Source organism: Frateuria sp. sgz306004 (assembly GCF_057750885.1).
The window spans coordinates 1-57,671 of the sequence record NZ_JBYLFE010000001.1 but is presented as its reverse complement, the minus strand read 5'-3'; the positions used below and the strand labels follow the sequence as shown (position 1 = coordinate 57,671).

Annotated in this window: 45 protein-coding genes and 2 tRNA genes (1 of these 47 running past the window's edge); 12 read left to right on the top strand and 35 right to left on the bottom strand. The window is 63.7% G+C overall.

Annotation, left to right across the window (positions count from 1 at the left end):
* The 3 genes from AC3G2C_RS00235 to AC3G2C_RS00225 form a co-directional block, all read left to right on the top strand.
* Positions 1-339, top strand: partial view of an aminoglycoside phosphotransferase family protein gene (locus AC3G2C_RS00235; protein WP_488382598.1) — the end only. The gene continues 672 nt to the left of window position 1, outside the view; 339 of the gene's 1,011 nt are visible here — the last part of the coding sequence; the start codon falls outside the window, past its left edge; it ends in the stop codon at positions 337-339.
* The gene (gene murU, locus AC3G2C_RS00230) at positions 336-1,043 is read left to right on the top strand and encodes an N-acetylmuramate alpha-1-phosphate uridylyltransferase MurU (protein WP_488382597.1); all 708 of its coding nucleotides are present in this window, start codon (positions 336-338) and stop codon (positions 1,041-1,043) included. Before AC3G2C_RS00235 ends, murU begins: the two co-directional genes overlap by 4 nt.
* Before the next feature lie 140 nt (positions 1,044-1,183).
* The gene (locus AC3G2C_RS00225) at positions 1,184-2,305 is read left to right on the top strand and encodes a sterol desaturase family protein (RefSeq protein WP_488382596.1); all 1,122 of its coding nucleotides are present in this window, start codon (positions 1,184-1,186) and stop codon (positions 2,303-2,305) included.
* Between the two features lie 292 nt (positions 2,306-2,597).
* Here AC3G2C_RS00225 and AC3G2C_RS00220 read toward each other — a convergent pair whose 3' ends face one another.
* The 14 genes from AC3G2C_RS00220 to AC3G2C_RS00155 all read right to left on the bottom strand — a co-directional run bounded on the left by AC3G2C_RS00220 (position 2,598) and on the right by AC3G2C_RS00155 (position 24,067).
* The gene (locus AC3G2C_RS00220) at positions 2,598-5,639 is read right to left on the bottom strand and encodes a TonB-dependent receptor (protein WP_488382595.1); all 3,042 of its coding nucleotides are present in this window, start codon (positions 5,637-5,639) and stop codon (positions 2,598-2,600) included.
* Between the two features lie 525 nt (positions 5,640-6,164).
* The gene (locus AC3G2C_RS00215; protein ID WP_488382594.1) at positions 6,165-9,203 is read right to left on the bottom strand and encodes a TonB-dependent receptor; all 3,039 of its coding nucleotides are present in this window, start codon (positions 9,201-9,203) and stop codon (positions 6,165-6,167) included.
* Between the two features lie 472 nt (positions 9,204-9,675).
* On the bottom strand, positions 9,676-10,632 hold the full coding sequence (secF, locus tag AC3G2C_RS00210; RefSeq protein WP_488382593.1) for a protein translocase subunit SecF: 957 nt from the start codon (positions 10,630-10,632) through the stop codon (positions 9,676-9,678).
* Between the two features lie 16 nt (positions 10,633-10,648).
* Positions 10,649-12,520 carry a protein translocase subunit SecD gene (gene secD / locus AC3G2C_RS00205; protein ID WP_488382592.1) on the bottom strand — a complete coding sequence of 624 codons (1,872 nt, stop codon included), beginning with the start codon at positions 12,518-12,520 and terminating at the stop codon, positions 10,649-10,651.
* Positions 12,521-12,610: 90 nt separating this feature from the next.
* Positions 12,611-12,952, bottom strand: coding sequence for a preprotein translocase subunit YajC (yajC, locus tag AC3G2C_RS00200; RefSeq protein WP_488382591.1), 342 nt, complete (start codon positions 12,950-12,952; stop codon positions 12,611-12,613).
* A 253-nt stretch (positions 12,953-13,205) separates the two neighbouring features.
* Positions 13,206-14,333: a tRNA guanosine(34) transglycosylase Tgt gene (tgt, locus tag AC3G2C_RS00195; protein WP_488382590.1), complete on the bottom strand. Its 1,128-nt coding sequence runs from the start codon at positions 14,331-14,333 to the stop codon at positions 13,206-13,208.
* A gap of 102 nt (positions 14,334-14,435) precedes the next feature.
* A complete protein-coding gene (gene queA, locus AC3G2C_RS00190) occupies positions 14,436-15,479 on the bottom strand; it encodes a tRNA preQ1(34) S-adenosylmethionine ribosyltransferase-isomerase QueA (protein ID WP_488382589.1) in 1,044 nt (347 codons plus the stop codon).
* 64 nt (positions 15,480-15,543) lie between these two features.
* A complete protein-coding gene (locus tag AC3G2C_RS00185; RefSeq protein WP_488382588.1) occupies positions 15,544-17,943 on the bottom strand; it encodes a hypothetical protein in 2,400 nt (799 codons plus the stop codon).
* A 118-nt stretch (positions 17,944-18,061) separates the two neighbouring features.
* Complete coding sequence (locus AC3G2C_RS00180; RefSeq protein WP_488383199.1) at positions 18,062-19,282, bottom strand: DUF3142 domain-containing protein; 1,221 nt, start codon at positions 19,280-19,282, stop codon at positions 18,062-18,064.
* A gap of 88 nt (positions 19,283-19,370) precedes the next feature.
* Entirely contained in the window at positions 19,371-19,973 is a 603-nt protein-coding gene (locus tag AC3G2C_RS00175) for a response regulator transcription factor (RefSeq protein ID WP_488382587.1), read from the bottom strand.
* On the bottom strand, positions 19,970-21,130 hold the full coding sequence (locus AC3G2C_RS00170) for a sensor histidine kinase (protein WP_488382586.1): 1,161 nt from the start codon (positions 21,128-21,130) through the stop codon (positions 19,970-19,972). Before AC3G2C_RS00170 ends, AC3G2C_RS00175 begins: the two co-directional genes overlap by 4 nt.
* Positions 21,127-22,317 carry a sensor histidine kinase gene (locus tag AC3G2C_RS00165; RefSeq protein WP_488382585.1) on the bottom strand — a complete coding sequence of 397 codons (1,191 nt, stop codon included), beginning with the start codon at positions 22,315-22,317 and terminating at the stop codon, positions 21,127-21,129. Before AC3G2C_RS00165 ends, AC3G2C_RS00170 begins: the two co-directional genes overlap by 4 nt.
* A gap of 41 nt (positions 22,318-22,358) precedes the next feature.
* A complete protein-coding gene (locus tag AC3G2C_RS00160; RefSeq protein WP_488382584.1) occupies positions 22,359-23,105 on the bottom strand; it encodes an ABC transporter permease in 747 nt (248 codons plus the stop codon).
* Positions 23,106-23,152: 47 nt separating this feature from the next.
* Positions 23,153-24,067, bottom strand: a complete 915-nt coding sequence (locus tag AC3G2C_RS00155; protein WP_488382583.1) for an ABC transporter ATP-binding protein — start codon at positions 24,065-24,067, stop codon at positions 23,153-23,155.
* Positions 24,068-24,350: 283 nt separating this feature from the next.
* Here AC3G2C_RS00155 and AC3G2C_RS00150 point away from each other — a divergent pair, with 283 nt between their 5' ends.
* The 6 genes from AC3G2C_RS00150 to AC3G2C_RS00125 all read left to right on the top strand — a co-directional run bounded on the left by AC3G2C_RS00150 (position 24,351) and on the right by AC3G2C_RS00125 (position 33,805).
* The gene (locus AC3G2C_RS00150; protein WP_488382582.1) at positions 24,351-25,847 is read left to right on the top strand and encodes an aminotransferase class III-fold pyridoxal phosphate-dependent enzyme; all 1,497 of its coding nucleotides are present in this window, start codon (positions 24,351-24,353) and stop codon (positions 25,845-25,847) included.
* Between the two features lie 190 nt (positions 25,848-26,037).
* Positions 26,038-28,848 carry a lamin tail domain-containing protein gene (locus AC3G2C_RS00145; RefSeq protein ID WP_488382581.1) on the top strand — a complete coding sequence of 937 codons (2,811 nt, stop codon included), beginning with the start codon at positions 26,038-26,040 and terminating at the stop codon, positions 28,846-28,848.
* Between the two features lie 195 nt (positions 28,849-29,043).
* Positions 29,044-29,382, top strand: a complete 339-nt coding sequence (locus AC3G2C_RS00140) for a PsiF family protein (RefSeq protein WP_488382580.1) — start codon at positions 29,044-29,046, stop codon at positions 29,380-29,382.
* Between the two features lie 106 nt (positions 29,383-29,488).
* A complete protein-coding gene (gene upp / locus AC3G2C_RS00135; protein ID WP_488382579.1) occupies positions 29,489-30,130 on the top strand; it encodes a uracil phosphoribosyltransferase in 642 nt (213 codons plus the stop codon).
* Between the two features lie 243 nt (positions 30,131-30,373).
* Entirely contained in the window at positions 30,374-31,999 is a 1,626-nt protein-coding gene (locus AC3G2C_RS00130; RefSeq protein ID WP_488382578.1) for a methyl-accepting chemotaxis protein, read from the top strand.
* A 12-nt stretch (positions 32,000-32,011) separates the two neighbouring features.
* Positions 32,012-33,805 (top strand): EAL domain-containing protein, encoded by a 1,794-nt coding sequence (locus AC3G2C_RS00125; RefSeq protein ID WP_488382577.1) that lies wholly within the window; start codon positions 32,012-32,014, stop codon positions 33,803-33,805.
* A 55-nt stretch (positions 33,806-33,860) separates the two neighbouring features.
* Here AC3G2C_RS00125 and pip read toward each other — a convergent pair whose 3' ends face one another.
* The 3 genes from pip to AC3G2C_RS00110 all read right to left on the bottom strand — a co-directional run bounded on the left by pip (position 33,861) and on the right by AC3G2C_RS00110 (position 37,482).
* On the bottom strand, positions 33,861-34,817 hold the full coding sequence (gene pip, locus AC3G2C_RS00120) for a prolyl aminopeptidase (RefSeq protein WP_488382576.1): 957 nt from the start codon (positions 34,815-34,817) through the stop codon (positions 33,861-33,863).
* Positions 34,818-34,881: 64 nt separating this feature from the next.
* Complete coding sequence (locus AC3G2C_RS00115) at positions 34,882-35,913, bottom strand: YncE family protein (protein ID WP_488382575.1); 1,032 nt, start codon at positions 35,911-35,913, stop codon at positions 34,882-34,884.
* Between the two features lie 186 nt (positions 35,914-36,099).
* Positions 36,100-37,482 (bottom strand): FAD-binding oxidoreductase, encoded by a 1,383-nt coding sequence (locus AC3G2C_RS00110; RefSeq protein ID WP_488382574.1) that lies wholly within the window; start codon positions 37,480-37,482, stop codon positions 36,100-36,102.
* Between the two features lie 123 nt (positions 37,483-37,605).
* Here AC3G2C_RS00110 and serA point away from each other — a divergent pair, with 123 nt between their 5' ends.
* The gene (serA, locus tag AC3G2C_RS00105) at positions 37,606-38,838 is read left to right on the top strand and encodes a phosphoglycerate dehydrogenase (protein WP_488382573.1); all 1,233 of its coding nucleotides are present in this window, start codon (positions 37,606-37,608) and stop codon (positions 38,836-38,838) included.
* Positions 38,839-38,906: 68 nt separating this feature from the next.
* Here serA and AC3G2C_RS00100 read toward each other — a convergent pair whose 3' ends face one another.
* The 10 genes from AC3G2C_RS00100 to thrS all read right to left on the bottom strand — a co-directional run bounded on the left by AC3G2C_RS00100 (position 38,907) and on the right by thrS (position 48,889).
* Positions 38,907-40,607 carry a diguanylate cyclase domain-containing protein gene (locus AC3G2C_RS00100; RefSeq protein ID WP_488382572.1) on the bottom strand — a complete coding sequence of 567 codons (1,701 nt, stop codon included), beginning with the start codon at positions 40,605-40,607 and terminating at the stop codon, positions 38,907-38,909.
* A 339-nt stretch (positions 40,608-40,946) separates the two neighbouring features.
* Positions 40,947-41,023: transfer RNA gene (locus AC3G2C_RS00095), tRNA-Pro, on the bottom strand.
* A gap of 68 nt (positions 41,024-41,091) precedes the next feature.
* The gene (locus tag AC3G2C_RS00090; protein WP_019467383.1) at positions 41,092-41,448 is read right to left on the bottom strand and encodes a MerR family transcriptional regulator; all 357 of its coding nucleotides are present in this window, start codon (positions 41,446-41,448) and stop codon (positions 41,092-41,094) included.
* Positions 41,429-41,728, bottom strand: coding sequence for an integration host factor subunit alpha (gene ihfA, locus AC3G2C_RS00085; protein WP_019467382.1), 300 nt, complete (start codon positions 41,726-41,728; stop codon positions 41,429-41,431). The genes AC3G2C_RS00090 and ihfA overlap by 20 nt, the downstream gene beginning before the upstream one ends.
* A 1-nt stretch (position 41,729) precedes the next feature.
* A complete protein-coding gene (gene pheT / locus AC3G2C_RS00080; protein ID WP_488382571.1) occupies positions 41,730-44,141 on the bottom strand; it encodes a phenylalanine--tRNA ligase subunit beta in 2,412 nt (803 codons plus the stop codon).
* 22 nt (positions 44,142-44,163) lie between these two features.
* Positions 44,164-45,159: a phenylalanine--tRNA ligase subunit alpha gene (gene pheS / locus AC3G2C_RS00075; protein ID WP_488382570.1), complete on the bottom strand. Its 996-nt coding sequence runs from the start codon at positions 45,157-45,159 to the stop codon at positions 44,164-44,166.
* A gap of 222 nt (positions 45,160-45,381) precedes the next feature.
* Entirely contained in the window at positions 45,382-45,741 is a 360-nt protein-coding gene (rplT, locus tag AC3G2C_RS00070; RefSeq protein WP_017463630.1) for a 50S ribosomal protein L20, read from the bottom strand.
* 16 nt (positions 45,742-45,757) lie between these two features.
* The gene (rpmI, locus tag AC3G2C_RS00065) at positions 45,758-45,955 is read right to left on the bottom strand and encodes a 50S ribosomal protein L35 (RefSeq protein ID WP_038615747.1); all 198 of its coding nucleotides are present in this window, start codon (positions 45,953-45,955) and stop codon (positions 45,758-45,760) included.
* 462 nt (positions 45,956-46,417) lie between these two features.
* Positions 46,418-46,942, bottom strand: a complete 525-nt coding sequence (gene infC / locus AC3G2C_RS00060; protein ID WP_488383198.1) for a translation initiation factor IF-3 — start codon at positions 46,940-46,942, stop codon at positions 46,418-46,420.
* A 45-nt stretch (positions 46,943-46,987) separates the two neighbouring features.
* The gene (thrS, locus tag AC3G2C_RS00055) at positions 46,988-48,889 is read right to left on the bottom strand and encodes a threonine--tRNA ligase (RefSeq protein WP_488382569.1); all 1,902 of its coding nucleotides are present in this window, start codon (positions 48,887-48,889) and stop codon (positions 46,988-46,990) included.
* 379 nt (positions 48,890-49,268) lie between these two features.
* Between thrS and AC3G2C_RS00050 the strand changes: the two genes are divergently transcribed.
* Positions 49,269-50,282, top strand: coding sequence for an NAD-dependent epimerase (locus tag AC3G2C_RS00050; protein WP_488382568.1), 1,014 nt, complete (start codon positions 49,269-49,271; stop codon positions 50,280-50,282).
* Between the two features lie 16 nt (positions 50,283-50,298).
* Here AC3G2C_RS00050 and AC3G2C_RS00045 read toward each other — a convergent pair whose 3' ends face one another.
* The 3 genes from AC3G2C_RS00045 to uvrB all read right to left on the bottom strand — a co-directional run bounded on the left by AC3G2C_RS00045 (position 50,299) and on the right by uvrB (position 52,989).
* Positions 50,299-50,745, bottom strand: coding sequence for a CopD family protein (locus AC3G2C_RS00045; RefSeq protein WP_488382567.1), 447 nt, complete (start codon positions 50,743-50,745; stop codon positions 50,299-50,301).
* Between the two features lie 64 nt (positions 50,746-50,809).
* Positions 50,810-50,884, bottom strand: a tRNA-Val gene (locus tag AC3G2C_RS00040).
* 83 nt (positions 50,885-50,967) lie between these two features.
* A complete protein-coding gene (gene uvrB, locus AC3G2C_RS00035) occupies positions 50,968-52,989 on the bottom strand; it encodes an excinuclease ABC subunit UvrB (protein ID WP_488382566.1) in 2,022 nt (673 codons plus the stop codon).
* 151 nt (positions 52,990-53,140) lie between these two features.
* On the opposite strand from uvrB, the gene AC3G2C_RS00030 reads away from it, so the two are divergent.
* Positions 53,141-53,689, top strand: coding sequence for a GspH/FimT family pseudopilin (locus AC3G2C_RS00030; protein ID WP_488382565.1), 549 nt, complete (start codon positions 53,141-53,143; stop codon positions 53,687-53,689).
* On the opposite strand, the gene AC3G2C_RS00025 is transcribed toward AC3G2C_RS00030, so the two are convergent.
* The 5 genes from AC3G2C_RS00025 to AC3G2C_RS00005 form a co-directional block, all read right to left on the bottom strand.
* Positions 53,684-53,890: a hypothetical protein gene (locus AC3G2C_RS00025; RefSeq protein WP_488382564.1), complete on the bottom strand. Its 207-nt coding sequence runs from the start codon at positions 53,888-53,890 to the stop codon at positions 53,684-53,686. The genes AC3G2C_RS00030 and AC3G2C_RS00025 overlap by 6 nt on opposite strands.
* 1,053 nt (positions 53,891-54,943) lie before the next feature.
* The gene (locus AC3G2C_RS00020; RefSeq protein WP_488382563.1) at positions 54,944-55,693 is read right to left on the bottom strand and encodes a DUF2971 domain-containing protein; all 750 of its coding nucleotides are present in this window, start codon (positions 55,691-55,693) and stop codon (positions 54,944-54,946) included.
* A gap of 428 nt (positions 55,694-56,121) precedes the next feature.
* Positions 56,122-56,535: a hypothetical protein gene (locus tag AC3G2C_RS00015; RefSeq protein WP_488382562.1), complete on the bottom strand. Its 414-nt coding sequence runs from the start codon at positions 56,533-56,535 to the stop codon at positions 56,122-56,124.
* 188 nt (positions 56,536-56,723) lie between these two features.
* Positions 56,724-57,161, bottom strand: coding sequence for a type II toxin-antitoxin system HicB family antitoxin (locus tag AC3G2C_RS00010; RefSeq protein WP_488382561.1), 438 nt, complete (start codon positions 57,159-57,161; stop codon positions 56,724-56,726).
* Between the two features lie 52 nt (positions 57,162-57,213).
* Complete coding sequence (locus AC3G2C_RS00005; RefSeq protein WP_488383197.1) at positions 57,214-57,366, bottom strand: type II toxin-antitoxin system HicA family toxin; 153 nt, start codon at positions 57,364-57,366, stop codon at positions 57,214-57,216.
* Between the last annotated feature and the right edge of the window lie 305 nt (positions 57,367-57,671).

The window sequence follows — 57,671 nt, the reverse complement described above, 5'->3', positions numbered from 1 at the left end:
CTGCGCGATGCGTACGTGGTGTGGCCAGCCGAGCGCGTGGATGCCTGGGCGGCTACGTATCGCCAGCGCCTGCTCGACGCAGGCGTGATCGGCGCCGATGTCACCCCGGCGCGCTTCCAGCGCTGGTTCGACCTTACTGGCCTGCATCGTCATGTGCGCGTGCTCGGTCAGTTCTATCGCCTGTGGTATCGCGATGGCAAACCCGGCTACCTGGCCGATGTGCCGCGCGTGTATCACTACGTGGTGTCGGTGGCGCGTCGTTATCCAGAGTTGGCCGAGTTCGTGGCGTTGCTGGAGCGACACGCGGAAGGGCGCGACCTGACGCAGGTGAACGCATGAGGCACGCGCTGATCTTTGCCGCTGGCCTTGGCGAGCGCATGCGCCCGCTCACCGAGCACACGCCCAAGCCACTGTTGGCCGCAGGCGGCAAGCGCTTGATCGAATGGCATCTCGAAAAGCTTGCGGCTATCGATGTGCGTTATGTGGTGATCAACACGTCTCACCTCGCCGATCAGTTTCCCGAAGCGTTGGGGGATGGCTCGCGCTGGGGGCTGCGTATCCGCTATGCCTATGAAGGCACCACGCCGCTGGAAACCGGGGGCGGCATGTGGAATGCGCTGTCGCTACTGGGGCCCGAACCGTTCCTGGTCATCAATGGCGACGTGTGGACCGATGCCGACTTCGCCGCCCTGCCCGCCGAGCCGGCCGGCGTGGCGCACCTGTTGATGGTGGACAACCCGGCCCATCATCCCCGCGGCGACTTCTCGCTCGATGCCCAGGGTCGACTGCACGATGACGATGCGCAGCCTCGCCTGACCTATAGCGGCATCGGCGTATTCCGCCGCGAACTGTTGGAGGATTGGCGCTCGGTGGTGACCGAGGCCAGCGCGCAGGAGCGTCCACCCCGCTTCAAGCTGCGCCCCCTGCTGGAGCGCGCCATCGCCCAGGATCAACTGCGGGGCAGCCTCCACCCGGGCGCGTGGACCGACGTGGGCACGCCTGAGCGTCTCAACGAGCTGGATGCGCGGCTGCGCGGTAGCTGAGCGAAAGGTAGCCGTGCGCAAAATCCTGCCGGATGGATGCGGCCGGGGCCCGGCGGTATCCTAAACCGCCCAGTTCTGTAGAGCGCCCGGCGCTTGGCGAAGCCCTGCAGGACCGCCCGCTTCCCTGCAAGGTATCAACGATGTCCGATCTGTGGTCCCACTTGGTCAACTGGTTCGCCGATCACGGCGTACTGCCGGTGCTGCAGTTCCTGCATCTTCAGGACCTGGCCGGCGACCCCAAGGACATCTCCGCCTCCCTGCTCATTGCCGCCGTGCAGTTGTGCATCATCGGCTTCATCTTCCGCCCGCTGGAAAGCATCGTGCCCGCGGAGAAGTGGGAGAACCGCAAGCTCACCGCCGTGGATTTCCAGTACACGGTGATGATGCTGGTGGGCATCTTTCCCATCTTCAGCTACCTGGTGCTCACGCCGATCGCCATTTATTTCGGCGGACCGGATACCGGCCCCAGCGACGCCAGCGCCTCGCCGCTCGCCATCACGCACTGGGTACCATGGCTCAAGCAGCACCCGTGGCTGCTGTTCGGCTGCTACTACGTCATCTACGACATGGTGTACTACTGGATGCACCGCCTGCAGCACGCGCTGCCCTGGTGGTGGGCGCTGCACAGCATGCACCACAGCACGCGCCAGATGAGCTGCTGGACCAACGATCGCGGCAGCCTGATCGACGGCTTCATCCAGTCGATGATCCTGGCCTGCGTCGGCATCGTGATGGGCGTGGAGCCCGAGCAGTTCGCCTGGCTGGTGCTGTTTGGCGAACTGATGCAGAACTTCTCGCACGCCAACGTGCGCATCGCCTTCGGGCCGGTGTTCAACCGCGTATTCGTCTCGCCCAAGTTCCATCGTCTGCACCACATGCTGGTGGACCCGGAGCGCCCGAAGCTGCACAACTGCAACTTCGGCCAGGTGTTCTCCATCTGGGACGTGTTGTTCGGCACCGCGCTCTACAACGAGCCGCTGCGCCCCACCGGCGTGGGTGATCCGATGGTGGATGACGACAACAACCACAACCTGATCGGCCTGCACTGGAATGCCGTGAAGCGCTTCTGGGGAGCGGTGCGTCGCCCCGCCGGCTGGAAGTTCGGCGAGGTCGCCTTTGGCCCTGACTATCGCCCCATTCCCGTCGATCAACTGGACCTGCACGGCCTGGCGCACCATGTGATGCAACCGGCGCATGGCGTGTCGCCCATGTCCGTCGAAACGCCGACGACGACGGACAAGACCTCGGCCGAAGTAGCCTGAGGTTTCATCACTGAATTCGCCTCTCGTCGAGGCGTGTCATCGCCACGACGCCAGTCTTCTTCAAGCAGAGACTGCCGCACTCATAAGTCGGCGATGACGAAGCCAGCCGGCCCATGGTGCTGAGCTGAACGCATCGATCAGCCCGGCCCCGCTTGCACACATAAAAAAAGCCGCCGGACTAGCCGGCGGCTGGGCATCGGTTTCGAAAAATCCTTTCCCCTCCAAAAGCACCACGCGATGACGGGAGCGACATCGCGTGGTGTGGCTGGCCTTTGGGGCCAGCACGAGCGCCTTAGAAGTCGTACGTGACCGAGAAGCGGCCGTAGCGCGGCGTGGTCTGGTACATCGTCGCGCCGTAGGTGTTGGACACGGTGAACTTGTCGTCTTCGTAGGTGGCATCGAGCACGGTCGGCTTGCGCTCGTTGAACACGTTGAAGATGTTGAAGTTGAAAGCGAGCTTCTTGTCACCCCACTCCGGACGGTAGGTCACGCCCAGGTCCACGGTCTTGGTCCACGGCAAGTGGCCCATGCTGCCCAGGTTGGAGGGCTTGCCACCGCACCAGCGGTAGGACGAGTAGTAGCCGCCCGCCGGGTCGCTGTTCTCCGGGCCGTAGTAGCCCAGGCAAGCCTTCGGTGCACCGGACATCACACGCAGCGCACCGGACACCATCCACTCTGGCGCGATCATGTAGGTGCCATAGGCCTTCAACTGATGCGTACGGTTGTTGGACAGCTCGCCATTGCTGTTGACCATGAGCGACGGGGCGTCCCAGTCCTGCGTCTTGGAGACGTCGTCCTGGCCCACCGTGGAGAGCACCTGGCCTTCCGTGTTCCCGTAGCTACGCGAGAAGGTGTAATCCACACGACCCTGCCACTTGCCGTCGAACGGATGCTCCAGGAACAGGTCAAGCGCGTAGTACTTGCGCTTGGCGCCCTGCTGGAAGCCCCAATCGTGGGTGGACATGCTCACCTTGGTGTAGCCATTGCCGTTGGCATTGGCCAGCAGGTAGGTGTTGGTCTCGCCCGGGTTGAAGATCAGGCAGCTGTGCGGCAGCACGACCGAATCCGGATCGATGCCTTGCGCGATCACCTTGTTGATCAGCGGATCGGTATCGCACACGTCGTCGATGGCGGTCTGCAGCTTGCGCAGCGTCGCCTTGGCGCCGAACACCCAGTCCGTTCCCAACTGCTTGCTGAAGCCCAGGATGGCTTCGTCCTGGTACTGCGACTTGAGGTTGGACGCGGTAACCGTCTTGGGATCGGGCGTTTCGCCGTATTCGCCGTTGGTGGACACCGGACCAGGGCCCAGGGCCTTCAGGCCGGTCGGGTTGCCGTTGGCATCGATACCGCTGTAGGTGAAGTACTCGTAGGTGAAGGTCGAGGGCGAAGCGCCGCGGATCGCCACGCTGTTGGGCAGCGCGAGGTAGTAGCGACCGAGGTTGCCGAACACCTTGAACGAGGAATCACCGAACACGTCCCAGCTGAAGCCCAGACGCGGCGCCCACTGGTTCTTGTTCTTCACGTAGGCCTGGCCGGCCGCGTTGTAGTTGGTGAACTGGTCGTCGCGCAAGCCCAGGCTCAGCAGCCAGCGATCGTTGATCTGCCAACGGTCTTCCAGGTACTGCGCCTTCTGATCCACCGACATGCTGGTGGTGGTGGTGAACACGTAGCGACGCACGTAGTAACCCTGGCCACCCGGAGCACCGATACCCAGCTCGCTGGACAGCGGCGAGTTCGGCTTGGAGGTCTTGCCGTAAAGCCATGCGTAGCCCGGGCCGCTGACCTGCTGGCCTTCGTCCGTGGCGGCAAAGTGCATGTTGTCGATACCGCCGGTGATGGTGTGGTCACCCAGCTTGTACTCGAGATCCAAGCGCAGACCGTGGGTCTTGTTGTGCGCGTTCGGATTCTTTGCGTACAGGATCGTGTTGCCGTTGCGGATCGGCGTACCGCCAGTGATCGACGGATCCTGGTTGGTCGGCGTGCTCAGATACACAAGGCTCGGATCGACACCCGGAATGGTGGAATAGTCGATCGCGCGGTTCTGACCATACGTGGCCGAGAACGTCAGGTCGTCGGTGATGTAGCTGGTGTACTTGCCGATATAGATGTCCGAACCGGTCTTGGTCGAGGTGTCGTAACCGACGAACTCACCTTCCGTACCCGACTCGTAGTCATACGCGTACTTGGTGCCGCTGTACTGCGTCTTGTTGGAGATACCGGTCAACTCGAGGATGTTGCTGTCATTGATGTTCCAATCCAGCTTCACGTAGTACTTGGGCATCTTGTACGTGTAGTAGGTATTGGCCGGCTGGGCCGCCACGGCGGACGAGGTGGACTTGCCCTCCTGCTTCTCCGCCTCAGCTGCCACGAACAGGAACAGCTTGTCCTTGATCAGCGGGCCGCCCACATACGCGCTGTAGGTGGTGTTCCACTTGGTGTTGTCTTTGCGCGTGCGGTACTTGGTGCCCGGCAGGGAATCGTCGGTGTACGCGTAGCCGTCCGGCAGCGCCTGGTTGGGGAAATTGACGTCCTTGGGGTCTTCGGCAAGGAACTTGGGCGACCACAGCACCTGGCCACCGAAATGCCATTCGTTGGAGCCGCGCTTGCCGACCTGGCTGATCACGCCGCCGTCCGAGCGACCGTACATGGCGCTGTAACCGCCGGTGTAGATTTCCTGCTGATCGATGGCGCCGTAAGGAAGGCCGATGCCGCCCAGGTTGCTCAGCGGATCGGTGGTGTTGTAGCCGTTGATGTAATAGGCGTTCTCGGTCACCGAGGAACCGCCGAAAGAGATTACCGACGAACCGGCCTTCTGGCCCGAGAAATAGTCACTGCCCTGCACCACGCCCGGTGCCAGCAGCGCGATGGCTTCAGCGCTACGACCCAGCGGCAGGCGATCCAGATCCTGCGAGGTGATGACGGTACGCGAGTCCACCGACGACACGTCGATGGCCGGCAGCGCGTTGGCGGTCACCGTCACCGAGGCCAGCGCCTGCGCGTTGGCTGCCGTGGCGAACGACACTTCCGTACCCGCGTTCACCGTGATGGAAACGTCCTTGCGGGTATCCACCGTGGCGCCATTCTTCTGCAGCACCACACTGTAGGTACCCAGCGGCAGGTTGCTGATGCGGTAGCGGCCCGAGTTGTCCACCGTGGCCGAACGCGAGATGCCGGTGGAGCCGGTCACCGTTACGGTTTCGCCGGCCTCGGCCTGGCCGAAGATGGTGCCGGTGGTGGACTGCGCAAATGCCACTCCCGCCATGCCCATGGTCAGGGCCATGGCCAGCGTCGAGCGCCGCAACACGACAGCACCGTTCAACGTACGAAAGTTCATCGATTGGATCTCCCCGTAGATGCCCATGAGGGCAAAAAAAGCCGTACCAGCCGGAATCCGGCCAGCCAGATGCGTCTGGACATGAATCTGAAAGAGGCTCCCCCTGCAGATCCCACCCTGCACGCGCCCGCGCAATTCCTTGCGCACTCCGCTTGAAAGCTTAAGTGAAGCTGACGTAAGCGAAATAAGTAACGACCATAGGATTAATTCTTACGCCTTGTCAACATAGTCTTAATGTTTGATGCGGCGAAAGATGACAGAACTTCGACGAATTTCGCCGAATATGGTAGTGCTTACGTTTCGCCAACTATTTGTCCTACAAGAAAAAGTCTCTACTGAAACGAAATTTTCCGCCGACGGGAGGGCGCAAAATATCGACGAAAAAAAACCACCGGCCGGAGCCGGTGGTCATGCGCAAAACGCTTTGGGTGATCGCGCAATGTAGGTAAAACCCTACTGCCTTCCCTGCCCGTGGCGCCCGGGAAGGAAACGCCACGAAGCATGGAAAGCGGTGCTGTCGATGACTTAGAAGTCGTAGGTCACCGAGAAGCGGGCGTAGCGCGGCGTGGTCTGATACAGCGCGGCACCATAGGTGTTGGACACGGTGTAACGACCGGTTTCGTAGGTCGCGTCCAGCACGGTGGGCTTGCGCTCGTTCAGCACGTTGAACACGTTCATGTTGAACGCCAGCTTCTTGTCGCCCCAAGTCGGGCGATAGGTCACGCCCAGGTCCACGAACTTGGTCCACGGCAGACGACCATGGCTGCCCAGCGGCGACGGCTCGCCACCGCACCAGCGGTACTTGGACTTGTAACCCGACGGATCGCCTTCGTTGGTGCCGTAGTAGCCCAAGCACGCCTTCGGCGCACCGGACATCACACGCACCGCACCGGACACCATCCACTCCGAGGCAACCTGGTAGGCACCAAACGCCTTCAGCTGATGGGTGCGGTCGTTGGAGAGCACGCCGTTGCTGTTTTCCATCAGAGCCGGGGTATCCCAGTCCTGCGTCTTGGAGACGTCGTCCTGACCGATGGTGGAGAGCACCTGGCCTTCCGTGTTGCCGTAGCTGCGCGAGAAGGTGTAATCCACGCGACCCTGCCACTTGCCGTCGAACGGATGCTCCATGAACAGGTCCAGCGCGTAGTACTTGCGCTTGGCGCCCGAAGCGAAGCCCCAATCCTTGGTCGACATGCTGACCTTGGTGTAGCCACTGCCATTGGCGTTAGCCAGCAGGAAGTCGTTGGTCGCACCCGGATTGAAGATCAAGCAGCCGTGCGGCAGCACTACGCTCTTGGGATCGATGCCGCTGGCAATGACCTTGGCCTCGACCGCATCCGGATCGCACACGTCGTCGATGGAGCTCTGCAGCTTGCGCACTGTGACCTTGGCGCCATACAGCCAGTTGGCACCGAGGGTCTTGTTGAAGCCGAGGATGGCTTCATCCTGGTACTGCGACTTGAGGTTCGACGCGGCGACCGAATGGGCGTCCGGCGCCTGACCGTATTCACCGTTGGTCGACACCGGGCCCGGGCCCATGGGCTTCAGGCCGGTCGGGTTACCGTTGGCATCGATGCCGGTATAGGTGAAGTACTCATAGGTGAACGTGGAGGCCGAAGCGCCGCGGATCGCCACGCTGTTGGGCAGCGCGAGATAGTAGCGACCGAGGTTGCCAAACACCTTGAACGAGGAGTCGCCGAACACGTCCCAGCTGAAGCCCAGACGCGGCGCCCACTGGTCCTTCTGGTCGACGTACTTCACAGCAGCACTGTTGTAGTTGGTGAACTGGTCGTCACGCAGACCCAGCTTCACCATCCAGCGATCGTTGATCTGCCAGGTGTCTTCGATGTACTGCGCCTTCTGATCCACAGCCATGCTGGTGGTGGTGCTGAAGACGTAGCGAGCGGTGTAATAGCCCTTGCCGCCCGGAGCGCCGACGCCAAAGGCCGGCTGGATCGGCACGTTTTCCTTGCCGGCTGCGGCCTTGTAGTAGATCCAGGCGTAGCCCGGGCCACTCACCTGCTGGCCTTCGTTGGTGGCCTTGTAGTGCATGTTGTCGATACCCGCCGACAGCAGGTGATCGCCCAGCTTGTACTCAAGATCCAGTCGCAGGCCGTGGGTCTTGTTCTTCGCACCCGGGTCCTTCACGTACAACACCGTGTTGGTGTTGCGGATCGGCGTGCCGCCGGTGATGGCCGGATTCTGGTTGGTCACGCCACTCAGGTAGGACTGCGTGGTCGTGAGGCCCGGCGTCACCGAGTAATCGATGGCGCGGTTCTGGCCGTAGGTGGCCGAGAAGGTCAGGTCGTCGGTGATGTAGCTGGTGTACTTGGCGACGTAGATGTCCGAACCGGTCTTGGTCGAGGTGTCATGACCGGCGAAGCTGCCTTCCACGCCCGTGGCGTAGTTGTAGCGATACAGGTCGCCGCTGTACTGGGTCTTGTTGGAGATGCCCGTCAACTCGAGGATGTTGCTGTCGTTGATGTTCCAGTCGAGCTTGGCGTAGTACTTGGGCAGCTTGTACGTGTAGTACGTGTTGGCAGGCACGGCCGCGGTAGAGGTGGAGGTGGACTTGCCTTCCTGCTTCTCCGCCTCGGCCGCCACGAACATGTACAGCTTGTCCTGGATCAGCGGGCCGCCCACGTAGGCGCTATAGGTGTTGTTCCACTTGGTGTTGTCCTTGCGCGAGCGATACAGCGTGCCCGGCTGGGATTTATTGGTGTAGCCGTAGCCAGCCGGCAGCTGGTTGTTCGGGAAATACACGTCCTTGGGCGATTCGGCGAGGAACTTGGGCGACCACAGCACCTGGCCGCCGAAATGCCACTCATTGGTGCCGCGCTTACCGACCTGGCTGATCACACCGCCGTCCGAACGACCGTACATGGCACTGTAGCCGCCGGTGTAGATTTCCTGCTGATCGATGGCGCCGTAAGGCAGGCCAATACCACCCAGGTTCTTCAGCGGGTCGGAGCTGTTGTAGCCGTTGATGTAGTAGGCATTCTCGCTGACAGCCGAGCCGCCGAACGACACGACCGACGAACCAGTGGTCTGACCAGAGAAGTAGCCGCTGCCCGGCACCACGCCCGGCGCCAGCAGCGCGATGGCTTCAGCGCTACGGCCGAGCGGCAGGCGCTCCAGATCCTGCGAGGTCACGACGGTGCGCGAATCGACCGACGACACGTCGATCGCCGGCAGCGCGTTCGCCGTCACGGTCACGGCCGACAGGGCCTTGGCATCGGCGGAAACGAACGACACTTCGGTACCGGCGTTCACCGTGATGGACACGTCCTTGCGCGTATCCACCGTGGAGCCGCCCTTCTGCAACTGCACCGAGTAGGTGCCCAGCGGCAGGTTGGCAATACGGTAGCGGCCCGAGTTGTCGACGGTGACCGAGCGAGTGATGCCGGTGGAACCGGAGACGGTCACCGTTTCGCCGGCTTCTGCCTGACCAAAGATCGTACCGGTGGTGGACTGGGCGAACGCCACGCCCGCCAGGCCCATCGTCATGGCGATAGCCAGCGTCGAGCGGCGCAGCACCAGGCCATGCAACTTATTCGAACTCATCAAATGTCTCTCCCCGAAAAAGCCCAAAAATGGGCAACACAAAACCGGGTCGACTCAGCCACGGGCTGGTTGACCTAAGTCGTTTGGTTTGAATCTGAAGGCTCCCCCAGCAGACCCACCCTGGCAGGCCCGCACTGACTCGGCCTGCTTACATCCTGTCATCGCAATCTCTCGCGCATGTCACAGGAAGTAAATACGAACATGGGTTATTTCTTACGATATGTCAACACAAACTTCACAGGTTAAGCCTGCCGAAAGCTACGACATAAAGAGCCCTAAGCCTACAATTCCGGCCTACCGTGGAGCGAAATAGATTGCTGAATTTCCTTGCTTTTATGTTGACCACATAGGGCGCCCGGGCAACCAACCACGGTGGCGGCAAAGCGCAAAGCCTAGTCACACGCGTAAAAGGAACGCAAAAAAAAACGGCCCGGAGAACCGGGCCGTCGAAAGAAGCAAAGTAGGCGAACGCTTACGGGCGGCGCGCCAGCTCAGGGTTTTCCTTCGTCTTGGGCATCAGGTCCTGCTTGGACACGCCCAGCCACAACAGGATCGGGCTGGCCACGAAGATCGAGGACAGCGTACCCACCACGATGCCGATCAGCATGGTGATGGCGAAACCGTGCACAGCCGGACCGCCGAAGAAGTACAGCGCCGCCATGGTGATGCCGGTGAACAGCGCGGTGATGATGGTTCGCGACAGCGTGTTGTTGATCGAGCGGTTGAGGATCTCCTCCGGCTCGGCCTTGCGGGCCAGGCGGAACAGTTCGCGCACGCGGTCGAACACCACCACCTTGTCGTTGATCGAGTAACCAATCACCGCCAGCACCGACGCCAACACCGTCAGGTCGAACTCGCGCTGGGTCAGCGCGAAGATGCCCACCGTCACCAGGGCATCGTGCGCTTCGGTGGCAATGGCAGCCACCGCGAAACGCCATTCGAAGCGGATACCCAAGTACAGGCCGATACCCAGCACCACCACGATGGCCGCGATGATGCCGTCGCTGCGCAACTCGTCACCCACGGTCGAGCTGACGTAGTCGCGGCTCTTGACGCTGGCATCGGCGCGTGCGGCCTTGAGCACGCCGGTGGTCACGGCCGATACCCTGTCCAGGTTGACCTTGCCCGCCTCGTCCTTCATCGCTGCGGTGGGCTGGAAGCGCACCGACACTTCGCGTGTGCCGCCCAGGCTGGCGACCAGCGAGTGCTCGATACCGCCCTTGTTCAGGGCCTCCTGCACTTCGACGGTGGTCACGGGGTTGTCGTAGTCCACCACCAGCGACACGCCGCCGGTGAAGTCGAGGCCATAGTTGAGGCCCTTCACGGCGATCAGCGCGATGGAGGCGAGCATCAGCAAGATAGCGATGCCCACGCTGAACTTCCTCATGCCGAGGAAGTTCACATTGGCGTTGTGGTTGAAGATTTCCATAGGTGTCTGTTCCTCTTCAGACCGACAGCGTCTTGAGCTTGCGATGACCGTGGATCAACGCCGTGATGGCATGCGTCACGGTGACCGAGGTGAACATCGAGGTGAGGATGCCGATCAGCAGCGTCACACCGAAGCCCTTGATCGGGCCCGAGCCCATCGTGGTCAGCGCCAGCGCGGCGATCAGGTGGGTGACGTTGGCGTCGAGAATGGTGGCCCACGCCTTGTCGTAACCGGCGCGGATGGCCGCCAGCGGCGACGAGCCGTTGCGCAGTTCTTCGCGTATGCGTTCGCAGATGAGCACGTTGGCGTCGATCGCCATACCCAGCGTCAGCACGATACCGGCGATACCAGGCATGGTGAGCGTGACGCCCACGGCAGACATCACCGCCACCAGGATCACCAGGTTGAAGAACAGCGCCACGTCGGCCACCAGGCCGAACAGCTTGTAGTACAGCGCAGCGGCCAGCAGCACCAGGGCCAGGCCCAGGGTCACCGCGCGCAGGCCCTTGGCGATGTTCTCCTGGCCCAGGCTCGGACCGATCACACGCTCCTCGACGATGTCGATGGGCGCAGCCAGCGAACCACCCTTGAGCAGCAGCGCCAGTTCGGAGGCTTCCTTGGGGCTGCGCAGGCCGGTGGTCTGGAAGTTCTTGCCGAACACGCCATTGATGGTGGCGTAGTTGATCACCTCTTCGGTGATCTTGGGCGTGCGCACTTCCTTGCCGTCGACCATCTTGGTCTCGACCACGCGCTCCACGTACACCACGCCCATCGGCTTGCCGACGTTGCCGGTGGTGAAGTCCAGCATCTTCTTGGCGCCGGCCGAGTTCAGCGTGACCGACACGGCGGGCGAACCACTCTGCTGGTCGAAGGTGGAGGAAGCATCCACCAACTGGTCACCGGTGACGATGATGTTCTTGCTGAGCAGGTACGGCTGGCCCTCGCGACCCTTATAGAGACGCGCATCCGGCGGCACGATGCCCGAGCGGGCAGCGTCCAGGGCCTGCTGCGGCGTGCCGTAGCCCGCGCGGTATTCCAGCGTGGCGGTGGCGCCGATCAGCTTCTTGGCCTCGGCCGTGTCCTGCACGCCGGCCAGCTCGACCACGATGCGGCTGTCACCCTGCTGCTGGATGATCGGCTCGGACACGCCCAGCGCGTTGATACGGTTGCGCAGCGTGCCCAGATTCTGGCGAATGGTGTTGAGCGAGAGTTCGCGCAGCTTGTCCGGACGCACGGCCGCATTCAGCGGGAACCGGTCGCCGGTGGCGTTTGCGTCCTGCACGGCCAGGTCGGGGTATTCGGTGGCGATGATGTTGGCGGCCGCGGCGCGATCCTCGGCGGACTTGAGCACCACCGACACGCCCTGCCCACGCTGCGCGTTGCGCGTCACCGAGTCATAGCGAATGTTCTTTTCGCGCAGCAGGCTGCGGATATCGTCCGCATAGCGCGTTTCCTGCTTGTCGATCACGTCGTTCTGATCGACCTGCATGAGGAAGTGCACGCCGCCCTGCAAGTCCAGGCCCAGCGGCATCGACTTGGCGCCAATGGCGCTGAGCCAATGCGGCACTGTGGACTTGAGGTTGAAGGCGACCGTGTAGTCATCGCCCAACGTCGCCGAAATGGCGTCGGAGGCGCTCTTCTGCACGTCAGCGTTGGCAAAACTGGCCACCAGATGATCGCCATTGAGCTCGATGCCGGTGCTGGCGATGTTCGCCTTGGCCAGCGCCGCGGTTACCTTCTGCTCGAGCGCCTGGTCGACCGTGCCATTGCGGTTGGCCGTGATCTGCACGGCAGGCACCGGCAGGAACGCGTTGGGCAACGCATAGACGATGCCGAGCACCAATACGATGGCGACCAGCGCATATTTCCAGCGTGGAAAATCACTCATGCCTTGAATCCGTCAAAAGCCGCGGCCTGAGGCCGGCCGCGGCGAGCAATGCATCGTGTTGGACCGGGGCCCCTCCACCCCGGCAAGTCGTCAGGACGACTTCAGCGTGCCCTTGGGCAGCACCTGCTGCACGGCACCCTTCTGCAGCTTGATCTTCACGTTCGGCGCGATTTCGACCGTGATGAAGCTCTCACCCACTTCATCCACCTTGCCGGCGATGCCGCCGTTGGTGACTACTTCGTCGCCCTTGGACAGCGCGGAGACCATCTGGCGGTGCTCCTTCTGACGCTTCATCTGCGGACGAATCATCAGGAAGTAGAACACCACGAACAGCAGGATCAGCGGCAGGAACGTCATGATCGGGTTCGGGGCTTGAGCTGCACCGGCAGCCGGGGCAGCCTGGGCGATCATGAAGGACGTCGTAAGATTCATCAGCTTGTCTCGTAAGTTGCGGTTTCAGCGAGATTTTCCGCCGAAGCCTGATAAAAGATCATGGATTATGCCATGCGCCCCCGGGCCCTGCATGCGTCATAAGACCCGCCCGCCAAGGGTTCTGGCGGCGGTGGAGGCCGATTCCAAGGGGCTGGACCGAAGCGCAACGACCATGGTTCCCCGGTCAGCCTGGTCGGGTCACACCCACCTTCAGCGGTTTGACGCGGGGGGTTGCCCGCGCCAGGGTCGACCTTCAGGCCGCGACACCACCCGCGCGGCGGGCGTAGAACTCGGCCACGAAGTCGTCCAGCTTGCCGGCGGCGATGGCGTCGCGCAGGCCTGCCATCAGGCGCTGGTAGTGACGCAGGTTGTGCATGGTGGCGAGCTGGCTGCCGAGGATCTCGTTGCAACGATCCAGATGGCGCAGGTACGCGCGGCTGAAACCGCTGTTGCAGGCATAGCAGTCGCAGCCTTCCTCGATCACGCGGGTATCCAGCGCGTACTTGGCGTTGCGGATGCGCAGCGTGCCCTCGCTGGTGAACAGGAACCCGTTGCGCGCATTGCGCGTGGGCATGACGCAATCGAACATGTCGATGCCGCGACGCACCGCTTCCACGATGTCCTCCGGACGGCCCACGCCCATCAGGTAGCGCGGCTTGTCCTGCGGCAGCATCGGCACGGTGAAGTCCAGCGTGTGATTGCGCTCGGCTTCCGGCTCACCCACGGCGAGGCCGCCCACGGCGTAGCCGTCGAAACCGATGTTGACCAGGCCCTCCGCCGAGCGGCGGCGCAGGTTTTCGTACACGCTGCCCTGCACGATGCCGAACAGTGCATTGGGGTTCTTGAGATCATTGAAGGCGCGACGCGAGCGCTCGGCCCAGCGCAGGCTCAGCTCCATCGACGTGGACGCCACCTTTTCCGTGGCCGGATACGGCGTGCATTCGTCGAAGATCATCACCACGTCCGAATCCAGCACCTTCTGAATGCGCATGGATTCTTCGGGCGAGAGGAACACCTTGGAGCCGTCCACCGGCGAGGCAAACGCCACACCCTCCTCGGTGATCTTGCGCTTGTGCGCCAGCGAGAACACCTGGAAGCCGCCCGAATCGGTGAGGATGGGCTTCTCCCATCCAATGAACTTGTGCAACCCGCCGAACTGCTCCACCACCTCCAGGCCGGGGCGAAGGAACAGGTGGAAGGTGTTGCCCAGGATGATTTCGGCGCCGATATCGAGGACATCCCGCGGCGTCATCGCCTTCACCGAGCCATACGTGCCCACCGGCATGAAAGCCGGCGTCTCCACGGTGCCGCGGTCAAATGTGAGGCGGCCGCGACGGGCCGCGCCGTCGGTGGCCTTGAGTTCGAAAGTCATGGAAGTCATCGGCACATTATCGCCGGTTATGGACTTTCGTGCTTCGAGCGGGCCGTCTGAGCGGCCTTTCAGGGCTATTCCGCCCTCGTCCGGCGCCGCCTTGCAGGCGCCTCAACCGCCCCGAGGCAGGATCAGCATGGAGTCGCCATAGGAGAAGAAGCGGTATTTCTGCTCCACCGCGTGGCGATACGAGCCCAGCATGAAATCCCGCCCGGCCAGCGCCGACACCAGCATCAGCAAGGTCGACTGCGGCAGGTGGAAGTTGGTGAGCAATCCGTCGATGCTGCTGAAGCGATAGCCCGGAAAAATGAAGATCTGCGTTTCGCCCGCGAAGGGATGCAGTTCGCCGTCGCGGCTGGCGCTTTCCAGCGCACGTACCACGGTGGTACCCACGGCGATCACGCGACCACCGGCCGCGCGGGTGCGACGCACCTGCTCGACCAGGCTGGCTCCCACGTTGAGCCACTCGCGGTGCATCTGGTGATCCTTGATGTCGTCCGAACGCACCGGCTGGAAGGTGCCGGCGCCCACGTGCAAGGTCACATAACCGAACTGGATACCGCGCTCGCGCAGCAAGGCCAACATGGCGTCATCGAAATGCAGGCCGGCGGTGGGCGCGGCCACCGCACCCGGCTCGCGCGCAAACACGGTCTGGTAGCGCTCCAGGTCGCTGGCGTCGGCGTGACGCTCGATGTATGGCGGCAGCGGCATTTCGCCCAGGCGCAGCAAGAGACGCTCCAGCGGATCGGGCGACTCGAAACGCAGGCGAAAGAACGACCCATCGCGCCCCAGCACCGTGGCAACACTGCCGTCGGCCAGCTCGATACGGCCGCCTTCCTTGGGCTTTTTGCTCACGCCCAATTGCACGGTGGCTTCGTGCGCACCGGTGACGCGCTCGATCAGGATCTCTACCGCGCCGCCGCTTTCCTTGCGCCCATACAGGCGGGCGGGCAGCACGCGCGTGTCGTTGAACACCAGCAGGTCGCCCTCGCGCAGGAACTCGGGCAGGTCGCGAAACATGCGGTCCTGCCGGGTCTGACCGTCCACATCCAGCACCAGCATGCGGCTGGCCGAGCGCTCGGCCAGGGGCGCCTGGGCAATCAGCTCGGGGGGCAGTTCAAAATCGAAATCGGTCTTCTTCACGGCGGGCGACATGGCGTTTAATGCGCCATTATCGCGCAAAGCGCGAGGCGACGCCCCGCGCCCTGCCCAGACTTTCTCAGCGCGACTCGCCCTCACCTGCCTCCGCCACCGCCTGGCCGCGACGACGCCGGCGCAGCAACCAGACGGCAAACGCCGCCAGCGCCAGCACGAACACAGCGGCCTCGTAAGGGAGATAGCGCCGCACTGCGTGACGCACCGCTGCCACCTGCTGGCTTCGCTGCAACTGGCGGGCGCGGTCAAAATCCGGCTCCTCGCAGTCGCGTCCGAAATTCTTGGCCCAGGCCACGTAGGGGCCCTGCTTCACATAGCGCGTGTACAGCGCATCGGCTCGCTGCAACCGTTCGGGCACGCCCTTGGGCTTCTCGTCGCCCCAGCCCTGGTAGTTGTCCTCGTAATCGGGCGGCCCTTCCAGCATCCAGCCGGTGGCCTGGCACAACACCGCGGCAAAGGCCTGGGAGCGCGGCGGCAACAGATCAGCCGCAGCGCTGGCCTCATCGGCGGCGATATAGCGATAGTGGAAGCGGCGCTCCGGCTTGGACACGCTTTGCGCGTACCGCTGGCGCTCGCCATCGGTGACCATGGCCTGGTTGAGCGACGCGGCGTCCTGGCCACTGCCGCCCTGGAAGCTGCCTCCGTTGTCCAAGTAGTCGGGCCCCTGCTCGAAACCGATGATCTCCATGCCGTTCTCGCGCGCGATCTTGGCGGCCGCGTAGCGGGCCTGCGCGCGACCGATGCGGGTCCAGGCATGCTCGCCGTCGTGCATGGCCTTTGCATACGCGGCCGCGGTGCTACGCAAGGTGGTGGGCTGCGGCTTGCCTTCATCGTCGTACAAGGCGAAGCGCGGGTCGCCGTCGACCGGGAAGTAAGGCTGCGCTTCGTCGTATCGGCCCGCGCGCATCAGGCGTCGGGCCAGTAACCAGCGCAGGTTGTCGGCCAGTGGGCGCGTGGTGCGGTAGTACTCGTTTTCGTCCTTGCCCTTGGCAGGCACAGGCGTGGCCGGCGCGCGACTGTCGACGAAGGCCTTGAGCTCATCCACCGTCAGCACGCGTTCGGCCACGTAGCTGGCGTCGTTGCCGTAGCCGTAACTAGCCGATTCCATGTATTCGTCGTAGACGTTGCCGTCGCCGCCAACGGCCTGCGCCGCGTCGTAGAGATGACCCAGCGCTTCGACATACTCACCCCGCGCCAGCGCCAGCACGCCGCGCTCACCGGTAAGCAAGGGCACGTTGCCCGGCTCCAGCGCGGGCTGCGCGTCACCCGATTTGGGAAACGCCTTGGCAGCCGCCGCGTATGCCGCGCTGGCGGCCGCCAGGTCGCCCTTCTGCAGCGCCAGCTTGGCACGCACCCAATCGGCCAGCGGGCCGCTCGCCTTGCCCGCAAACTGGGCGGCCAGATCGTAGTGACCGGTTTCATAGGCCAAAGATGCCAGGCGATCGGCGCCGGTGACCTTGTCCATGCCACGGCGCTGGATGGCCTGCACCAACGATTCCAGTCGCGAATCGGGCTTGCTGGCCTCGCCGCTCACCGCGTCGCTGCTTTCGCCGCCCACGCGCGCCAGCGCGTAAGACACCAACATGCGTTGCGCCACCGGGCCATCCAGCAAGCCTTCCAGCTGCGACGGCGAACGCAAGGTGTGACCGGCGATGGCCACCAGCGACTGCACGCCACTGTCCGAGCCGTAGCCCGCCTGTGCCGCATACAGCGTGATGGCCCGCTTGAGGTCGGCCACGGCGATGCCGTCGCCGCATGCGTTCTCATCGTCGTACAGGTTGCCCCAGCTGCACTGGGTGTGGCCATTGAAGAGATACAGCCGGGCTTCCTCGCCGAAGCTCGCCACAGCCAATGCCTGGGTGTCATCGGCGCCGGCCACCGCGCGCGTGCGCGCCAGCTCGAAGGCCTTGGCGGCGGCGGTGCGCTCCTGCTGGAACGCGGTCGCCTCAGCGGCCGACGTCATTCGTTCGGCATGGATGCGCCCCAGCATGAAGGCTGCCCACACACTACGCAGCTTGGCTTGATCGGCGGGCAGTGCCAGCACTTCCTCGAAGCGGCTGACGGCGGCTGGCCAGTCTTCCTGCGCGAAAGCCACCGCGCCAGCGGTGTAGGCGCGCAGGTCGGCCGGCAGGTCCTTGCCCTGCTCGTAGGCATCGTCGGCATGCTCAAGCTGGCGCAAGCTTGCGACGCGCTGCGCCTGCGCCTCGCTCAAGCCCAGCGCCTTGGCTTGTGCGGCGGGGCTCGGCGTCGACTCATCGCCACCACTTACCGGCACGGCAACCAGCTTGTCGGTCGGCTCCAGCAGATGCATGGCTTCGAAGGCAAAGCTGTTCTGCGGCGTCGCTTTCAGCGTATCCGCGCGATGGTCGAGCAATTGGTTGGGAAACATGGGGCCGCAGGCCCAGGCGATCGCGCCAGCGAGCGACGTGAGCAAACCAGCGACGATCCATTGGCGCTTGTGCATGGGGAGACCTGTTGTCAGGGCGCTCCGCGCCCGGGAGTGCAAAGTATGCGACAGCGGCGCGTGAACGTCGCTGGTGCGTTGATCCAGAATCGCCGGCACGCCCGCAGGCTCAGTGCTTTCAGCGCAAACGCCCCGACTCGATATGCAAGGCCGCCGCGCCATCGCAACGCAGCCAGCCGATGGCGAGCTGACGCCCCGCTCGCAGCAGCCCGCCCTGGTTGCGCTGCAGGAACACCCCTTGGGCCGAGCGCTGCAAGGTGTAGCCGTTTGCACCATCGGCCAATGCGCAGCCCGCCTCCAGCCGCACCAGCGACGGTAGCGGCACATCGGCGTTACCGGTATTGATCAGCACCAGATCGCGCAGCGGCGCCTGCCGCGCAGCTCGTACCTGGGCCAACAGCGACATGCGCAAGGGTTGGCCCAGGAGCACCGTGCGCCAGGTGGCCATGCTCCATGCGCGGGCATCGTCGTCGGTGGGCAGGCGGAACCACACGATACCCGCCAGCCCCTTGGGCGCATCGGTCTGCAGGCTGGCGAGGAAACCCTGCATGGCCACGGGGTCGGCGAACAATTCATTCGACGCGCTCGCCCCGCTCAAGGTGGGGCGCTCGCTTTCGATGCCAGCGATGCGGCCCTGCTCATCCCAACTCACCCGCGTGCCATAAGCCGGCAAGGCGACACGCCAGGGGCGCGGCATGCGCTTGGCAAAGGCAGCGATCCAGTCGTGCGCGCGCTGAGGGTTGAACAACCCCGCCCGCGGCGACTGCACCGCATGCACCTGCAACACCACCTCGTCGACTTGCGCCAGCAGCGGATCGAGCGCGGCGCTTTCCAGCCATGTTGGCAGGGCGGTGATGGAAAGATGCAGTTGCGAACCAAGCGTAGGGCGTAAAGCCTCCAGTAAATGGGTGTAAGCGGGCAGCCGCGCCGTGGCGCAGTCGTGATCGATCTCCACCCCCACCAGCGGCAACCCGTGGCGGCGCCATTCGGTGACCACGCCATCCACGCCATCGACCAAGTTGGATTCATCCCAACGATCGAGCTGCCCTTCGATGCGCACCACGGCGATCACCGGCTTGCCGCTGGCCGCCAGCGCCTTCCAATCGGGCTGCACGATGTGCCATTGGCCCTGCCCATCGACCTCGGCTGCCAGCACGCGCCAGCGCCGTACCACGTCGTCGCTGTCATGCAGGGCCTGGACCAGCGACGGCGTCCATTGTCGCTGCCAGATATAGGCATCGTTGTCGAACGTGCTCAACTTGCGCGCACAGCCGGTGCCCGCCAGCGCGAGCATGGCGATCAGCAAGGCGGCGATCGCGAAAACCAGACGGGCGCGCATAAGGGACAAGGCCGTGCTCAACGGAAAAGGCTGCCTATTGTGCCGCCGATGCGCACCGCGTTGGCGAAGTTGCCCCGCCCCAGGTGAGTTAGAGCCAGCCCTTCTGCCGAGCCAGTCGGTAGGCTTCGATGCGATTGGCCACCCCCAGCTTGCCAATGGCTTCGGACAGGTAGTTGCGCACCGTGCCATGGGAAAGGTTGAGCTGGCTGGCGATCTCGTTGGCGGATTGACCCTCGCCCGCCAGGCGCAGCACCTGCCGTTCGCGGTCGTTGAGCGGGTCCGCTTCCGACCACGCTTCCAGGGCCAGTTGCGGATCGATGGCGCGACCGCCGCGGTGCACAGTGCGCAAAGCTTCGGCCAGGCGTTCGGCCGGCGCATCCTTGAGCAGGTAGCCCGACACGCCGGCATCCAGCGCGCGGCGCAGGAAGCCCGGGCGGGCGAAGGTGGTCACGATGATCACCTTGATGGGCATCTCATGGCGCTGAATGCGCTGCGCCAGCTCCAGGCCGGTGAGGCCGGGCATTTCGATATCGGTGACGAGCACATCCGGCTTCACGCGCTGCACATCGCGCCAAGCCGCCTCGCCATCGGCCGCCGAGCCGAGCACCTCGATATCCGATTCCAGATTGAGTAAGGCCGACAGCGCGCCGCGCACCATCGCCTGATCTTCCGCCAACAGCACACGTATCATGCAGCGCTCCTGCGCAGCGTGGACACCGCATCCGCCGTGCCCGGGGGCAACGGCACACTCACCGTCAGCACCGTGCCGCGGCGTGGCGGCGAGTCGATCTGCAATTGCCCGCCCAAGGCTCGTACGCGCTCGCGCATGCCGCTCACGCCATTACCGTGCGCGGCGAGCCCGCCGCAACCATCGTCGCTGATCCTCATCTCGAATCGTTCCTTGCCTGCCATGAACGCCACCCGCGCCGAAGTGGCCCGCGCGTGGCGATGAATATTGGTCACGGCCTCGCGCAACACGAGCGCCAGGGGTGCCTCGATCTGTTCGGGCAACGCAGCTTCCTCGGGTAGCTCGCCCTGAAAGCGCAAACCCGATGCCTCCAGCATCAGTCGCGCAGAAATCAGCTCCGCCGTAAGGTCGCCGCGACGCATGCCCGTTACCGCCATGCGCACTTCACCCAAGGCGTGACGCGCCACGCGCTCCACCTCTCCCATCTCGCGCTGCGCTCGCGCGGGATCGACCACGGCCAGCCTGCGCGCCAGCTCGGATTTCAACGCCACCAGCGACAGCGTGTGGCCCAACAGATCGTGCAGGTCACGCCCGATGCGTTCGCGCTCGGCCACGGTCGCCAGGCGGCGTACCTCGTCCTGCGACAAACGCAGCTGCGCATCCTTGCGATGGCTGCACATGCGCTGGTAGTGCCCGAAGCCGGCCATGACGGACACGAAGGCCATGAGCAACATCAACCACGGCGACACCTGCATGCGCATGGCCACCGGCGCCGTCGTGGCCGCCAGCACGGCAAAGGCGAACATCCACCGACGCAGCGACTGCATGTAGGCAAAGCACATGCTTGCCGACATGAGATAGCCGAGCGCCACGCCGTTGTACGGCCACACCAGCAAACCCAAGGCGGCGATGCCCGAGGCGTACCAAGGCAACCAGCGATAAGGGCCCGCATAAACCTGCATATGCAAGTAGATGTACACGGGCACGGAGAGAATGGTGGGCAGCAACCACTGCGCGATGTGCGGGCGGCCATCGGCTAGCGGGCCGACGAACAGCGCCACCACCCATAGCAGGTTGGCCATCGCTTCCCAGCGCAGGTAAGTCACTTTGCCCAACTGGACCAGCAGTGAATCGGGATGCGGCCGGAACCAGTTGTTCATGACGCCTGCCGCTCCGAATCGGTCCACTCGGGCGCGGATGCCGCATCGCCGACCAGGGACAGGCGCGCGCGCAACGGCACCTTGATGTGCAGACGCGTACCCTGGCCGCGAGGCGAATCCACCGTCAACGTGCCGCCCAGGCCACGCACGCGCTCATGCATGCCGCTCAAGCCGTTGCCCTGGCTGTCGATGCCGCCGCGGCCATCGTCCTCCACGCTCATCTGCACCTGAGCGCCGCTTGCGACCACCGCCACCCTCGCCTTGCGGGCGCCCGCATGGCGGGCGATGTTGGTAATGGCCTCGCGCAACACCAGCGCCAGCGCACGCTCCACATCGGCCGGTAGCGAGGGCGGCAATTCAGTGCTCTCCAACTGCACGGCCGATGCGCCCAGCATCAGCCTGGCGGCGGCCAACTCGGCGGCAAGATCGGTGGCGCGAATGCCGGTAACGGCCGAGCGCACCTCCGACAAGGCATGACGGGCCACCTTCTCGGCCTCTTCCATTTCACGCCGCGCGGCCTCGCTGTCGCGATCGAAAAGCTTGCGCGACAGTTCGAGCTTCAGCGTGATCAATGACAGCGTGTGACCCAGCAGGTCGTGCAGGTCGCGCCCGATGCGCTCGCGTTCGGCAAGCGCGGCGAGGCGGCGCACTTCCTCATGCGAAAGGCTTAGCTCCAGTTCCTTCTGGTCGGCCTGGCGTTCGGCATTCACCACCATGCCCACGATGATGGTGGTGACGGGAATCCACGCCACCGCCTGCCACGGATAGTGCAACAGCCACACCTCGACCAGGCACACCACATTGAGGCCAGCCAGCACCAACAGGTAACCGCGCAAACCGAGGCGGCACGTGCACAACATCACGCAGCCGTACACGAAGTAGCTCAGCGCGCTCGGGTACCAGGGCAGCAGCACGAAACTCATCGCCACCAGGCCAAGCGCGTAGCGATACGCCGTGCGCTGAGAGACCGTGCAGCATTTGCCGTAGAGGAACAGAAAGATGGGATAGCTCAGCAGCGTGCAAAGCGCCCATCGCCACGTGAACCCATCGAACATGGGGATAATGAACACCCACACCGACCACAGCAGGTGCACGGCATTGACCCAGGGCGAACGACCGCGACGCTTATCGCGCGCCACCAGCGAGTCCGGTGCCGGCGCAAACCAGTCCCGTATCAACTCACGCACTGTGCAACCTCCCCCGTCGCCCGTTCGCTACACATCGTACTTCAACCGACCCGACGCAGGCGGCGTGCAGCCAGCAGGAAAAACACCGCCCCATAGCCCAGAAGCACCAGCACGTGCGGCAGCAGCGATTCCTTGCTCAAACCCAGCGCACTCAAGGCCAAGGCATGCAGGTGCGCGCTAGGCCATAGGGGCGCCAGATGCTGGAGGGCCGTCGGCAGCATGGAGAGGGGAATCCACAAGCCCGACAGGAACGACATGGGGAGATAGATCAGGTTGAGCACGCCCGGCGCACCCTGCCCCTTCACCAGGGCGCCCACCAGCATGCCCAGCGCGCAGAACGGCAGCACACCCAACATACCGGTGAGCAACAGCAGGCCGGCGTGGGCAAGACTCACCTGCACGTGCCCCAAACCCAGGGCAAGCGCCAGCAACAACAGCACCACCACGCCCGCCGCCAGCATGGCCATCAGCATTTTTCCCACCAGGTAGGCACCTGGCGGCATGGGCAAGGCGCGTTTGAGCGTGAGCAGGCCGTTTTCGCGCTCGGCCGCCAGCGATACGCCAAAGCCGAACAAGCCGGGGCTCATCACGCCGAACACGGCATAGCTGGCGAGCAGGTATTGCGCCACGTCCATCGACGCGTTGCGATTCATCACAATGCCGAACAACAGGTAGAACATGGTGGGAAAAAGCGTGACCGGCAGCATGAAGCCGGGTGCGCGAAGGTAGCGAAGGCACTCGCTACGCGCTTCGGCCAGGTAGGCGCCGAGGATGCGGCGGCGGCTCATGGAGTCATCCGTCGAGTGCGGCATCGCGACTGTATTCAGGGCATTCATCAGGCGGCCTCCCTTTCCCGGGCCAGTTCATTGGTCAATGCGGTGAATGCCTCGGCGAGGCCCGCGCGCGTTACTTCCAGGCCGGACAGCTGCGGATCGGCATCCAGCAGGCGACGCAATACGAGTTCGGCAGCATCGGTGCGAATAACCAGGCTGCCGCCGTCGCGCTCGGCACCGGCCACGCGCGCCCATGCGGAAACGGCCTCGGCGTCCAGATCGGTGGTGCAGCGAATGCGCGTCAGCGAGACGCGCGAGCGCAAGGCATCGACACTGCCGTCACTCACCACCCGGCCGTTCGCCAGCACAACCACGCGCTGCGCCAGCGCCTCGGCTTCTTCCAGGTAGTGCGTGGTGAGCACCACGCCGCAACCTTCCGCCACCAGCCGGCGTATGGACGTCCAAAGACGCTGGCGCGCATCGATGTCCATGCCCACGGTGGGCTCGTCCAGGAACAGCAGCTCCGGACGACCGCAAAGGGCCAGCGCAAATTGCACGCGCCGCTGCTCGCCGCCCGACAGCTTGGCGTAATGTCGATCGAGCAGGGCCCCGACACCCGCAAGCTCGGCGGTCTCATCCAGCGTGCGCGGCGTCGGGTAGTAGCTCATGGTCAGCCGCAACAGTTCCGCCACGCGTAGCGTGGGCGGCAGCGCGGCTTGCTGGAGCATCACGCCGATGCGACGACGTGCCGCCAAATCTTGCGGGTCTTTGCCGAACAGTTCGACACGCCCCGCATCGGCACGCACCAGCCCAAGCAAAAGGCCGATGGTGGTGCTTTTGCCCGCACCGTTCGGCCCGAGCAACGCGAGCAGTTCGCCGCGCTGCAACATGAGATGAAGACCATCGACAGCGGTTAAACCGCCGTAGCTTTTGACCGCGCCAGTCAGGCTGGCGACCGTTGCACCCATCGAAGTCATAGCCCCTCCTTGTGGCTTGCCATGCTAGGCGCCACAAGGGTTTGCCCACAGTCGCCAGCGTCAGCCGGCGCAGGTGACAGGCGTCACCCGGGGTACCGGCCGACAAGCGGGCGCGCTATGCTCGGACAGTCGTTGCAATGCCACATCCGCAATGGATCGCACTGCGACAAGGCCCCCACAGGCCAGAGGCGCGCATGGTCAGGCGCCTCCACCATGCATTCGTTGACCCGTCGACGCGCATGCCATCGGGACGGCAGGCTCGTCGACCTTGAAGGAGGAAACCATGGGCGTGATTGATCAGCTGCGCGAACTGCGCGAATTCGGCGGCGCTCCGCTGACCACTGGACTTGATGACGCCACCATCGAGCGTTTCGCGTCCAGCCACCCTGAGCTGGTGCAGGCCATCGGTGAAGCCGTGGCGCGTCATCGCGAGCTGCGCGACGAACTGGGCGATTTCCTCAAGCTGGACGAGAGCGAACAGCTGACCAAGGCACTGGCCGAGTTCGTCAACTTCTATCCGGACGATGCGATCAACCCGTATCTGCCGGCGGCCGCGCGTGGCCCGTGGGTGATCAGCTTCAAGGGCGCCGTGATCCATGACAACGGCGGCTACGGCATGCTCGGCTTTGGCCACAACCATCCGGCCATCGACGCCGCGCTGGCGCGCCCGCAGGTGATGGCCAACGTCATGACACCCAGCATCTCGCAGATGCGCTTCACCCAGGCCATGGATCGCGAACTGGGTCGCCGCCGTGGTGGTAATCCCTATTCGCGCTACCTCGCACTCAACTCCGGTTCGGAATCGGTGGGCCTGGCCTGTCGCATCGCCGACGTCAACGCCAAGCTGATGACCGATGCCGGTGGCCGTTACGCCGGCCGCACCATCAAGCGCGTGGCGGTCAAGGGCGCCTTTCACGGCCGCACGGACAAGCCCGCGCTGTACTCCGATTCCACCCGCAAAACCTACCTGCAGCACCTCGCCAGCTATCGCAACGAGGACACGCTGATCACGGTGCAGCCGTACGACCTCGCCCAGCTCGAAGCCGTGTTCGCCGAAGCGGACAAGCAAGGCTGGTTCATCGAGGCGATGTTCCTGGAGCCGGTGATGGGCGAAGGCGACCCGGGTCGCGCCGTTACGCCGGAGTTCTACCAGCGTGCCCGCGCACTCACCGCCGAACATGGCAGCCTGCTGCTGGTGGATTCGATCCAGGCCGGCCTGCGCGCGCACGGCGTGCTTTCCATCACCGACTACCCCGGCTTCGAGAAGCTGGCCGCGCCGGACATGGAGACCTTCTCCAAGGCGCTCAACGCCGGCCAGTACCCGCTGTCGGTACTCGCGGTGACCGAGCACACCGCGCAGCTCTATCGCAAGGGCATCTATGGCAACACCATGACCGCCAACCCGCGCGCGCTGGACGTGGCACTTGCCACGCTTGGCGAACTCACCGATGAGGTGCGCCAGAACATCCGCGAGCGTGGCAAGGAGTTCGTGGACAAGCTCAACGTACTCAAGAACGAACTCGGTGGCCTGATCACCAAGGTGCAGGGCACCGGCTTGCTGTTTTCGTGCGAGCTGGCGCCGGAGTTCAAGTGCTACGGCGCCGGCTCCACCGAGGAATACATGCGCGAGCGCGGCGTGGGCGTAATCCATGGCGGCACCAACTCGCTGCGTTTCACCCCGCACTTCCTGGTGACCAGCGCCGAGGTGGACCTGGTGGTGTCGCACGTGCGCCAGGCACTGCTGCACGGCCCGCGCAAGCTCAAGGCCGAGGCGGCCTGATCCAGCGGCTTCACCGCAAACGCACGGCCGGCGTCCTCACCACGATGACGCCGGCCAGTTAGCCCGGGCAAAACGCAAATGGCTTCGCACTATCGCGCTGCCGCGTAACTTCTTTCGCGAAACTGTCGCAATAACCTACTAGCCTGCCGCTCGATGGGGTCCGTCCCGGACCCAGGAAAGGGAGCGGTCCATGAAAGCAACGCACGTTCGGCGTGCCCTTTGGGGTGCGCTGCTGGTTGTCCTGTCGGCAACGTCCGCGCAAGCGGCCGACCTCAGCATTTCGCAGTTTCGCCTGCGCGGCCCGGCGGGTGGCAACGATGAGTTCGTCGAACTGTTCAACAGCGGCCGCAAGGCGCTGGATCTGTCCGGCTACAAGCTCAACGCCTCCAATGCCAGCGGCACCACCGGCACGCGACTCACCTTTCCCAGTGGCACCTCCATCGCCTCAGGCTGCTACCTGCTGCTGACCAACAGCGCCAGCGGCGGTTACTCCGGCAGCGTGGCGGGCGATCTCAAGTACAGCACCGGCGTCACCGATGACGGCGGCCTGGCGCTGCTCGACAGCTCGGGCCAGATCGCCGATCAAGTAGGCCTCTCCACCGGCTCCGCCTACAAGGCCGGCACGCCGCTCGCCTCGCTCGGCAGCACCAATGCCGACAAGGGCTACGTACGCCAGAGCGACACGGCCGGCTTGCCCAGGAACACCGGCGACAATCAGGCCGACTTCGTCGTCGTGTCGCCCAGTTCGCCGCACAACAGCGCCAGCTCCTGCGTGGTGCTCGGCCAGGCACTCTCCATCGCCGACGCCAGCGCCACCGTGCGCGGCCCGGCCGACGTGAAGATGCCCTTCGTCGTCTCGCTCACCCAGCCCGCCCCTGCCGGCGGCGTCAGCGTGCATGCCACCACGGTGGATGGAACCGCCACGGTCGCCAACGGCGACTATGACGCGCTCGACACCACGGTCACCATCGCCGAGGGCCAGACTCAGGCGACTTTCAACGTCGTCGTGCACGGCCGCAGCAGCGCCAGCGACGACAAGGCATTCGAAGTGAAGCTCAGCCAGCCTAGCGGCAACCTGCCGCTGGCGCGCGACAGCGCGATGGGCGCCATCCTGTTCGATATCCCCGTGGCCGCGGAGATCTGGCAGATCCAGGGCCGCGAGCAGATCTCGCCGCTGGTGGGCAAATCGGTCATCACCACCGGCAACATCGTCACGGCGGTGGGCCCGAACGGCTTCACCATGCAAACCCCCGATGCGCGTGCCGACGCCGATCCACTCACCTCCAACGGCATCTACGTGTTCACCGCCACCAAACCGACGGTTGCCGTGGGCGACGTGGTGAACGTGGACGCCACCGTCGACAACTACTACCGCCTCACCGAGTTGAAGAATGCCGCCGTCACCGTCACCGCCCATGGTGCGCGCCTGCCCAAGGCCGTGGTGTTCGGCGAAGGCTTGCCCTCATCCGATCCCGACAAGCTGTCCTGCGGCACCACCAACTTCCAGTGCTTCGTGGGCATGCGTGTGGTGATCGAGAACGGCATGATCAACACGGGCAACAAGCGCTTCAGCACCCAGCCCTACGCGGAGGTGAGCATCACCGCGAACGGCAAGCGCTCATTGCGCCTGCCGGGCGTGCGCTACAGCGTGCAGGTGCCCGATGGCGTGCAGCTGCCAAACTGGAGCGGCAACCCCGAAGTGTTCAAGATGAACACCGCCGACTTCGGCGCCGTACCCGCGAACACGCCGCTGGTGGCGGGCAGCACGTTCCGCGCCGAGGGTGTGATCTCGTACGACTTTGGCGCATACACCTTCATCCCCACTTCCATCACGCTCAAGCGTGCCGCCGAGATGCCGCGCGCCGTTTCGCCCACGGCGCCGTACGCATTGCGCATCGGTGCGTTCAACACGGAACGCTTCTGCGACAGCAACTTCAACACCACCTTCACCTGCAGCGGCAACAGCAAGGAGCCGACCGATGCCGAAGTAGCGTTGAAAACGCAGCGTTTGTCCGCCTATATCGGCACGGTGCTGCAACTGCCCGACGTGTTGTCGGTGGAGGAAGTGAAGAGCCTGCCGCTGCTCAAGGGCCTGGCCCAACAATTGAGCGACGACTATCGCGCCAAGTACGAGGCCTACCTGCTGCCCGGTCATGATCCCAGCGGCATCAACGTGGGTTTCCTGGTGCGCAGCGACCGGGTGCGTGTGGTGTCGGTGCAGCAGCTGGCGGCCGATGAACAATGGAACGACAACGGCCAGACCGCCTTTGTGCACGACCACCCGCCGCTGTTGATCACGGCCGAGGCACGTGGCGTGCGCTTCCAGGTGATCTCGGTGCACATGAAGGCGCGCAGCAATGTCGACAAGGACGACGCCAGTGCCGTGCGCGATCGCCAGAAGCGTTTCGTGCAGGCCAGCTCGCTGGCTCGCCAGGTGCAGAAACTGCAGGCCGCCGCGCCATGGCAGCCGTTGATGGTGGTGGGCGACTTCAATGCCTACGAGTTCAGCGACGGTTTCGTCGATGTGGTCGGCCTGGTCTCGGGCCGCTACAAGGACAGCGAGAACCAGCTCAAGCTCGGCAAGAACCTGGTGTATCCGGCGCTGTGGAACGCGGTGGAATCGGTGCCGCGCAATGATCGCTACTCGTTCCTGTACACGGAAAAGTTCGGCCCCATCCAGGGCTACACGCAGGCAGGCACGGGCAATTCCGGTCGTGAGGTGCCCACCGTGCAGGTGCTCGATCACGCCCTGCTCAACACCGTGGCGCGACTGCGCATGCTGAAGATGCAGTACGGGCGCGCCGACCTCGACGCGCCGGCACAGACCGCCGCCGATGCCGTCACCGCCACCGACGCTCGCAAGGCCATTGGCGTGTCCGACCATGACGGCTTCATCGTCGACCTGTTCGTGCCCGGCATGGCCGGCTGGCAGGGGCATGCCCCGCATGGCCACGAGGATCACGGTCGCGACAGCGACGACGATCATCACCACGGCCACTAAGCCAATCCTCGACGCCAGCAAGGAGGCCACGCCCGGTAACGGGCGTGGCCTTTCCCGTTGGAGGGCGAGGCTGCGCGAACACGGATTTTGCTGAACGAGCGATCCGCTGGCCGGGTAAGCCCCCTCCCATCCGTCACGTCCGCAGGCATAGACTGGCGCCACCGGCACTCGCCGGTCATCCAGGAGGGTACCCGCATGTCGTCCCGTTTCAGCCTGATGGTCGCCGGCTTGGCGCTGGCCTTGGCCGCCACCACCGCCGTGCACGCCGCGGACACCAGCACGCCAGCAAAAAATGCGCAGCAGCAACGGATGGTCGACTGCAACAAGCAGGCGACGGGCAAGACTGGCGATGAGCGCAAGGCGTTCATGTCCAGCTGCCTCAAGGGCGAAGCCGCCGCGCCAGCCAAGATGACGCAGCAGGAAAAAATGAAGGCGTGCAATGCCGACCCCGAGGCCAAGAGCCTCAAGGGCGATGCCCGTAAGCAGTTCATGAGCCACTGCCTGTCCGGTGACGCGGCCCCCGCCGCGCACTGACCGCAGCGCGCCCAGACCATGGGGTGCCGGCCCGCGCCGGCGCCCTTTTTTGTGCGTGGCGCCGCGCCTGCGCGACAATGGCTCCATTCCAACGCCAGGTTGTCCTATGAAGATCGTCGAAGTCAGTCACCCGCTCATCCAACACAAACTTGGCCTGATGCGTCGTGCCGGCATCAGCACCAAGGAGTTTCGTGAGCTTGCCTCCGAAGTGGCCGCGCTGCTGACCTATGAGGCAACCAAGGACCTGGAAACCGTCGAGCAGACGATCGACGGCTGGGCGGGCCCGCTGACGGTGCGTCAGATCAAGGGCAAGAAGGTGACCATCGTGCCGATCCTGCGCGCCGGCCTGGGCATGCTGCCGGGCGTGCTCGACCTTATCCCCGCCGCCAAGGTGAGCGTGGTGGGCCTGCAACGCGATGAGGAAACCCTCAAGCCCATCGCCTATTACGAAAAGCTCACCGGTCGCATGGACGAGCGCATCGCGCTGATCGTGGACCCCATGCTCGCCACCGCCGGCACCCTGGTGGCCACGGTCGATATGCTCAAGGCGGCCGGCTGCAAGCGCATCAAGGGCCTGTTTCTGGTGGCGGCGCCGGAAGGCCTCAAGCGCATCGAGGCGGCTCACCCAGATATCGAGATCTACACCGCCGCCATCGATGAGCGCTTGAACGAACACGGCTACATCCTGCCGGGCCTCGGCGATGCGGGCGACAAGATCTTCGGCACCAAACAACTGACCGCCGACTAAGTCCACGCCTCGGCAAGACCTCAAAGCCCCGCCCTTGCGCGGGGCTTTTTGCTGGCCTGCGTTCTGCGAAACGAAGCACGGAAGTCATCGAAACGACACACGCGGATGCCATCGTTGCGGCGTCCCCATGCATGCTCAAATAGCATACAATTCATTGTTTTTCATACATTTATTTTGCAATTTCGGCTAAAGTTCAGCCCGGATGCGCCGACAGCGGTAGCAGGCCCATCATCTTTAATCCTCATGTTCACCTTGCGCTCCCGCCTCCCCCGACTGACCCTGCGCCAGCGACTGCTGTTGCGCCTGCTCGTGATGCTGGTGCTGCTGGCGGTGATGAGCGTGGCCGGTGTGCTGCAACTGCATCGCGCCGATCAACGCATCCAAGGCTTGGTGGAAGGCTCGCTCAGCCCGGTGGCGGACGTGGGCCGCGTGCAGAACGACTACAACAGCAGCCTGCAAGCGCTCGTCCACGCGGTGCTCTCGCAGCTGCCTTCGGCCGTGGATGATGCGCACACGCGCATCCACACCGATCGCGTGGATGCGGAGCGTCACTGGAAACCATTGCTCGCCAGCGCACTCGCGCAGGATCAGGCGCAGACGCTCAAGCTCACCGGCACGCACCGGGCGGAGGCCGACCGCGCGATCGACGAAACGCTCAGCCTGCTCGACGCCGGCCAGTTCGACATCGCCGCCCTCAAGCTCAGCACCGAAGTACAGCCCGCCTACGAACCGCTGCAAAGCGATTTCGCCAATCTCTTCCAAGCCGCCTTGGCTAAGGGCAATGCGCAGGTGGCGCAGCAACGCCAGGCCGATCGCCAAGGCATGGGCCTGCTGCTGGGTCTGCTGGCACTCGCCTTGCTGGGCACCGTGCTGCTCGACCGGGCCTTGATGCGCAGCCTCCTGCATCGGGTGCACCACGCCCGGCAACTGGCTACGCGCATTGCCGAAGGCAAGCTAGGCGAGCCGGTGGAGATCGGCACGGAAGACGAACTGGGTCAGCTTCTGCGCGCGCTAAGCGCCATGGACGCCCAGCTCGCCCGCGTTCTTTCGCAGGTGCGCCATCGCGCGCAATCGGTGGATGCGCGCGCGCAACGGCTCACCCGCGACAACCAGGCTCTCAACGAACGCACGCTGAGCCAGGCGGCAGGCCTGGAGGAAACTGCCAGCTCCATGACCCAGATGGAAGCGATGGCCGTGCAGGGTGCCAGTCACGCCGACGCGGCCGCGCGCGCCACGCATGCCGCGCTCCATCATGTGGCGCAAGGTCGCCAGGTGGCGAGCGAGGCGTTGGATTCCATGCAGGCCATCGAGCAGGCCAGCCGCCATATAGCGGACATTGTCGACCTGGTCGACAGCATCGCCTTCCAGACCAACCTGCTCTCCCTCAATGCCGCCATCGAAGCCGCCCAGGCTGGTGAGCGCGGACGCGGCTTTGCCGTGGTGGCAGGCGAGGTACGCCAACTCGCACGGCGCTGCGTGGAAGCCGGCAAGGATATCCGCCGCCTGGTCGTCGACAGCGGCGACGCCGTGACGATCGCACGCAGCAAGGTGGCGCTCTCGGGCGATGCCTTGGATGGCATTGCCCGAAGCGTTACCCACGTCGCCGAACTGGTGACGCAGATTTCCGATGCCAGTGACCGGCAGGCCAGCGGCATCCGCCAGATCAGCCAAACGGTGGTCGAGATGGACCGGCTCACCCAGGCCAACGCCGGGTTGGTGCAGGACATCCACGCCACCGGCGATGCCCTGGCCAGCGATGCCGACGTGTTGGGTCGACAAGTGGCCTTTTTCCAACTTCCTCCCGTGGCCGCGCACGATGCGCGGCCCTCACCTGCAGTGACGCACGCGCCAAGGGCCGCCGCGGCCTGAACACACCAAGGCATGCCAGTCACCCTCGCCGTCGACAACTCCGCCACCGCCATGCTCGAACGCGCCTTCACTGCGGGAAGCCTCACGCCGGTTTTCCAACCGGTGGTGCGCGTGGACACCCTGGAGGTGATTGCCCATGAGGGCCTGAGCCGCTGCGCTTTCCTGCCGGAGCCGGCATCGATCCTCGATGTGCTCGACCTGGCACGCATGGAGGGTCGCCTGGCGGAGCTGGAGCTGCATGCGGCGCGCACCATCTGCCGCGCATTCCCCCAGTACGGCGGCAGCGGTCGCCTGTTGGTGAACCTCAGCGCACACGCCATCCTGCAGGACGCGATGCGCCCGGACGACGTACTCGCCGCCCTGGCCGCGGGCGGGCTGGACCCGGCGCGCATCACCGTGGAAGTGACCGAGCGCGACGTGGTGGAGAACCCCGCGCGGCTGGCGCACGCCCTGGGCTATCTACGCGCCCACGGCGTGCGCATCGCGCTGGATGACTTCGGCAATGGCCACTCCAATTTCGAGATGTGGAACGAGATCCACCCCGACGTGGTGAAGATCGACCGCTATCTCATCAACGGCCTCTCGCGCAGCGCCGGCCGCCTGGCGATCGTGCGCGCGCTGTGTCAGGTGGCCGAATCGCTGGGCACCGACCTGGTGGGCGAAGGCGTGGAAGACCCCGCCGACCTGCGCGTGCTGCGCGACCTTGGCGTGCCTTACGCACAGGGCTTTCTGATTGGACGCCCCGCGGCCACGCCGGCGCTGGAGGCCAGCCCCGAAGCGATGCAGGAGATGCGCGTACCGGCCGTATCGGTGCTGCCACGGCCACGCGGCCCGATCACGCAGCGCCCCACGCAGGTGAGCCATCTGCTCATCGAGGCGCCATCCGTGCACCCGCGCCAGACCAACGACGAAGTCATGTCGCTGTTCGTCGATCATCCGGAGCTGCACGCCGTGGCTGTGGTGAAGGATGGCAACCCGATCGGCCTGATCAACCGCCGCCTGATGAACGAGCGCATGGCCCAGCCCTTCGCGCGCGAACTGCTGGCGCGCAAGTCGTGTACCGCACTGATGAACAGCGCACCGCTGGTGTGCGAAGAGCAGCGCAGTCTGGAAAGCCTCTCCGACGTGCTGCGCGGCGAGGATCAACGCTATCTCAGCGACGGTTTCATCGTGACGCGTGCCGGTCACTACCTTGGCCTGGGCACGGGTGAGGCCCTGGTACGCCGCGTGAGCGAATTGCGCATCGACGCCGCGCGCCATGCCAACCCCCTCACCTTCCTGCCCGGCAACATTCCCACGACCGAGCATCTGGCGCGCCTGCTGGAAGGCAGCGAACGCTTCGCCGTGACGCATGTGGACCTGACCGACTTCAAGCCGTTCAACGACCACTACGGTTACTCGCGCGGCGACGAAATGATCCGGCTGTTGTCGGGCCTGCTCAGTGAGCACGTGGACCCTGCACTGGATTTCGTCGGCCACATTGGTGGCGACGATTTCGTGGTGCTGTTCCAAAGCCCCGACTGGCGCGCGCGCTGCCAATGCGTCATCGACACCTTCAATGCCCGCGCGCCAACCTTGTTCGACGCCGCCGACATCGTGCGCGGCGGCCTGCGCGGCAAGGATCGACGCGGCACGCCGCAGTTCTTTCCGTTCACGACCGTGGTGATGGGCGCGGTGGAGCTGGTGCCGCCCCTGCCGCAACGCGCGGAATCCATCGCCACCCTGGCAGCGCGCGCCAAGCGCCACGCCAAGCGCGCCAACCAGGGCTTGTACGTGTTCTCGCGCGCGCCGACGGCCACCGCATAAACGATACGGCCCCGCCCGTTGCCGGGCGAGGCCGCATATCTTCGATGCCGAGAGCTTAGCCGCGGAAGCGGTCGGTGGCCTGCACCAGCTCGGAGATATTGCCGGGCTCGAAAGCCGAGTGGCCGGCGTCCTGCACGATGCGCAGATCCGCTTCGGGCCAGGCGCGATGGAGATCCCACGCGCTGCGCATTGGGCACACCACGTCGTAACGGCCCTGCACGATCACCGCCGGAATATTCCGGATGCGATCGACGTTACGCAGCAACTGGTCGTCATGTTCGAAGAAGCCACCATGGACAAAGTAGTGGCACTCGATGCGAGCGAAGGCCAGGGCAAATTCATCCTCGCCGCTCGACTGGATGTGCGAGGTGTCCTGCCACAGGTAGCTGGTGGCGCCCTCCCACACCGACCACGCGCGCGCCGCGTCCACGCGCACCTTCGAGTCGCTGCTGGTGAGGCGGCGATAGTAGGCGCTCATCATGTCACCGCGCTCCACCTCCGGAATCGCCGCCAGGTACGGCTCCCACGCATCCGGATACAGCGCGTCGCAACCCTTCTGGTAGAACCACTCCAGCTCCCAGCGACGCAGCATGAAGATGCCGCGCAGCACCAGCTCGGTGACGCGCTCAGGATGCGTCTGCGCATAGGCGAGCGACAGCGTGGAGCCCCACGAGCCGCCGAACACCTGCCAACGGTCGATGCCCAGGTGCGTGCGCAGGCGCTCGATATCGTTGACCAGGTGCCAGGTGGTGTTGTCCTTCAGCTCGGCGTGCGGCGTGGACTTGCCGCAACCGCGCTGGTCGAACAACACGATGCGGTACACCGCCGGATCGAAGAAGCGGCGGCACTTGGGGTTGGTGCCGCCACCCGGGCCGCCATGCAGAAACACCACCGGCTTGCCGTTGGGGTTGCCGCTCTGCTCGTAGTAGAGCGTGTGCAGGTCCGACACCTTGAGCATGCCGGAATCGTACGGCTCGATCTCGGGATACAGGGAACGAAGATCCTGCGACATGCGGGTACTCCAAAGCGAACGGGGACGGCCCATTAGGCTAGCACGCCCCCGCCTTGGCACTCCCTCAGGGGCTGCCCACCACCAGCACGCTGAAGCTGTCCGGCACGATCGCCGGGCGCTTGCCTTCGGCCGGCGGCTCACCCGCGTACTGCGCGGCCGACAGGTACAGGCGATGCAGCTTGGGGTCCAGGGCCAGGGTGCGGGCGCTGGGCTGGGTGGAGATGGTGGCCGCCACGCTGTAGTGGTCCGCATCGTCCTGGTGCACGGCGCTGATGTTGCCGCTTTCGCCGTTGGAGCTGAACGCGGTGGCGGTGGTTTCGTCGAACACCACGGCGTCCGGGCCTTCGCCGATCGCCACGCTTGCCACGACCTTGCCGCTGTCGATGTTGCTCACCGCCATCTGGCCGTTGTCGCACACCGAGAACAGGCGATGGTGCTTGCGGTCGATGGCCAGGCCCGAGGGCGACTCGCAACCGCTCAGCGGCCAACTGCCCGCCACGGTGTTCTTGCGACTGTCGATCTTGACGAGTTCGGCACGATCTTCCAGGTTCACGAAAATGTGGCCCTGCTCGTCGGCAGCGGCGAATTCGGGCTTGCCCGCCAACGCCACCGTGGTGATGACCTTGTTGCTCGTGGGGTCGATTACGCTGAAGGAGTGACCTTTGCCGTTGAAGGTGAACACGTGCTTGGAGGCCGGGTCATACAGGATCGCGTCCGGCTTCTCGCCCGTACCGGTGATGGTGGCGACCACCGCCAGGCTGTCCAGGTCGAACACGGTCACGGAGGCGCTCTGGCCATTGCTGGCATAGCCGCGATGCGCCGACAGGTCCAGCGTCACGCCATGCACACCCGCCGTGCCGGCAATGCTGCCAATCTTCTTCTGCTGATCCACATCCACCACTTCCACCCGGTCACCGCGAGTGACGAACAGGTGGCGACGCTGGGCGTCGAAGCTGAGGTAATCCCAGCCACCCGTGCCGCCAAGCTGGATCTTGGACAGCACGCGATAGTCCGCCGCCTGCGGGGCAGCCAGCGCATGGGAAGCCAGGAGCAGGCCAAGGGAGGCCATCAGGGTACGGCACAGGAGTCGTTGCATGAGGGTGGCACGCTGAGTGAGGTCACGCCAGCATGCTCGCCCGGGCTTAGTTCTCGCTTAGAGCCTGCTAACGATCTCCGCGTGGCGCGGCCTGACCCGCGATCAGGCACTTCGCCACGCCCCGCTCCCCGGCGGGCGCCCCAGGCAACGCGGGCTAGGCCGCGGGCGCCAAGGCAGTCACCCAGATCAGTCGAACAACTTGCCCGGGTTGAGCAGCCGCTTGGGATCGAACACCTGGCGCACGCCACGCATCAAGGCGATTTCCGCATCGCTGCGCGTGCTGCGCAAATAGGCGCGCTTGACCAGGCCGATGCCGTGCTCGGCGGAGATACTGCCGCCATAGCGATGCAGGGTATCGGCCAGCAGTTTGGTCACGTGCTCGCACTGCGCGATGAAGTCGTCCTCGCCGAGCGTGCTTGGGCGAAGCACGTTGATGTGCAGGTTGCCGTCGCCGATATGCCCAAACCACACCACGTCGAAATGCGGGTACTCGCGCCCCAGCAAGCTCTGGATATCGTGCAGGAACGCCGGCAGCGCGCTGATGCGCAGCGAGATGTCGTTCTTGTATGGCTTGTGCGGGGCCAGGCTCTCGGTGATGCCTTCGCGCAGGCGCCACAGCGCGGCGGCCTGCGCCTCGCTTTGCGCCAACACGCCATCGCTGATCCAGCCCTGTTCCATGCCATGTTCGAACGCCGCGAGCGCTTGCTCTTGCGCGGCCTCGTCGGCATCGAACTCGGTGACCACGAAATAAGGATGCTCGCCCTCGATGGCGCGCTGCGCGCCATGAGCCAGCACGTGCACAAGCGCCGCATCGGTAAAGAACTCGAATGCCTGCAAGCGCAGCCGGGCACGGAATAGTGCAAACACTTCCATCAACGCATCCATGCTCGGCAACGCCAACAGCATGACTTGCGAGGACGGCGGCGGATCGGTCAGGCGCAAGATCGCCTCCACCACCACGCCCAAGGTGCCCTCCGAGCCGATCATCAACTGGCGCAGGTCGTAGCCGCTGGAGTTCTTGATCAGGCCACGATTGAGCTGCAGCAGCTCGCCGTTGCCGGCCACCACGGTCAGCCCGGCGATCCACTCACGGGTATTGCCGTAGCGGATCACACGGATGCCACCGGCATTGGTGGCGATGTTGCCGCCGATGGAGCAAGAGCCGCGCGCGGCGAAATCCACCGGATAGATCAACCCGTGCTCTCGCGCGGCGTCATGGACAGCCTGCAGGGACATGCCGGCCTGCACGGTCAGGGTGCGATCCACCGCATCGAAATCCAGCACCCGGTTCATACGCTCCAGGCTGAGCACCAGCTCACCACGCGCCGCCACGGCGCCGCCGGAAAGCCCCGTACGGCCACCGGAAGGCACCAGCGCCACGCCGTGCGCGTTGGCCCAGCGCACGATGGTCTGCACCTCCTCCACGCTGCCCGGCAGGGCAATGGCCAGCGGAGCCGGCGTCCAACGGCGTGTCCAGTCGCGGCCGTAGTGCTCCAGGTCGGACGGCTCGGTCAACAAGCGCAGGTTGGGCAGGCGGTCGGCCAACTCGGCCAGACGAGCATCGGTCATGGTTCAAGATTCCAAGGGGTCCGGCCAGCCTGCCAGCGATGAGGCGCAGCGTCCAGTGCTGCAACGCCGCAAATGGGAGCCAAGGTCTGGCATAGTGGACGGGTCCTCTCTCGCGTCATGGCCATGAAGACCTCGTTCCCGAAACAAGACATCAAAGTGCTCCTGCTGGAAGGCGTGAGCCGCAGCGCGGTGGAGGTTTTTCACCGCGCCGGCTATAGCCAGATCGAATTCCACGAAAAGGCGTTACCCGAGGCCGAGCTGAAAGCGCGCATCGCCGACGCACATATCGTCGGCATCCGTTCGCGCACTCACCTCACCGATGGGGTGCTTCAGCAGGCTAAACGGCTGATCGCCGTGGGCTGCTTTTGCATCGGCACCAACCAGGTAGAACTGGACGCCGCCCGCCGCTTGGGCGTACCGGTGTTCAACGCGCCCTACTCCAACACGCGCAGCGTGGCGGAGCTGGTGATCGCCGAAGCGATCATGCTGCTGCGCGGCATTCCGCAGAAGAACGCCCTGTGCCACCGCGGCGGCTGGACCAAGTCCGCTGCCGGCAGTTTCGAGGCGCGCGACAAGGTGCTGGGCATCGTCGGCTACGGCCATATCGGCACCCAGGTCGGCGTGCTCGCCGAAAGCCTGGGCATGCGCGTGATCTTCCACGACATCGAACCCAAGCTGTCGCTCGGCAACGCACGCATGGCCGATAGCCTGGAAGACCTGCTGCAGCGCGCCGACGTGGTGACCCTGCATGTGCCGGAAACGCCAGCGACCAAGCTGATGATCGGCGCACGCGAGCTGGCGCAGATGCGCAAGGGCGCCCTGCTCATCAATGCCTCCCGCGGCACCGTGGTGGACATCGATGCACTGGCAGCCTCGCTGCACGCCGGCCACGTGGGCGGCGCGGCCGTCGACGTGTTCCCGGTGGAGCCCAAGGGCAACGATGACGCCTTCGTCTCGCCGCTGGTGGGCATGGACAACGTGATCCTGACGCCGCACATCGGCGGCAGCACGCTGGAGGCACAGGACAACATCGGCGTGGAAGTGGCCAGCAAGTTGGTGCGCTACAGCGACAACGGTTCCACGCTTTCCGCAGTGAACTTCCCGGAAGTATCGCTACCGGAGCATCCGCGCAGCCGTCGCCTGCTGCACATCCACCGCAACGTGCCGGGTGTGCTGTCGCGCATCAACGAACTGTTCTCGGCCGGCAATATCAACATCGACGCGCAGTTCCTGCAGACCGACAGCGAAGTCGGCTACGTGGTGATCGATGTGGCGGCGGATGAGAAGCAGTCGGCAGCGCTCAAGGACCAATTGGCGGCCATTCCCGGCACGCTGCGCAGCCGCGTGCTGTACTGAGCGCTAAAGGCGCGCCGTTCGCGAGGACGGTGCGCCTTTAGCGATGCACCGCTCGACTCGGCATATTCCTAAAACGACCAGCAGCGACGGCCCTTGGCCTTGGCGCGGTACATGGCAGCATCGGCGCGGGCCAATAGCTCCTGCGCGGTTTCCTCATCGTCGCTGGTATGTACGGCGGCACCGATGCTGGTGGAGAGCTCCACGACCACGTTGAGCACCTCCTGCTCGCCGCACACGCGCTCAAGCACCGACTGCGCCAAGTGTTCCACATCCGCCGGAACCTGGTGCATGCCTTCGATCAGCAACACGAATTCGTCACCCGCGAGGCGCCCGACAAAATCGGTGTCGCGCACCGCCGAAGACACCTGACCGGCAAACAGGCGTAGCACCTCGTCACCGAACTCGTGGCCGAGGGTATCGTTCATGCGCTTGAAACCGTCCAAGTCCATGAACAGCACCACCAACACCTGCCCACGCTCCCGCGTGCGCTCCATGGCTTGTTGCAGACGTTTCATGAGCCCTCGCCGGTTGGGCAAGCCCGTGAGGGGATCATGCATGGCGTCATGCTCCACCTGCTGAAAATGCCGTTTACGCTCGCTGATGTCTTGCGCCAATAGATAGAACCCGGCCACTTTGCCGTTAGGCCGAACCTCCGGCACCAGATTGGCATAGAGCCACATGGGTCCTTGCGTGCCGACCAACTGATACTCCACCGTGGCCCGACGCCCCTGTAGCACGTCCGTAAGTGCGGGGCGTAGCTGCGCATAGGTCGACGGCCCCCAGAAGTTGCGCGCGTCGACGCCGATCAGGCCGTTCTCCGCCACGCCGAACCAGTCGCGATAGGCGCGATTGTGGAAGCGATAGCGCAAATCGCGATCAAGGTAAGCCACCATGGCCGGCAGGTTGTCGGTAATGGTGCGCAACCGCGTGGCCATGTCGCGCAAAATACGCTCATCGGCCTTGCGTCGCCCCACGTCATGCATGAAGGCATGCACGATGATCTGCTCGCCCATGCGGCTGGTGTTGAGGATGATCTCCAGCGGAAACAGCTCGCCGCTGCGACGCAAACCCACCGTCAACATGCGTCGCCCCCGTAGGCGCTCGCCCTCGCCTTGGCTCAATTGCTTCAAAGCGCGTGCATAGCGTGCGCGTCGACGTGCAGGCACCATCAACTCGAACGGTTCGCGTCCGATCGCTTCCTTCGCCGACCAGCCGAAAATGCGCTCGGCGGAGGGGTTCCAGGTCACGATGTGCCCTTGCCCGTCCACTTCGGCAAAACCCGCCAGCACGCTTTGCAGAATGTGCTCGTAGCGATTGCGCTCGTCGCGTAGCGCGCGCTGCGCCTCTTGCAGAGCGCAACGTTGCGCGTCGTCCAGGTCATTGTTGGCGGCCGGCATGGCCGCTCTAGCCTTCACGGCGCCAAACGGGTGCACATAGCCTTCAGCCAACGCCGCCAAGTCGGCGAGCGCCAATCGATCCTCCACGCTGAAATCTCGCGGCGAGGGATCGCTCAGGCAGAGATAGGCGATGACGCGTCCATCCGGCCCGCGTACCGAATGTCGAATGAAGAAGCCCGCCCCCGCATCCTGCGTCCGCGGCGAGCTGATGCCTTCCACGGCAACGTCCGCAGCCGCCACTGGTACAAGCCAGCAGCGGGCGACACCGAACACATGGCATGCAATGCGAGCCAGGCGGATGAGATCAGGCGAAACAAAGTCCTCCGCCGTCACGGCCGCGGGCTCGTCTTCAATGGATTGGGATGGACGCATGGGCAAATCGACATGCAATGAACTCGACGGCATGCACTCCGCATGCCACCGGCGCTCCTTATGACTTCACGCAGCGACCAGGTAGTCCATCCGACGGGCGCCGTTTCGCCTCGGAGGCTTCGCGATGCGCAAGGTTCCTGGAGCCAGGGTACGCCAAGCGTGACGTATCCGCGGCGTCGATGGCGATACGCCATAGGTCGACATGGCAAGGCTAAGGCGCGACCGGTATGCCGCGATGCCTGCACCAGCGGCCTCCCCTCCCAGGGCACGCTTGCGACGAAATCCTCCCACAAGCAAAACGGCGCCATGGGCGCCGTTTCGTCTCGTCTATTGCCGAATTGGTCGGGACGGCGGGATTCGAACCCACGACCCTCTGCCCCCCAGGCAGATGCGCTACCAGGCTGCGCTACGCCCCGACGATGCGGCAAGTCGCTTAGTGTACCAGCTAAGCCGGCCACACCGGAAGAGAAAAAACGATGGAAGCTCAGCGGCGCAGCAGCGCCAACACTTCTTCCAGCTCCATGCGCACCTGGCGCACGATCTGGTGGGAAATGCTCGACTCCATCCGGGCCTGCGGGCCCTCCAGACGCGCACGCGCGCCGGTGATGGTGAAACCCTCGTCGTACAGCAGGCCGCGAATCTGCCGAATCATCAGCACATCGTGACGCTGGTAATAACGGCGGTTGCCGCGACGCTTGACGGGGTTGAGGGCGGGAAATTCCTGCTCCCAATAGCGCAGTACATGCGGCTTCACGCCACACAGTTCACTGACTTCACCAATGGTGAAGTAACGCTTCGCCGGAATGGCGGGGAGCTCGGTGTTATTCCCTTGGTCCAGCATAGCCCTCGACTCGCACCTTGAGTTTCTGTCCCGGTCGGAACGTCACCACACGGCGGGCGGAAATAGGAATTTCCTCACCCGTCTTGGGGTTGCGCCCCGGTCGCTGGTTCTTCTGTCGTAGATCAAAATTGCCAAAACCCGACAATTTGACCTGTTCACCCTTTTCCAATGCTTCGCGGACGACTTCAAAATAAGCATCCACGAATTCTTTGGCCTCACGCTTGTTGAGACCTACCTCGAGGAAAAGGCGCTCTGCCATCTCCGCCTTGGTCAGCGCCATTTCATCCTCTCAACTTTGCCTTGCATGTCACCTCCAACGCTGCGACCGCTTCACCTATGTAACGGTCCGCGTCGTCGTCGGTAAGCGTGCGTGAAGCGTCCTGTAAAATCAAGCCCATAGCGAGACTCTTTCGGCCCGCTTCGACTCCCTTGCCACTGTAACGGTCGAACAGGCGCAGCTCCTTGAGCGCCGCGCCCACGGTGCCGCGAACCACCTGCTCAATCTGTGACCAACTGACCGCTTCGGGCAGGTCCACCGCGATGTCGCGACGCACCGACGGGAATCGCGGCACCGGCGTGGCCTTGGGCAGTCGGCGGCCCAGCACCGGCTCAAGAGCCAGCTCAAGCACATGGACGTCGGCCCCCAGGTCCAGCGCCTTGGCCAGCTGCGGGTGCAGCGCGCCCATGAAGCCCACTGTCTCCCCGTCGCGGGTGATACGGGCACCGCGGCCCGGATGCAGCCAGCCCGGCAGGCCATCGGCATGCACCGCCCAGCGCTCGGGCTCGCCACCCCAGGCGACCAGGGCATCCAGGTCGCCCTTCAGGTCATGGAAGTCGAGCGTGCGTGCTGCCTCGCCCCACTGCTCCGCGCGGGCCGTGCCGCAGGCGGCCATGGCCAGCATCGGCGTTTCTGTCGGCGCGTCCTTGCGGGCGGCGGCCTCCCCGTCGATGCGGAAAGTGCGGCCCAGCTCGAACAGGCGTACGCGCTCCTGCTGGCGTGCACGGTTGTGCGAGAGCGCAGCAATCAGGCCCGGCAGCAGCGACGGACGCATCACGGCCAGGTCCGCAGAGAGGGGATTGGCCAACGGCACCAACTGCTCGGTCATGCCCCAACGCTGGAGCACGTCGTGGCCAACGAAGGCCAGGTTCACCGCCTCGTAGTAGGCACGCGCGGCCAACTGCTCGCGCACGGCCAGTTCGTTGAGCCGGGCTTCCGGCTCGGCGGCCAGCGTCAACGCGCCTGCCGGCGTATGCGTCGGGATGTTCTCGTAACCATGGATGCGCGCGACCTCCTCGATCAGGTCCTCCTCACGCTCGATATCGAAACGGCGGCTCGGCGCGGTGACCGTCCAGCCGTCGGCAGCTGGCGCAACCTTCATGCCCAGTGCCGTGAAGATGCGCTCCACCTCGGCATCGGCGACGGTCAGGCCCAGCACGCGCGCCAGGCGGGCGCGGCGGAGCAGGATCGGTTCGGGCGAGCGCAGGTGCTCGGGCAGCGTGACGTCCGTCAGCGGGCCAGGAACGCCGCCAGCAATGTCGACAATCAGGCGCGTGGCGTATTCCACGGCGATGGCGGGCAGCGCGGGATCAACGCCTCGCTCGAAGCGATGCCCAGCATCGGTATGCATGCCGAGCTTGCGGCTGCGGCCGATGATGGCCGACGGAATCCAGTGCGCCGCCTCAAGGAACACGTTGCGCGTGGTCTCCGTGACGCGGGTTTCCGAACCGCCCATGATGCCGCCGAGTGCCACAGCGCGAGCGCCCTTGCCACCCTGGCTGTCGGAGACGACCAGGAAGTCAGGGTCCAACTCGACGGTGCGGCCATCGAGCAAGGCCAGCTTTTCGTTCGCACGTGCCGGGCGCACGACGACATCGCCTTCCAGCGTGTCCTTGTCGAACGCGTGCATGGGCTGACCCAGTTCCAGCATGACGTACTGCGTGACATCGACCAGGAAGCTGATCGGACGCAAGCCACTGCGGCGAAGGCGTTCGGCCATCCATACGGGCGTAGGTACGCTCGCATCCACGCTGTCGATGACGCGGCCAGCGAAACGCGGCACTTTCGCGCCCGCGTCTAGCACCACGTTCATGGCGGCGTTGCTCTGCGGCGGGACCGGAGCGGCCTCCAGCGGAATAACCTCGCCCCCCAGGGCGGCGGCAACATCGAAGGCGATGCCACGCACGCTGAAGCAATCGGCGCGATTGGGCGTGAGCTTGATCTCGATGCTGGCGTCGGGCAGGCCGAGGTACGTCGCGAGCGGCGTACCTACCGGCGCATCCGCCGGGAGCTCAAGCAAGCCGGACGCATCCGGATCGATGCCCAACTCTTTGGCCGAGCAAAGCATGCCGAACGATTCGACGCCACGCAGCTTAGCCGCCTTGATAGCGATGCCACCCGGCAGCGTCGCACCCACCATGGCGAGCGGCGCCACGAGGCCCGCGCGCGCATTGGGGGCGCCGCACACGATCTGGACAATACCGTTACCCGTATCCACTTCGCACACCTGCAGGCGATCTGCCTCGGGATGCTTCTGGGCGCTCACGATACGCGCCACGACCACGCCATCGAGCGAGTCGCCCAGCGCAGTCACGTCTTCGACTTCCAGGCCGATCGCCGTCAGCGTCGCGGAAAGCTCATCGCGCGATGCCTTGGTCGGTACATGGTGGCGCAGCCAGTTTTCGGAGAATTTCATGCGTGTCGATTCCTGCTGCGATTTAGGCGAACTGCTTGAGGAAGCGCAGATCGTTCTCGAAGAACGCGCGCAAATCGGAGACGCCATAGCGAAGCATGGCAAAGCGCTCCACACCCAAGCCGAACGCGAAGCCGGTGTAGCGCTCCGGATCGATGCCGCAGTTCTTCAGCACGTTGGGATGCACCATGCCGCAGCCGAGCACTTCGAGCCAACGCGTGCTGCCGTCCTCGGCGTCCCAACGGATGTCCACTTCGGCCGAGGGCTCGGTGAAGGGGAAGTAGCTGGGGCGAAAGCGCATCTCGAAGTCACGCTCGAAGAAGGCGCGAATGAACTCGGCCAGCGTGCCCTTGAGGTCGGCGAAGCTGGAGGTTTCATCGACCAGCAGGCCTTCGATCTGATGGAACATCGGCGAGTGGGTCTGATCCGAATCGCTGCGATAGACCTTGCCCGGCGCAATGATGCGAATGGGCGGCTGGCGACCCTGCATGGAGCGCACCTGCACCGGCGAGGTGTGCGTGCGCAGCAAGCGGCCGTCACCGAAATAGAAGGTGTCGTGCATGGCGCGCGCCGGATGGTGCGGCGGGAAATTGAGCGCTTCGAAGTTGTGCCAGTCGTCCTCGATTTCCGGGCCGTCGGCACGCTGGTAACCCAGGCGCGAGAAGATCGCGCTGATGCGTTCCAGCGCACGCGTGATCGGATGGATACCGCCACGCTCGCCATCGCGGCCGGGCAGCGTGATATCGATGGTTTCCGACGCGAGGCGGCGATCCAGCTCGGCCTGCTCCAGCACCTGCTTGCGCGCGGCCAACGCATCGGCGAGGCGATCCTTGACGCGATTCACCTCGGCGCCGCGCGCTTTGCGCTCCTCCGGCGACAGGGCGCCCAGCGCCTTGAGCGCGGCGGTGACGATGCCGCTCTTGCCCAGCAGACCTACGCGCAGCGCATCGAGCGCTTCAAGCGTATCGGCCTTGTCGATGTCGGCCAGCGCCTGCGAAGCGCGGCTATCCAGATCGTTCATAGGGTTCCCCAGGGAATAGGGAATCGAGAATCGAGAATAGGGAAAAGCCTGGCGTCGATAGCCGCCTTGCCGTTCCCTATTCCCTACTCCCGCTTCCCTCCAGAAACAAAAACGGGGAGGAGGCTTTAGGCCTCCTCCCCGCGAGCGTTACGCGCATCCTTTGAAGAGTGCGGCCGTGGATGGCCGCTTCCTGATCGTCGCGATCAAGGATGAGCGCACAAATTACGCTGCCAGACTGGCCTTCGCCTTTTCAGCGATCGCGCCAAACGCCTTGATGTCGTGCACGGCGATGTCCGCCAGCACCTTGCGGTCGACCGTGATGCCGGCCTTGGCCAGGCCATTGATCAGGCGGCTGTAGGACAGACCGAACTGACGGGCAGCAGCGTTGATACGCACGATCCACAGAGCGCGGAACTGACGCTTGCGCTGCTTGCGGCCGATGTAGGCGTACTGACCGGCCTTGATGACGGCCTGGTTAGCAACGCGGAAGACCTTGCGACGGGCGTTGTAGTAACCCTTCGCGCGGCCAATGATCTTCTTGTGACGACGACGGGCGGTAACGCCACGCTTAACACGAGCCATGGTTCAGTCCTCCGCCTTAGAGATACGGCAACATGCGTGCTACACCCTTGGTGTCGCATGCCTTGACGTGGTTGGTCGCACGCAGACCGCGCTTACGCTTGGTCGACTTCTTGGTCAGGATGTGCGACTTGAAGGCGTGACCGGCCTTGAACTTGCCCGAAGCGGTCTTGCGAAAACGCTTCGCGGCCGCCCGGTTGGTCTTGATCTTGGGCATGGAAATGCTCCTTGATGGGGCTAAACCCCGGTTTCTGACTGATCTGGCGGCAGCCTGGCGACTGCGCTTTCCGTCCTGCCAGCATCGGTGCACGACCCGTCCTGGTGGGTCGAACCGGCGATTATACGGAGGGAATCAGGGTTTTGCTAGCGCCGGAGCCCTCTTCCGAGCCAGCTACTGGGCGGGTCTCGCAGACGGCTCAAACCATTCCCGGCCGAACCGACTTTACGAACAGGGATAAGGCCTTACGAGGACTCCGCGCCACGCATGGCACGTCTCGGCGCTGGTCAACAAAAGGAGAGCTGGCCGGTGGCCTGCCAAAGGGCGGGCGTTCGCCGCACTGCCGGCAGACTGGCGCCATCGCCGACTTCGACCAGGAAGCCGGTGCCTCGCAAAATGCCGATAAACGCTTGACCACAAAGAAAAAGCGACCCCGGGGCCGCTTTTTCCGTACCCGAAGCGTTACTTCTTCTTCGGACCGATCATCATGACCATCTGGCGACCTTCCAGGCGGGGGAAGGACTCCACCACGCCGTTCTCGCCCACATCTTCCTGGATCTTCTTGGCCAGGTTCTGGCCCAGGTCCTGATGGGACATTTCACGCCCGCGGAAGCGGATGGTGACCTTGACCTTGTCGCCTTCCTCGAGGAAGCGAAGCATGTTGCGCAGCTTGATCTGGTAGTCGCCCACGTCCGTAACCGGACGGAACTTCACTTCCTTTATCTCGACCTGCTTCTGCTTCTTCTTGGCGGCCTGCGCCTTCTTCTGGGCTTCGAACTTGAACTTGCCGTAGTCCATGATGCGGCAGACCGGCGGATCGCCGTTCGGCTGAATCTCGACCAGGTCCAGACCGGCCTCTTGCGCCATGGAAAGCGCTTCGTCGCGGGTCAGAATGCCCAGCTGTTCCGAATCAGGGCCGATGACACGAACGCGCGGCACGCGAATTTCGTGGTTACGGCGATTGCCCTTAGTGTCGGTGGTAGCGATACCACTATCCTCCAGAAGAATTCTTGATTATGCCGGCCCGCACGCTTAGCGGCGGGTCTCGGCTTCCAGACGTTCCACGAAGGCGGCCAGCGGGATGCTGCCCAGATCTTCGCCAGAACGGGTACGCACAGAAACCGCCCCGGATTCCTTCTCGCGATCACCGACCACCAGCAGGTAAGGGACTTTCTGCAACGTATGTTCGCGGATTTTATAGCCGACCTTCTCATTGCGCAAATCGGCCTGCACGCGGAAACCTTTGTCCACAAGGGCTTGCGTCACCTCGCGCACGTAGTCGGCCTGGGCATCCGTAATGCTGAAGACAGCTGCCTGCACCGGGGCCAGCCAGGTCGGCAGCAGACCGGCGTGATGCTCGATCAGGATGCCGATGAAGCGCTCCATGGACCCCACAATGGCACGATGCAGCATCACCGGGTGACGACGCTGTGAATGCTCGTCCACGTACTCGGCACCCAGGCGCTCGGGCATCATGAAGTCCACCTGCATGGTGCCCACCTGCCATGCGCGGCCGATGGAGTCCTTCATGTGGTACTCGATCTTGGGGCCATAGAAGGCGCCCTCGCCCGGCAGCTCCTCCCAGGTCACGCCCGCCGAGCCAAGGGCGGCGCGCAGCGCGTTCTCGGCGCGATCCCATACGTCGTCGCTGCCGATACGCTTGTCAGGGCGCAGAGCGATCTTGAGCGCGATGTCCTCGAAGCCGAAGTCGTCATAGACCTTCATGGCCTGCTGGTGGAACGCCGTCACTTCGGATTCGATCTGCTCTTCCGTGCAGAAGATGTGGCCATCGTCCTGCGTGAAGGCGCGCACGCGCATGATGCCGTGCAAAGCACCCGAGGGTTCGTTGCGATGGCAGGCGCCGAACTCGCCATAGCGGATCGGCAGCTCGCGGTAGCTGTGCAGGTCGGTGTTGAAGATCTGCACGTGACCCGGGCAATTCATCGGCTTGAGCGCAAACGTGTGCTTCTCCGACTCGGTGAAGAACATGTTTTCCTGGTAGTTGTCCCAGTGGCCGGACTTCTTCCACAGCGACACATCCAACACCTGCGGGCAGCGCACTTCCTGGTAGCCGCTGTTGCGATACACGCGGCGCATGTGCTGTTCCACCTGCTGCCAGATAGCCCAGCCCTTAGGGTGCCAGAACACCATGCCCGGGCCCTCTTCCTGCTGATGAAAGAGGTCCAGCGCCTTGCCGATCTTGCGATGGTCGCGCTTCTCCGCTTCCTCCAACTGATGCAGGTAAGCCTTGAGATCCTTGTCGTTCAACCAGGCCGTGCCGTAGATGCGCGTGAGCATGGCGTTGTTGGAATCGCCACGCCAATAGGCACCCGCCACCTTCATGAGCTTGAACGCGCGCAGCTTGCCCGTGTTGGGCACGTGCGGGCCGCGGCAAAGGTCAGTGAACTCGCCCTGCGAGTAGAGCGAAAGCTCTTCGTTCGAAGGAATGCTCTCGATGATCTCAGCCTTGTAGGCCTCGCCCAGGCCGCGGAAGAAATTCACCGCCTCGTCGCGCGACTTCACGCTGCGCGTTACGGGCAAGCCTTCCTTCACGATCTTGTGCATCTCCTCTTCGATCTTCACCAGATCATCCGGCGTGAAGGGGCGCTCGTAGGCAAAGTCGTAATAGAAGCCGTTGTCGATCACCGGACCGATGGTGACCTGCGCGCCGGGGTAAAGGCGCTGCACCGCCTGCGCCAGCAAGTGCGCCGTGGAGTGACGCAGGATTTCCAGCGCTTCCGGGCTCTTCTCGGTGACGATTTCCAGGTTGGCGTCGTGGTCGATGGAGAAGCCGGCATCCACCAGCTTGCCATCCACCTTGCCAGCCAAGGTGGCCTTGGCCAGACCCGCGCCAATGGAGGCTGCGACATCCTGCACCGTCACCGGATGATCAAAGGGGCGTTTGCTGCCGTCGGGTAGAGTAATTTCAATCATGTCTGCACCTGATGCGAGCCACTCCATGGGAGCGTGCTCCATTGCTTTTTAGAGTCCGAAAACGCAGTTCCGCCTGTTCGCCATGCCCGCGCGGGCGGACATGGGGGACGAAAACCGCACTAACCCGGCTCTCCGGAAAAAAACCATAAAAAAAGGCGCCAAGCGCCCTTCACACATGCAAGGCGTGGCGTCGCTCAGCGTTGAAGAGGGGTAGTTGCCATGTCGCACACTCGACCGGCGCTCAAGCGCGGGCCACCTTGTTGTCCATGAATGTGTAGGAGAACGCTAGTTTAGCCCACCCACGGCTGTCAATTCAGCCCCAACTGATCGTCTCAGTACCCCGAGCGATACAATAAACGGCTTTTCAGGAGAGCCTCTCATGCGCGTACTCGTCACCGGCACGGCCGGCTTCATCGGCTCCGCCCTGGCCCAGCGCCTCTTGGCGCGCGGCGACGAGGTCTACGGCATCGACAACCACAACGACTACTACGATCCGTCGTTGAAGGAGGCCCGACTCGCCCGCTTTGGCGACCATCCGCACTACACCCATCTACGCGCCGATATGGCCGATGCCAACGCCGTGAATCGCGCCTTCGCCGATTTCCAGCCCCGGCGTGTGGTGAACCTGGCGGCGCAGGCCGGCGTGCGTTACTCCCTCAAGAACCCACAGGCGTACGTGCAGAGCAACTTGGTGGGCTTCGTGAATGTGCTGGAGGCCTGTCGCCACGGCAAGGTTGAGCACCTAGTCTACGCTTCGTCCAGTTCTGTATACGGCGCCAATCGCAAGATGCCCTTCGCCATCGAGGATGCGGTGGATCACCCGGTGAGCCTGTACGCGGCCAGCAAGAAAGCCAACGAGTTGATGGCCCATACCTACAGCCACCTCTATGAGCTGCCCACCACGGGCCTGCGCTTTTTCACGGTGTATGGCCCCTGGGGTCGCCCAGATATGTCACCCATGCTGTTCGCCGACCGCATCAGCCGAGGCGAGCCCATCGACGTGTTCAACTTCGGCCACCACAGCCGTGACTTCACGTACATCGATGACATCGTGGAAGGCGTGATCCGCACGCTCGACCATCCGGCCCGTCCTGATCCGGCGCATGATGCCTTGCGCCCCAGCCCCGGCACGTCGAGCGCCCCCTATCGCGTGTACAACATCGGCAACGACCAGCCGGTGCAGCTGCTGCGCTTTATCGACCTGATGGAGCAGCACCTTGGCCGCACAGCGGAAAAACGCCTGCTGTCCATGCAGCCCGGCGACGTACCCGACACCTGGGCCGATGTGTCGGCCTTGCGGCGCGACGTTGGCTACGCGCCCAGCACCAGCATCGAGGACGGCGTGGCGCGCTTCGTGGCGTGGTACCGCGAGTATTACCAGCGCGAGGCGTGAGCCTGCTTAGCGGTGACTAGAACGGTTTGGCCAGCACCAGGAAGATCACCGCCAGCAGCACGAATACCGGCAACTCATTCATGATGCGCAGCGCTTTGCCCGAAGGCAGCGCGCCACCCTGCTCGCTCCGCTTGAGCAAGCGGCCGGTCCAGATGAAATAGGCCAGCAGCAGCACCACTAGCGCGAGCTTGGCATGCAGCCAATGGGCCTCGCCAAAGTTGGGCAGCACACCGGGAAACACGCGCCAGCCCTGCCACAGGGTCAGGCCCAGCAGAAAGGCCAGGCCGAACATGTTGTGGCCAAAACGGTACAGGCGGCGCCCCATCAGTAGAAGCCGAGCCTTGACCGCCGCGTCTTCACCCGCTTCCACTACGTTAACCAGGATGCGCGGCAGGTAGAACACCGTCGCCATCCAGGCGATGACAAACAGCAGGTGAAAGCTTTTGATCCACAGATAGGTCACAAGCGTGCTCCTTCGGCGCAAAAAGAAACGGCGCGACCCAAAGGCCGCGCCGTTTCATCGGTATTGGTGGGCGGTACAAGGATCGAACTTGTGACCCCTACCATGTCAAGGTAGTGCTCTACCGCTGAGCTAACCGCCCGGAGCTCGCCCGGCATGCCGTGCGAGCCGCGCAGTATACGTGAGCCCGGCAGCCACGACAACCACCCTGCATAGGTCACCTAGTCAGCCCTGGGCCCGCTCCCGCAGCTGATGGATCTGGTCGCGCAAGCGGGCGGCCTCCTCGAATTCCAGGTTCTCGGCGTGCTTGTACATCTGCGCCTCCAGCTTCTTGATCATGGTGGCGGCTTGATCGGCGCTGAGTGCGGCATAGTCACCGGCCTTCTCCGCGACCACCGCCGAGCGTTCGCCCCGCCTGCCACGGCCGCGCGACGCCCCTTCGCTGCGGGCACCTTCCATGATGTCCGCAATGCGGCGCACCACGGACTGAGGGGTGATGCCGTGCATTTCGTTGTAATGCGTCTGCTTCTCACGGCGCCGGGCCGTTTCGTCCATCGCCGCCCGCATCGAACGAGTGATCGAATCGGCGTAGAGAATGGCCTTGCCACGCAAATTGCGGGCGGCACGGCCAATGGTCTGGATCAGCGAGCCGGTGGAGCGCAGGAAGCCCTCCTTGTCGGCATCCAAGATCGCCACCAGCGATACCTCGGGCATATCCAGGCCCTCGCGCAGCAGGTTAATGCCCACCAGCACATCGAACTCGCCCAGACGCAGGTCGCGGATGATCTCCACGCGCTCCACCGTCTCGATATCCGAGTGCAAGTAGCGCACTTTGACGCCGTGCTCGCCGAGGTATTCGGTGAGGTTTTCCGCCATGCGCTTGGTCAGCGTGGTGACCAGCACGCGGTCGCCCATCGCCACCCGCTTGTGCACTTCGCCCAGCAGGTCGTCCACCTGGGTGCGCACGGGGCGCACTTCCACTTCGGGATCGAGCAGGCCGGTGGGACGCACCACCAACTCCACAATGGCATCCCGCGACTTTTCCAGCTCGTACTTGGCCGGTGTGGCGGACACGAAGATGGAGCGCGGCGCGCGCTGCTCCCACTCCTCGAAACGTAGCGGGCGGTTATCCATGGCCGAGGGCAGACGGAAGCCGAACTCCACCAGGGTTTCCTTGCGCGAGCGATCGCCCTTGTACATGGCGCCGAGCTGCGGAATGGTCACGTGCGACTCGTCCACCACCAGCAGCGCATCGGGCGGCAGGTAGTCGAACAGCGTCGGCGGCGGCTCGCCGGCACCACGGCGCGTGAGGTGGCGCGAGTAGTTCTCGATGCCCTGGCAATAACCCACTTCGGCCATCATCTCGAGGTCGAAGCGCGTGCGCTGATCCAGGCGCTGCGCCTCGACCAGCTTGTTGTCCTTGTACAACTGCTCCAGTCGCTCCTTGAGCTCCACCTTGATAGTCTCGATGGCATTGAGCACGCTTTCGCGGGTGCTCGCATAGTGCGTACGCGGATACACCGTGTAGCGCGGCACTTTACGAATTGTTTCGCCCGTCAACGGATCGAACAGCGCCATGTTCTCGATCTCACCGTCGAACAGCTCAATGCGCAGCGCCTCGGTTTCTGATTCGGCGGGAAACACGTCGATCACCTCGCCGCGCACGCGATAGGTACCGCGACGCAACTCCATCTCGTTGCGCGTGTACTGCAATTCGGTCAGTTGGCGGATCAGCGAACGCTGGTCGATATGCTCGCCCTTGGCCAGGATCAGGCGCAGGGACAGGTAATCCTCCGGGTCACCGAGGCCGTAGATGGCCGACACGGTGGCTACGATCAGGGAGTCCTTGCGCGAAAGCAGTGCCTTCGTCGCCGCCAGCCGCATCTGCTCGATGTGGTCGTTGATCGAGGCGTCTTTCTCGATATAGGTATCGGAAGCCGCGACGTAAGCTTCGGGCTGGTAGTAATCGTAATAGCTCACGAAGTACTCCACCGCGTTGTGCGGAAAGAACTCCTTGAACTCACCGTACAGCTGGGCCGCGAGCGTCTTGTTGGGCGCCAGCACAATGGTCGGCCGCTGCACCTTCTCGATCACGTTGGCAATGGTGAAAGTCTTGCCCGAGCCCGTCACGCCCAGCAGGGTCTGCGACGCCAAGCCGGCCTCGAAACCGTCACTCAGTGCCTTGATGGCGGCCGGCTGGTCGCCGGAGGGCTTGTAGGGAGATACGAGCTGGAAGCGGTCGGTCATGGCAGCTACATGCGGTCGTGTCGGGACATTTTAAATCGCCGCTGCTGACAAGGCCTGTCAGCAGGCAGTGACACCCCTCGCGCCCCCGCGCCCATGCGGGCGACCGGCACCCCTGGCTAGGCTCACCCTCTCGTCCAGTCGGGGCAACGCCATGATGCGGAAACGAGCCAACCCAGGGGGCTTTACCCTCCCCGAACTGATTCTGGTGCTGGCCGTGATCGCCGTTCTGGCGCTACTGGCCGCGCCTCCTTTGGGACGAGCCTTGAGCCGGGCCGAGCTTCAAGCGGCCCAGGGCAGCTTGATTCACGCCCTCAACACCACTCGAAGCACGGCCGTGTTCAGTGGTCGTCGCGCCATGTTGTGCCCTTCGCGAGATGGCCAGCGCTGCTCCGATGAGTTGCATTGGGAAGGCGGGTGGCTACTTGGACACTACCGCAGCGACAACCCGGATCAGATCGATGGCCGCCCGCACGTGACACATGCGCACCACCCGCGACTCACCATTCTCAGTACCGCGGGTCGCCAACGTATCCGCTACCAAGTCGATGGCAGCGCCGGCGGAAGCAACGTCACGTTCACGCTTTGCCGCAAGGGGCGTGCGAGCGATGCCTTGACCGTCGTCGTTTCCAATGCAGGACGCGCTTACGCCGGATCAGCCACAAACGATCAGGCGCAGCGATGCGCCGATGGAAAGCTATAGGCAGGCTTTGGCACCATCGCGGTAGGCGCGCATGGCGAGCAGCGTCATACGCTCGTATAGGCTCACTTCTGCACCATTCGCTCGACTGCGCACGACCAGCAACTCCTCCTCGCCTGTCGTCGCATTAGGCACGATGATGTGGAATCCGTCGGCCATTTCCATCAGGTGCGCCGCCGGCGAGGTGCGCGACCACTTGGCCAAGACACACTCCGCGTAATGCCGATCAGTTTTGGCCGTTACGGCATGGAAGGTCGGCGTATGGCGCTGAATGTCGCCGCCGCTGACGCAGCCGGCAAGCCAAAGCGATGCCAGGAGCATGAAGTTCGGACGCACGGTAATAAGGACCTTGCAGCGACACCATGAGTGTATCGCCTGCCCCACGCTTTCGCCCGAACATGCGCACGAACTCTCGCCGCGCGTCGGGCCGGGGCATCTCAGAGCAAGCTAGCGATGGCGCCAATACATCACCCGCGCTTCACGAAACGAGGCCGTCATGCACAAAAACAAAGGGCCAACCTTGCGGCTAGCCCTTTGCTTGAATATGGCGCCCGAAGTTGGACTCGAACCAACGACCCCCTGATTAACAGTCAGCGCATTTAACATTGGCATTCAACGCGTTACGTCAAAACATTTTCCACGTAACGTGCCAGACAGGCCGCTTTCTATCGTGCCTCGATTGGACATTTTCCACGAACGGGCACCCCGCCTGCTCGGGAGTGGCCACACTACATGGATTTCACCCATCTGGCCCATTGCTTGCCTGAGACACGGCCGCCGGCGTCTACGCGCGACCGGCTTTTGTCGAAGGAACGAAGGGAACACCAGCAATGAATACCGCATACACCAGGAAAGGCACTCGCAACGGATCACGTAGCGCAGTTTGTTGAGGTCTATGAGGAACTTGTAAGGCGCGGGGCCTGGACTGGGAGCATGTTGGCGGCCGTTGCGATGCGATCAAGTGCCCGGTTCGGTCGCGTAGGTCGCTCAGATTGGGCGCCACGGGCGCGCGGGTAGGTCGGGTGCCCGCACCTCTGCCTGCCCGTGGAGGCACGCAGGCGCGGCCTCGGGGGGCAATCCTTGATCAGTCCAGGCCCGTCTGCACCTGGCGCGCGCGGTCGTCCCCCCTCCTCGCCTGCGCGCCTCTCCCCCCCACTTTTGATGCAGGTGACGCAAATGCGAAAACGGCGCCACTACGGGCGCCGCATTGCGTGTTTTGCTGCTTGGAAGTGATGCGCTGTGATGCACCTGGTGTGGCTATCTGTAGGTGGCCTTTGACTTCGTTACCAGGCACCGCGTGTGGCCGTAGTTGGAGAGCATTGCTTGCACGATCTCGGGAGGGGTCGGGTTCTTTGGGCCGATGACCACATGGGCGATTGGGCATAGCCCATCTCTCACACTTGGCATGTTGTACTTGAGATAGGGAATCAACATGCCTCGACTGACTCGGTATTGATATAGCTCGGAGTCAGGAAACGCGGTCAATGCCAGCCTCCATTCTCGCTCTTCTTTGAACGCGTCAACCTTGATGCTAAACAGCTGATTCCAGTGCTGTAGTAGATACTGATTTATCGCCTGACCGGCCATGTCCCTAGCTGGGTCTATGGTCAATCGCTTTAGCGAGTTGAACGGAAACGACGTGTGGATGTGTTTTAGGACGGCCTCAAAGAGCCCGCGTAGGCGCTCTGTAGATTCGGGAGCCTCGTAAGCCACTTTTACGAGTGATGGGCCAATGCCAGTCAGATGTTTGCCATGTTCAAGTTTGCGCATTTCTGGCATCTGATTCAAAAGGCCACGGTCGAAGCCTATTGCGAAACCCGCACCATCAGCGGCATATCCACGCCATTGGCTGAGTAAGTCGCCGTCCTCAGATAGCGAGACGCCGTAGCACTCCAATACCTTGCTGACACCGTCAATCTGCTTAATAAACTGCGCTAGAGAACTCTCATTCAAATTTGCATCGCGTCCCAAGGAAAGCAGCACATCACGGCATGCGCGCCCTTCCATGGAGTCATTCGAGTACACGAATGGACATAGCCATAGCTGGTTAGTGCGAGCTATTGACTCAAAAGCGACGGCGTCGCAGTAGTGATAGAGGGTCTTTGGGTCCCCGCTCTTACCAAAGTTATTCATTTCCATATAAGTCCTAAATTGCTGGCAACTATTGCCAGAAAAGGTGGTCAGGCTTTCAAGCTTTCTTCCACCAATTCCTGCACTTTGGCTTCCGGCTGGGATGCGTGCTAGTGGCAGATCGGTTAAGCAGCTGCTGCTCAGTCGGCGACGCGCTGACTATTGGGCCGGTTGGGCCGCCGGTGATGCGGTGCTCGCGAGTTTCAAGGTAGCGGAATGCATGCCGCTTGGCTTTATCAAACGATGTGTAATGGAATGGGCCGGCGTTTGTGCTGCCACGCAAGAACGTTAGTTCCCATCCTTCATCACACTGCGACACGACGCAGATTGGCTTGTGATCGAACGTTGGGCTCCCCGGCGTCGAAGGTGCCCGAAGTGAAGCCGTAAAGTCTCTCTGCGAACGACATTGAGCTGCCGTATTCGGTGACGAGCGACATAGTTGATGGCAGTTCCTTCGCTCCAGCGGCTGTCCACTTCTTGGCGTCACCCTCAAATTTGTCGGGTCCTGGGTAGCGGCTGATCTCGTAATTCACCACACGCCCATTCCTGCGGATGGTGCCCATGATTCCGTCAATGCCCCTCACGAAAGTGAACTCGTATCGGAATGGATCCCGTATACAAACCTGAAAGAAGGCGCTGACGGCCTGAGGTTCATCGGCCGAGAAACAGATCATCGGCATCAGGGCGAGCACGCACAACAAGATGGCCTTCCGTAGCATTAGGCGTCTCCCATCACGGATCTTCGGTCCATACTACGGGGCATCCTAAGGGTCCGCTGTGGGTCGGTAGCGGACCTTAGGCAAGCACCCAGCTCACCTCCTTTTGCACGACGTTGCCACCTTTCTTTGTGCGAAATCCATCGGGCACACGAGAAACATCGCTGAGCCGACGTATTTACCTCAAAGCCCTACACTGCGCGCTTGGCGGGCTTCGGCTCAACGGTCACCTGCACCCGGTAACCAAGCCGGCCCAGTGCATCCTCTACCTGCTCCAGCTTCGACTTGTACGCCAGGTCAAGAAGGCGATCAACCTGCGGACCATGGACGCCGAGCAAGCGCACCAGATCGGACTTACGCAGACCCTTGGCCATCATCGCCTGGTAAAGCCCTACCTTCGCCACGTCCAGCGCGGGCAAGGTCACCCAGTGCTCGCCGCGCTTCTTGTCCGTGGCCACTGGGATCGGCGCGCGTTCGTCCATATAGCCCTGGAGCGATAGGGCCAAGGCATCCACTGACTCGCGCAAAGCTTCCTCTACCGAATCACCAACGCTGTGGAAGCTGGGCAGGTCTCGGCAAGTCGCCACAAAGGCGCCGTCTGCCTCCACCAATTTCACCGCGTACCGCATGGTTTCCTCCTAAAAGCACTCCGGCCCGCTAACGGCCAAGGTCTTTGATGATTTACTTTCTAAGCGGCCCCGGCATCTCTTTGGAGCCGTGTTTGGGAACAACGGTGGTTTTCCCGTTGTATCTCACGAACTGATGGCTTCCGCGCCGCCGTTCAAAGACCACTCCTTGAGCCCTAAGCCACCTGATAAATTCGCTGCACTTCATCGCTTCCATGCCGTGGTGCCCGGCACACCCATTGCAGCAACATAACTGTTGTTTACAACACTTATGTTGCCGCCTCCAAGTCTTGGTGTCGAACACCCCATTAGTACTCGCCCCCGCGAGCGCTCCAGGTATTCGCGAGCGCCAGCAGCCCAGGCAGATTGATCCGGTTGTCAGGCCAGCCCCGCCCGTAGGTCTGGTTGTAATGACCCAGTGATTTCCTGCTCAGGTGTTACGTTTAGACGGAGACACCCATGAGCATCGTGATGGACGAAGAGATCAAACGCTGGACGGCACGGCGGAAGTCG

Coding starts and splice junctions, on each gene's coding strand:
- murU (WP_488382597.1), top strand. CDS start 336: ATGAGGCACGCGCTGATCTTTGCCGCTGGCCTTGGCGAGCGCATGCGC.
- AC3G2C_RS00225 (WP_488382596.1), top strand. CDS start 1,184: ATGTCCGATCTGTGGTCCCACTTGGTCAACTGGTTCGCCGATCACGGC.
- AC3G2C_RS00220 (WP_488382595.1), bottom strand. CDS start 5,639: ATGAACTTTCGTACGTTGAACGGTGCTGTCGTGTTGCGGCGCTCGACG.
- AC3G2C_RS00215 (WP_488382594.1), bottom strand. CDS start 9,203: ATGAGTTCGAATAAGTTGCATGGCCTGGTGCTGCGCCGCTCGACGCTG.
- secF (WP_488382593.1), bottom strand. CDS start 10,632: ATGGAAATCTTCAACCACAACGCCAATGTGAACTTCCTCGGCATGAGG.
- secD (WP_488382592.1), bottom strand. CDS start 12,520: ATGAGTGATTTTCCACGCTGGAAATATGCGCTGGTCGCCATCGTATTG.
- yajC (WP_488382591.1), bottom strand. CDS start 12,952: ATGAATCTTACGACGTCCTTCATGATCGCCCAGGCTGCCCCGGCTGCC.
- tgt (WP_488382590.1), bottom strand. CDS start 14,333: ATGACTTCCATGACTTTCGAACTCAAGGCCACCGACGGCGCGGCCCGT.
- queA (WP_488382589.1), bottom strand. CDS start 15,479: ATGTCGCCCGCCGTGAAGAAGACCGATTTCGATTTTGAACTGCCCCCC.
- AC3G2C_RS00185 (WP_488382588.1), bottom strand. CDS start 17,943: ATGCACAAGCGCCAATGGATCGTCGCTGGTTTGCTCACGTCGCTCGCT.
- AC3G2C_RS00180 (WP_488383199.1), bottom strand. CDS start 19,282: ATGCGCGCCCGTCTGGTTTTCGCGATCGCCGCCTTGCTGATCGCCATG.
- AC3G2C_RS00175 (WP_488382587.1), bottom strand. CDS start 19,973: ATGATACGTGTGCTGTTGGCGGAAGATCAGGCGATGGTGCGCGGCGCG.
- AC3G2C_RS00170 (WP_488382586.1), bottom strand. CDS start 21,130: ATGAACAACTGGTTCCGGCCGCATCCCGATTCACTGCTGGTCCAGTTG.
- AC3G2C_RS00160 (WP_488382584.1), bottom strand. CDS start 23,105: ATGAGCCGCCGCCGCATCCTCGGCGCCTACCTGGCCGAAGCGCGTAGC.
- AC3G2C_RS00155 (WP_488382583.1), bottom strand. CDS start 24,067: ATGACTTCGATGGGTGCAACGGTCGCCAGCCTGACTGGCGCGGTCAAA.
- AC3G2C_RS00150 (WP_488382582.1), top strand. CDS start 24,351: ATGGGCGTGATTGATCAGCTGCGCGAACTGCGCGAATTCGGCGGCGCT.
- AC3G2C_RS00145 (WP_488382581.1), top strand. CDS start 26,038: ATGAAAGCAACGCACGTTCGGCGTGCCCTTTGGGGTGCGCTGCTGGTT.
- AC3G2C_RS00140 (WP_488382580.1), top strand. CDS start 29,044: ATGTCGTCCCGTTTCAGCCTGATGGTCGCCGGCTTGGCGCTGGCCTTG.
- upp (WP_488382579.1), top strand. CDS start 29,489: ATGAAGATCGTCGAAGTCAGTCACCCGCTCATCCAACACAAACTTGGC.
- AC3G2C_RS00130 (WP_488382578.1), top strand. CDS start 30,374: ATGTTCACCTTGCGCTCCCGCCTCCCCCGACTGACCCTGCGCCAGCGA.
- AC3G2C_RS00125 (WP_488382577.1), top strand. CDS start 32,012: ATGCCAGTCACCCTCGCCGTCGACAACTCCGCCACCGCCATGCTCGAA.
- pip (WP_488382576.1), bottom strand. CDS start 34,817: ATGTCGCAGGATCTTCGTTCCCTGTATCCCGAGATCGAGCCGTACGAT.
- AC3G2C_RS00115 (WP_488382575.1), bottom strand. CDS start 35,913: ATGCAACGACTCCTGTGCCGTACCCTGATGGCCTCCCTTGGCCTGCTC.
- AC3G2C_RS00110 (WP_488382574.1), bottom strand. CDS start 37,482: ATGACCGATGCTCGTCTGGCCGAGTTGGCCGACCGCCTGCCCAACCTG.
- serA (WP_488382573.1), top strand. CDS start 37,606: ATGAAGACCTCGTTCCCGAAACAAGACATCAAAGTGCTCCTGCTGGAA.
- AC3G2C_RS00100 (WP_488382572.1), bottom strand. CDS start 40,607: ATGCGTCCATCCCAATCCATTGAAGACGAGCCCGCGGCCGTGACGGCG.
- AC3G2C_RS00090 (WP_019467383.1), bottom strand. CDS start 41,448: ATGCTGGACCAAGGGAATAACACCGAGCTCCCCGCCATTCCGGCGAAG.
- ihfA (WP_019467382.1), bottom strand. CDS start 41,728: ATGGCGCTGACCAAGGCGGAGATGGCAGAGCGCCTTTTCCTCGAGGTA.
- pheT (WP_488382571.1), bottom strand. CDS start 44,141: ATGAAATTCTCCGAAAACTGGCTGCGCCACCATGTACCGACCAAGGCA.
- pheS (WP_488382570.1), bottom strand. CDS start 45,159: ATGAACGATCTGGATAGCCGCGCTTCGCAGGCGCTGGCCGACATCGAC.
- rplT (WP_017463630.1), bottom strand. CDS start 45,741: ATGGCTCGTGTTAAGCGTGGCGTTACCGCCCGTCGTCGTCACAAGAAG.
- rpmI (WP_038615747.1), bottom strand. CDS start 45,955: ATGCCCAAGATCAAGACCAACCGGGCGGCCGCGAAGCGTTTTCGCAAG.
- thrS (WP_488382569.1), bottom strand. CDS start 48,889: ATGATTGAAATTACTCTACCCGACGGCAGCAAACGCCCCTTTGATCAT.
- AC3G2C_RS00050 (WP_488382568.1), top strand. CDS start 49,269: ATGCGCGTACTCGTCACCGGCACGGCCGGCTTCATCGGCTCCGCCCTG.
- uvrB (WP_488382566.1), bottom strand. CDS start 52,989: ATGACCGACCGCTTCCAGCTCGTATCTCCCTACAAGCCCTCCGGCGAC.
- AC3G2C_RS00030 (WP_488382565.1), top strand. CDS start 53,141: ATGATGCGGAAACGAGCCAACCCAGGGGGCTTTACCCTCCCCGAACTG.
- AC3G2C_RS00020 (WP_488382563.1), bottom strand. CDS start 55,693: ATGGAAGGGCGCGCATGCCGTGATGTGCTGCTTTCCTTGGGACGCGAT.
- AC3G2C_RS00015 (WP_488382562.1), bottom strand. CDS start 56,535: ATGCTACGGAAGGCCATCTTGTTGTGCGTGCTCGCCCTGATGCCGATG.
- AC3G2C_RS00010 (WP_488382561.1), bottom strand. CDS start 57,161: ATGCGGTACGCGGTGAAATTGGTGGAGGCAGACGGCGCCTTTGTGGCG.
- AC3G2C_RS00005 (WP_488383197.1), bottom strand. CDS start 57,366: ATGAAGTGCAGCGAATTTATCAGGTGGCTTAGGGCTCAAGGAGTGGTC.